40 protein-coding genes and 1 pseudogene (1 of these 41 running past the window's edge) are annotated in these 57,671 nt (G+C 74.4%); 23 read left to right on the top strand and 18 right to left on the bottom strand.

What is annotated here, in order from left to right; translation table 11 throughout:
* The coding region (locus tag ACFV4F_RS12715; protein ID WP_380502143.1) for an SDR family NAD(P)-dependent oxidoreductase at positions 1–6,055 on the bottom strand (6,055 nt) is incomplete at its 3' end.
* 82 nt (positions 6,056–6,137) lie between these two features.
* Positions 6,138–13,898, bottom strand: a complete 7,761-nt coding sequence (locus ACFV4F_RS12720; RefSeq protein ID WP_380502085.1) for a type I polyketide synthase — start codon at positions 13,896–13,898, stop codon at positions 6,138–6,140.
* A 434-nt stretch (positions 13,899–14,332) separates the two neighbouring features.
* On the opposite strand from ACFV4F_RS12720, the gene ACFV4F_RS12725 reads away from it, so the two are divergent.
* The gene (locus ACFV4F_RS12725) at positions 14,333–15,160 is read left to right on the top strand and encodes an SAM-dependent methyltransferase (RefSeq protein ID WP_380502087.1); all 828 of its coding nucleotides are present in this window, start codon (positions 14,333–14,335) and stop codon (positions 15,158–15,160) included.
* 278 nt (positions 15,161–15,438) lie between these two features.
* Here the strand turns inward: ACFV4F_RS12725 and ACFV4F_RS12730 are convergent, their stop codons facing one another.
* Entirely contained in the window at positions 15,439–16,437 is a 999-nt protein-coding gene (locus tag ACFV4F_RS12730) for a LysR family transcriptional regulator (RefSeq protein WP_380442957.1), read from the bottom strand.
* Between the two features lie 800 nt (positions 16,438–17,237).
* A complete protein-coding gene (locus ACFV4F_RS12735; protein WP_380443035.1) occupies positions 17,238–17,441 on the bottom strand; it encodes a hypothetical protein in 204 nt (67 codons plus the stop codon).
* Between the two features lie 212 nt (positions 17,442–17,653).
* Here ACFV4F_RS12735 and ACFV4F_RS12740 point away from each other — a divergent pair, with 212 nt between their 5' ends.
* From ACFV4F_RS12740 to ACFV4F_RS12760, 5 genes are all read left to right on the top strand, one after another.
* Positions 17,654–18,607: a zinc-binding alcohol dehydrogenase family protein gene (locus ACFV4F_RS12740; protein ID WP_380442959.1), complete on the top strand. Its 954-nt coding sequence runs from the start codon at positions 17,654–17,656 to the stop codon at positions 18,605–18,607.
* A gap of 327 nt (positions 18,608–18,934) precedes the next feature.
* Positions 18,935–20,662 (top strand): acyclic terpene utilization AtuA family protein, encoded by a 1,728-nt coding sequence (locus ACFV4F_RS12745; protein ID WP_380502089.1) that lies wholly within the window; start codon positions 18,935–18,937, stop codon positions 20,660–20,662.
* Positions 20,659–22,257, top strand: a complete 1,599-nt coding sequence (locus ACFV4F_RS12750) for an acyl-CoA carboxylase subunit beta (protein WP_380442965.1) — start codon at positions 20,659–20,661, stop codon at positions 22,255–22,257. The genes ACFV4F_RS12745 and ACFV4F_RS12750 overlap by 4 nt, the downstream gene beginning before the upstream one ends.
* A gap of 33 nt (positions 22,258–22,290) precedes the next feature.
* Positions 22,291–24,264, top strand: a complete 1,974-nt coding sequence (locus tag ACFV4F_RS12755; RefSeq protein ID WP_380502091.1) for an acetyl/propionyl/methylcrotonyl-CoA carboxylase subunit alpha — start codon at positions 22,291–22,293, stop codon at positions 24,262–24,264.
* Between the two features lie 12 nt (positions 24,265–24,276).
* Positions 24,277–25,449 (top strand): acyl-CoA dehydrogenase family protein, encoded by a 1,173-nt coding sequence (locus ACFV4F_RS12760; RefSeq protein ID WP_380502093.1) that lies wholly within the window; start codon positions 24,277–24,279, stop codon positions 25,447–25,449.
* 7 nt (positions 25,450–25,456) lie between these two features.
* Here ACFV4F_RS12760 and ACFV4F_RS12765 read toward each other — a convergent pair whose 3' ends face one another.
* Both ACFV4F_RS12765 and ACFV4F_RS12770 read right to left on the bottom strand, forming a co-directional pair.
* Positions 25,457–26,143, bottom strand: coding sequence for a class F sortase (locus ACFV4F_RS12765; RefSeq protein WP_380502095.1), 687 nt, complete (start codon positions 26,141–26,143; stop codon positions 25,457–25,459).
* Positions 26,130–26,855: a hypothetical protein gene (locus tag ACFV4F_RS12770; RefSeq protein WP_380502097.1), complete on the bottom strand. Its 726-nt coding sequence runs from the start codon at positions 26,853–26,855 to the stop codon at positions 26,130–26,132. The genes ACFV4F_RS12765 and ACFV4F_RS12770 overlap by 14 nt, the downstream gene beginning before the upstream one ends.
* Before the next feature lie 236 nt (positions 26,856–27,091).
* Between ACFV4F_RS12770 and ACFV4F_RS12775 the strand changes: the two genes are divergently transcribed.
* From ACFV4F_RS12775 to ACFV4F_RS12785, 3 genes are all read left to right on the top strand, one after another.
* Positions 27,092–28,681 (top strand): 4-coumarate--CoA ligase family protein, encoded by a 1,590-nt coding sequence (locus tag ACFV4F_RS12775; protein WP_380502099.1) that lies wholly within the window; start codon positions 27,092–27,094, stop codon positions 28,679–28,681.
* A 70-nt stretch (positions 28,682–28,751) separates the two neighbouring features.
* Positions 28,752–29,372: a TetR/AcrR family transcriptional regulator gene (locus ACFV4F_RS12780; RefSeq protein WP_380502101.1), complete on the top strand. Its 621-nt coding sequence runs from the start codon at positions 28,752–28,754 to the stop codon at positions 29,370–29,372.
* A gap of 149 nt (positions 29,373–29,521) precedes the next feature.
* Positions 29,522–31,990, top strand: coding sequence for a SpoIIE family protein phosphatase (locus ACFV4F_RS12785; RefSeq protein ID WP_380499613.1), 2,469 nt, complete (start codon positions 29,522–29,524; stop codon positions 31,988–31,990).
* A gap of 80 nt (positions 31,991–32,070) precedes the next feature.
* On the opposite strand, the gene ACFV4F_RS12790 is transcribed toward ACFV4F_RS12785, so the two are convergent.
* The 7 genes from ACFV4F_RS12790 to ACFV4F_RS12820 all read right to left on the bottom strand — a co-directional run bounded on the left by ACFV4F_RS12790 (position 32,071) and on the right by ACFV4F_RS12820 (position 38,226).
* Positions 32,071–33,651: an MFS transporter gene (locus ACFV4F_RS12790; protein WP_380502103.1), complete on the bottom strand. Its 1,581-nt coding sequence runs from the start codon at positions 33,649–33,651 to the stop codon at positions 32,071–32,073.
* On the bottom strand, positions 33,648–34,241 hold the full coding sequence (locus ACFV4F_RS12795) for a TetR/AcrR family transcriptional regulator (RefSeq protein WP_380502105.1): 594 nt from the start codon (positions 34,239–34,241) through the stop codon (positions 33,648–33,650). The genes ACFV4F_RS12790 and ACFV4F_RS12795 overlap by 4 nt, the downstream gene beginning before the upstream one ends.
* 144 nt (positions 34,242–34,385) lie before the next feature.
* Positions 34,386–34,778: a cell division protein SepF gene (locus ACFV4F_RS12800; protein WP_359961994.1), complete on the bottom strand. Its 393-nt coding sequence runs from the start codon at positions 34,776–34,778 to the stop codon at positions 34,386–34,388.
* Positions 34,779–35,049: 271 nt separating this feature from the next.
* Entirely contained in the window at positions 35,050–35,565 is a 516-nt protein-coding gene (locus ACFV4F_RS12805; RefSeq protein WP_380442985.1) for a DinB family protein, read from the bottom strand.
* Between the two features lie 58 nt (positions 35,566–35,623).
* Positions 35,624–36,328 (bottom strand): TVP38/TMEM64 family protein, encoded by a 705-nt coding sequence (locus tag ACFV4F_RS12810; protein ID WP_380442987.1) that lies wholly within the window; start codon positions 36,326–36,328, stop codon positions 35,624–35,626.
* An 18-nt stretch (positions 36,329–36,346) separates the two neighbouring features.
* The gene (locus ACFV4F_RS12815) at positions 36,347–36,898 is read right to left on the bottom strand and encodes an RICIN domain-containing protein (protein WP_380442989.1); all 552 of its coding nucleotides are present in this window, start codon (positions 36,896–36,898) and stop codon (positions 36,347–36,349) included.
* A gap of 98 nt (positions 36,899–36,996) precedes the next feature.
* On the bottom strand, positions 36,997–38,226 hold the full coding sequence (locus ACFV4F_RS12820) for an MFS transporter (protein ID WP_380502107.1): 1,230 nt from the start codon (positions 38,224–38,226) through the stop codon (positions 36,997–36,999).
* Between the two features lie 134 nt (positions 38,227–38,360).
* On the opposite strand from ACFV4F_RS12820, the gene ACFV4F_RS12825 reads away from it, so the two are divergent.
* The 7 genes and pseudogenes from ACFV4F_RS12825 to ACFV4F_RS12855 all read left to right on the top strand — a co-directional run bounded on the left by ACFV4F_RS12825 (position 38,361) and on the right by ACFV4F_RS12855 (position 43,893).
* Complete coding sequence (locus ACFV4F_RS12825; protein WP_380502109.1) at positions 38,361–39,575, top strand: ROK family transcriptional regulator; 1,215 nt, start codon at positions 38,361–38,363, stop codon at positions 39,573–39,575.
* 130 nt (positions 39,576–39,705) lie between these two features.
* A complete protein-coding gene (locus ACFV4F_RS12830; protein ID WP_329929323.1) occupies positions 39,706–40,122 on the top strand; it encodes a TOBE domain-containing protein in 417 nt (138 codons plus the stop codon).
* A gap of 88 nt (positions 40,123–40,210) precedes the next feature.
* Positions 40,211–40,657 (top strand): hypothetical protein, encoded by a 447-nt coding sequence (locus ACFV4F_RS12835; RefSeq protein ID WP_380442995.1) that lies wholly within the window; start codon positions 40,211–40,213, stop codon positions 40,655–40,657.
* Positions 40,654–41,379, top strand: a complete 726-nt coding sequence (locus ACFV4F_RS12840; protein WP_380502111.1) for a glycerophosphodiester phosphodiesterase — start codon at positions 40,654–40,656, stop codon at positions 41,377–41,379. Before ACFV4F_RS12835 ends, ACFV4F_RS12840 begins: the two co-directional genes overlap by 4 nt.
* Before the next feature lie 77 nt (positions 41,380–41,456).
* A pseudogene (locus tag ACFV4F_RS12845) lies at positions 41,457–41,783 on the top strand (DNA glycosylase AlkZ-like family protein); the annotation flags it as partial.
* A gap of 257 nt (positions 41,784–42,040) precedes the next feature.
* Positions 42,041–42,628, top strand: a complete 588-nt coding sequence (locus tag ACFV4F_RS12850) for a winged helix DNA-binding domain-containing protein (RefSeq protein WP_380502113.1) — start codon at positions 42,041–42,043, stop codon at positions 42,626–42,628.
* A 146-nt stretch (positions 42,629–42,774) separates the two neighbouring features.
* On the top strand, positions 42,775–43,893 hold the full coding sequence (locus ACFV4F_RS12855; protein WP_380443003.1) for an AI-2E family transporter: 1,119 nt from the start codon (positions 42,775–42,777) through the stop codon (positions 43,891–43,893).
* Here ACFV4F_RS12855 and ACFV4F_RS12860 read toward each other — a convergent pair.
* Positions 43,884–44,444, bottom strand: coding sequence for a hypothetical protein (locus ACFV4F_RS12860; RefSeq protein WP_380502115.1), 561 nt, complete (start codon positions 44,442–44,444; stop codon positions 43,884–43,886). The two genes, ACFV4F_RS12855 and ACFV4F_RS12860, sit on opposite strands and share 10 nt — an antisense overlap.
* A 107-nt stretch (positions 44,445–44,551) precedes the next feature.
* On the opposite strand from ACFV4F_RS12860, the gene ACFV4F_RS12865 reads away from it, so the two are divergent.
* Positions 44,552–45,436 carry a virginiamycin B lyase gene (locus tag ACFV4F_RS12865; protein ID WP_380502117.1) on the top strand — a complete coding sequence of 295 codons (885 nt, stop codon included), beginning with the start codon at positions 44,552–44,554 and terminating at the stop codon, positions 45,434–45,436.
* A 5-nt stretch (positions 45,437–45,441) separates the two neighbouring features.
* Complete coding sequence (locus tag ACFV4F_RS12870) at positions 45,442–45,708, top strand: hypothetical protein (protein WP_380443009.1); 267 nt, start codon at positions 45,442–45,444, stop codon at positions 45,706–45,708.
* A 7-nt stretch (positions 45,709–45,715) separates the two neighbouring features.
* On the opposite strand, the gene ACFV4F_RS12875 is transcribed toward ACFV4F_RS12870, so the two are convergent.
* The 3 genes from ACFV4F_RS12875 to ACFV4F_RS12885 are packed head-to-tail and all read right to left on the bottom strand — an operon-like array spanning position 45,716 to position 50,248.
* On the bottom strand, positions 45,716–46,273 hold the full coding sequence (locus ACFV4F_RS12875; protein ID WP_380443011.1) for a GAF domain-containing protein: 558 nt from the start codon (positions 46,271–46,273) through the stop codon (positions 45,716–45,718).
* Entirely contained in the window at positions 46,257–47,111 is an 855-nt protein-coding gene (locus tag ACFV4F_RS12880) for a S8 family serine peptidase (RefSeq protein WP_380495007.1), read from the bottom strand. Before ACFV4F_RS12880 ends, ACFV4F_RS12875 begins: the two co-directional genes overlap by 17 nt.
* On the bottom strand, positions 47,108–50,248 hold the full coding sequence (locus tag ACFV4F_RS12885) for an adenylate/guanylate cyclase domain-containing protein (protein ID WP_380502119.1): 3,141 nt from the start codon (positions 50,246–50,248) through the stop codon (positions 47,108–47,110). The genes ACFV4F_RS12880 and ACFV4F_RS12885 overlap by 4 nt, the downstream gene beginning before the upstream one ends.
* Before the next feature lie 363 nt (positions 50,249–50,611).
* Here ACFV4F_RS12885 and ACFV4F_RS12890 point away from each other — a divergent pair, with 363 nt between their 5' ends.
* The 3 genes from ACFV4F_RS12890 to lanKC all read left to right on the top strand — a co-directional run bounded on the left by ACFV4F_RS12890 (position 50,612) and on the right by lanKC (position 54,772).
* Positions 50,612–50,887 carry a hypothetical protein gene (locus tag ACFV4F_RS12890; protein ID WP_380443017.1) on the top strand — a complete coding sequence of 92 codons (276 nt, stop codon included), beginning with the start codon at positions 50,612–50,614 and terminating at the stop codon, positions 50,885–50,887.
* A gap of 133 nt (positions 50,888–51,020) precedes the next feature.
* Positions 51,021–52,241, top strand: a complete 1,221-nt coding sequence (locus ACFV4F_RS12895) for an MFS transporter (protein WP_380502121.1) — start codon at positions 51,021–51,023, stop codon at positions 52,239–52,241.
* 23 nt (positions 52,242–52,264) lie between these two features.
* Entirely contained in the window at positions 52,265–54,772 is a 2,508-nt protein-coding gene (gene lanKC / locus ACFV4F_RS12900; RefSeq protein WP_380502123.1) for a class III lanthionine synthetase LanKC, read from the top strand.
* An 8-nt stretch (positions 54,773–54,780) separates the two neighbouring features.
* Here lanKC and ACFV4F_RS12905 read toward each other — a convergent pair whose 3' ends face one another.
* Positions 54,781–56,619: a BTAD domain-containing putative transcriptional regulator gene (locus ACFV4F_RS12905; protein ID WP_380502125.1), complete on the bottom strand. Its 1,839-nt coding sequence runs from the start codon at positions 56,617–56,619 to the stop codon at positions 54,781–54,783.
* A gap of 653 nt (positions 56,620–57,272) precedes the next feature.
* Between ACFV4F_RS12905 and ACFV4F_RS12910 the strand changes: the two genes are divergently transcribed.
* Positions 57,273–57,443 (top strand): hypothetical protein, encoded by a 171-nt coding sequence (locus tag ACFV4F_RS12910; RefSeq protein ID WP_380502127.1) that lies wholly within the window; start codon positions 57,273–57,275, stop codon positions 57,441–57,443.
* Between the two features lie 112 nt (positions 57,444–57,555).
* Positions 57,556–57,671 carry the 5' end (the start) of a response regulator gene (locus ACFV4F_RS12915; RefSeq protein WP_380502129.1) on the top strand. The gene runs 568 nt beyond the window's last position, so 116 of the gene's 684 nt are visible here — the first part of the coding sequence; the start codon lies at positions 57,556–57,558; the stop codon falls past the right edge of the window.

Raw genomic sequence — 57,671 nt, forward strand, 5'->3', positions numbered from 1 at the left:
GGGCGGCCCGTGGGGCCGGCTGCGGGGGCCGCCCCGCGCCCGGGGCCGGGGGGGCGGGGGGGCGCGCCCCCCCGCGGGCGGGGGGGGCCGGGGCCGCGCCCCCCCCCCCCCGCCGCTTCGGTGTCCTGGCGAGGTCCCGCAGCATGTACGGGACCTCGTCGCCCGCCGCCCGGCGCAGCACCGAGACGTCCACCCGGGCCGGGACGACGGCGGCCTCGCCCGCCGCGACGGCCGCGTCGAAGAGCTCCAGGCCCTCGTCGTCCGACAGGGGCACCAGACCGGTGCGGCCGAGCCGGGCCCGGTCCACCTCGCCGAGCCCGCCGAGCATGCTGCCGGAGTCCTCCCACGGCCCCCAGGCCAGGGAGACGGCGGGCAGACCCGCGGCCCGGCGCCGGCTCGCCAGCGAGTCCAGGACGACGTTCGCCGCCGCGTAGTTCGCCTGCCCCGCCCCGCCGAGCACCCCGGCCGTCGAGGAGAACAGGACGAACGTGGCCAGATCCGCGTCCCGGGTGAGCTCGTCGAGATGCAGCGCCGCGTCCGCCTTGGGGCGCAGGACGGTGTCCAGCCGCTCGGGCGTCAAGGACCCGAGGACGCCGTCGTCCAGCACCCCGGCCGTGTGCACGACACCGGTCAGCGGGTGGGCCGCCGGGACCGAGCCGAACAGGTGCTCCAGCGCGGCGCGGTCGGTGAGGTCGCACGCCGCCACCGTCACCTCGGCTCCCCGTGCGGTGAGGTCCGCCACCAGGCTGTCCGCGCCCGGTGCCCCGGCACCCCGGCGGCCGACCAGCAGCAGGTGCCGCACGCCGTGCCGCTCCACCAGTCGGCGGGCCACCGCCGAGCCGAGCGCGCCGGTCCCCCCGGTGATCAGCACCGTCCCCTGCGGATCGAATCCCGACGGCACCGTCACGACCACCTTGCCGACGTGCCGTGCCTGGCTGAGGTACCGGAACGCCTCGGCCGCACGGCGGACGTCCCACACGGTCACGGGCGGCAGGCGCAGCACACCGCGCCCGAACAGCCCCATCAGGTCCGTCAGCATCGCCCGGATGCCGTCCGGCCCCGCGTCGACCAGGTCGAACGCCTGATAGCGCACCCCGTCGTACGCGGCCGCGATCACCTCGGGGTCCCGTATGTCGGTCTTGCCCATCTCCAGGAACCGGCCCCCCGCGGCCAGCAGCCGCAAGGACGCGTCGACGAACTCCCCCGCCAGGGAGTCCAGGACGACGTCCATGCCACGGCCCCCGCTGGTGCGCCGGAACTTCTCCTCGAACTCCAGCGTCCTGGACGAAGCGATGTGCCCCTCGTCCAGGCCCATCGCCCGCAGCGCGTCCCACTTCGCCGGACTGGCGGTCGCGTACACCTCGGCGCCCAGGTGCCGGGCCAGCTGGACGGCGGCCGTGCCGACGCCGCCGGCCGCGGCGTGCACCAGCACCGACTGCCCGGGGCGCAGTTCCGCGAGGGCGGACAGCGCGTAGTACGCGGTCAGGAAGACGGCCGGCACGGACGCCGCCTGCGGGAAGGACCAGCCGTCCGGGATCCTGGCGACCATGCGCTCGTCGGTCACGGCGACCGGGCCGATCCCGCCGAAGACCATACCGAGGACCCGGTCGCCGGGTGCCACCGACGTGACGGCGGACCCCACCTCCGTGACCACCCCGGCGCCCTCCACCCCGAGCGGCCCGGCCTCTCCCGGGTACATGCCCAGGGCATTCAGCACGTCACGGAAGTTCAGCCCGGCCGCGCGCACCGCCACCCGCACCTGACCGGGGCCCAGCGGCTGTTCGGCCTCCGGGTGAGGGACCAGAGCGAGACCGTCCAGGGTCCCGCCGCCGGAGTCCAGCCGCCAGGCGGGCGCCGCCGGTACGGACAGCGTGTCCTGCGGGCGCAGCCGGACCAGGCGGGGGACCTTGAACTCGCCGTCACGCAGGGCGAGCTGCGGCTCTCCGGAGGCGACGGCCTCGGCCAGCGCGCCGTACGAGGCGTCCCGCCCGTCCACGTCGGCCAGGACGAACCGGCCGGGGTACTCCGACTGGGCCGTGCGCACCAGACCCCAGACGGCGCTGTGCGCCGGATCCGGCACGTCCTGCGCCTCCACGGCGACAGCACGCTCCGTCATGAGGACCAGCCGGCTGCCGGCGTGCCGCTCGTCGGCCAGCCACGCCTGCACGAGCCCGAGTGCCCGGTGAGCGGCCGACCGCACCGCGTCCGCGTCGTCGGACGCGGGCGGGCCGTCGGCGCGGCAGGGCACCAGCACCACGTCGGGGACCCGCCCGCCTGCCTCGCCCGCCCGCAACAGCGCGGCCAGATCCCGGTGCACCCCGGCGGGCGCACCGCCCAGCCGCGCGGCCAGATCCCCCGCGCCCGCGCCCGCGACCGCCCAGTCCGACGCCGCGCCACGGGCCGTCGGCGCCGCGCGTGTCTCCCAGTCCGTCCGGAACAGCCGGTCGTGCACGGCGCTCCCGGCCCCGTCGATCCGGTCGCGGGACGCCGGGCGCAGCACCAGCGCGTCGGCCGACAGCACGAGCGCACCCGTCTCGTCCCAGGCCACCACGGAGACCGCGTCCTCACCCGCCGGCGCCAGCCGCACGCGCAGGCTCGCGGCGCCGACGGCGTGCCGGGTGACACCGCGCCAGACGAACGGCAGCAGGGCCCGGTCCCAGCCGGGGAGCACGACACCCAGCGCGACCCCGTGCAGGGCCGAGTCGAGCAGCGCGGGATGCGCGCCGAACTCTTCGGCCCCGGCACCGTCCGGCAGACCGGCCTCCACGAACAGCTCGTCTCCGCGCCGCCAGGCCGCCCGCAGCCCCTGGAACACCGGCCCGTACTCCAGGCCGGTCTCCGCCATCGAGGGGTAGAGCCCGGTGACGTCCACCGCCTCCCCGCCGTGCGGGGGCCACACGGCCAGGTCCTCGGGTGTGGGGGCGCCCGTCCGTGCGAGGACGCCGGTGGCGTGCGGGGTCCACGGCTCGTCGTCCGCCGCGCCGTCCGGCCGGGAACGCACGTCCAGCGACCGCCGTCCGGACTCGTCCACGGCGCCCACCCGCACCCGCAGGTCGACCGCGCCCTGTCCGGGCAGCACGAGAGGCGTGTGGAACGTCAGTTCCTCCACCTGCTCGCAGCCGGCCCGTTCCCCGGCGTGCAGGGCCAGTTCGAGGAAGGCGGTGCCGGGAAGCAGCGCCCGGCCGAACACCTGGTGATCGGCGATCCAGCCGTGGCCGGCCGTCGAGAGCCGTCCGGTGAGGACCAGTTCGTCGTCGGCGAGGGACACCACCGCGCCGAGCAGCGGATGACCGGCCGCGGCGAGCCCCGCGGAACCGATGGCGGCCGACGGCGCCGGCGCGTCCATCCAGTAGCGGCGCAGCTGGAAGGCGTAGGTGGGCAGGTCGCACGGCCGTGCGCCGCTCGTGACGTAGAACGCCGTCCAGTCGACCGGGACACCACGGGTGTGCAGCCGGGCCAGCGCGGTGGTGAGGGCGAGTTCCTCGCCTCGGTCCGAGCGCAGCGCCGGCGCCAGGTCGGAGTCCGGCGCGGTGAGCGTGTTTCGGCCCATGGCCGACAGCACGCCCTCGGGGCCCAGTTCCAGGAAGGTGCGGACACCCCCGGCCTCCATGACCCGCAGCGCGTCCGCGAACCGCACGGTCCCCCGGGCGTGCCGGACCCAGTACTCCGGATCGCGGATCTCCTCGCCCGTGATCTCCTCGCCGGTCAGCGCCGACACGACCGGCAGAACGGGGGAGTGGAAGGACAGCCCGCCGACGACCCTGCGGAACTCCGGCAGCATGGCGTCCATGAGCGGCGAGTGGAAGGCGTGGCTGACCGTCAGCTCCTTCGTCTTGCGCCCCTCGGCGGCGAAGTGCGCGGCGACCCGACGCACGGCCCCGGCCTCCCCGGAGACCACCACGGAGGACGGGCCGTTCACCGCGGCCAGGCCGATCAGGTCCGCGTGCCGGGCCACCAGCGGCAGCACCTCCTCCTCGGTCGCCTGGACGGCGACCATGGCGCCGCCCTCCGGCAGGGCCTGCATCAGCCGGCCCCGCGCCGCCACCAGCGCCGCCGCGTCCTCCAGCGAGAACACCCCGGCCACGTGGGCGGCGGCCACCTCACCGATGGAGTGGCCCGCCACCCGGTCCGGGTGGACACCCCAGTGGGCGAACAGCCGGAAGAGCGCGACCTCCAGCGCGAACAGCGCCGGCTGGGTGTACTCGGTCCGGTCGAGCAGCGCGCCCGCGTCCGGCGCCCCGAACACCACCTCGCGCAGCGGCCGCTCCAGATGCGGGTCCAGCGCCGCGCACACCGCGTCGAACGCCTCTGCGAACACCGGTGAGACCGCGTGGAGTTCACGCCCCATCCCGGCCCGCTGACTGCCCTGGCCGGTGAAGAGGAACCCGAGCTTCCCGGGTGTCACCGTGCCCGGGGCGACCCTCGGATCGGGATGGTCCTCGGCGAGCGCCGCCAGCCCCTGGACCAGCTCGTCGCCGCTGCCCGCGACGACGGCGGCCCGGTGGGGCAGGGCCGCCCGCGTGGTGGCGAGCGCGTGCCCGACGTCCGCAGGGTCGAGCGGGCCGCGCTCCTCCAGCCAGGCCAGCAGCGCGCGCGCCTGGCCCCGCAAGGCGTCCTGGCTCCGCGCGGACAGCACCCACGGCACCACGCCGAGCGGAGCGGAGGCGGCCGGGGGAAGGGCGGAGTCGGCGGCGGGCGCCTGCTCCAGGATCACGTGGGCGTTGGTGCCGCTGATCCCGAAGGACGACACCCCGGCGCGCCGGGGCCGCCCGGTGTCCGGCCAGTCGACGGCCCGCGTCAGCAGTTCCAGGTGCCCTGCCGACCAGTCCACGTGCGGCGTCGGCTCGTCGACGTGCAGGGTCTGCGGCAGCACGCCGTGCTGCATCGCCAGCACCATCTTGATGACGCCGACGACCCCGGCAGCCGCCTGGGTGTGCCCGACGTTGGACTTCACCGAGCCCAGCCACAGAGGTTCGGCGCGGTCCTGCCCGTACGTGGCCAGGAGCGCCTGCGCCTCGATCGGGTCGCCCAGGGTGGTGGCCGTGCCGTGCGCCTCGACCGCGTCGACGTCCTGCGGGGCCAGCCGCGCGTCCGCCAGCGCCTGCCGGATCACCCGCTGCTGGGAGGGGCCGTTCGGCGCGGCGAGGCCGTTGCTCGCACCGTCCTGGTTCGTCGCGCTGCCGCGCACCACGGCCAGGACCCGGTGGCCGGCCCGCCGGGCGTCGGACAGCCGCTCCAGCAGCAGGACACCGACGCCCTCGGACAGCCCCGTGCCGTCCGCCGCCGCCGCGAAGGACCGGCACCGCCCGTCCGCGGACAGCCCGCGCTGCCGGCTGAAGCCCTGCAGCTGTGCGGGCGTGGTCATCACGGTGACACCGCCCGCCAGCGCGAGGGAGCACTCGTCCCGGCGCAGCGCCTGGCACGCCGCGTGGATCGCCACCAGCGACGCCGAACAGGCGGTGTCGACGGTCACCGCGGGGCCTTCCAGGCCGAGCGTGTACGAGATGCGGCCGGAGAGCACACTCGCCGCCCCCGCGGTCAGGAAGTACCCCTCGTACTCCCCGAGGTCGGCCGGCCGGACACGCGTCGCGTAATCCTGGAACGCCGTTCCCAGGAACACGCCCGTGCGGCTGCCGTGCAGCGCCGTCGGGTCGATTCCGGCCCGCTCCAGCGTTTCCCACGACGTCTGCAGCAGCAGCCGCTGCTGCGGGTCCATGGCCACCGCCTCGCGGGGGCTGATCCCGAAGAACTCCGCGTCGAATCCGGCCAGGTCGGTGAGGAAACCGCCGTGGCGCGTGTAGATGGTGCCGGGCCGGTCCGGGGCCGGGTCGAACAGCGCGTCGAGGTCCCAGCCCCGGTCCGCCGGGAACTCGGACACGGCGTCGCCGCCCGCCGCGATGAGCTGCCAGAACTGCTCCGGGCTGCGCACATCGCCCGGGAGGTGACAGCCCATGGCGACGATGGCGATCGGCTCGTGCCGCGCGGCGGCCAGGTCCTCGTTCTCCCGCCGGAGCCGTTCCGTCTCCTTCATGGACGCGCGCAGGGCATCGACGATCTTGTCCGGCGAAGTAGCCATGACCCCTCACAGATCGGTTTCCTCGGAAAATCGGTCGTTTCGCGTGCGGTCTCCCGCTCGCCTACTGCTCGCCGAGCATCAGCCGCACCAGATCGTCGACGTCCAGTTCGTCTATGTGTTCTTCCGCCTCCTGGATCTCCCTCGCACGTTCCCGGTCCCTTTCGCCGGCCGCCGCGGCGGTGTCCGCGGATTCGCCGGCGTCCTGCGGAAAAGCGGTGGCCACCAGGAAATCGGCCAGTTTCTCCAGCGACGGGTGGTCGAACACCACGGTGACCGGCAGGCCCAGGCCGGTGTGGTCCTGGAGCCGGTTGCGCAGTTCCACCGCGATCACGGAGTCGACGCCCAGGTCCTTGAACGGCGAGCGGTCGCCGACCTGGCTCTCGTCGGCGTGTCCGAGGACGGTTGCCACCTGGGTGCGGGCGAGCGCGGCGGCGGCCTCCCTGCGCCGGCCCGGACTCAGCCCGGCGAGCCGCTCCGTCAGCGTCCCCGCCGCCGGGGCGCCGTCCTGCGGCCGCGTCTCCCGCAGCGCGTCGCGCACCTCGGGCAGTTCGGTGAGCAGCCGGCTCGGCGTCGTCGCGGAGAACGCCGCGAAGAACGTCTCCCAGACCACGTCCGTGATCACCGGTGACGACGTGTCGAGCGCGCAGTGCCGCAGGTTCTCGACCGCCTGCCGCGGTGCCATGAGCCTGATCCCCTGCCGGGCCAGCGCCTTGTCCAGGCCGTCGCGCGACGTCATGCCGCCGCCGTCCCACGGGCCCCAGACCACCGAGGCGGCCACCAGCCCCTGTGCCCGGCGGTGGGCCGCCAGGCCGTCCAGGAAGGCGTTCGCCGCCGCGTACGCGCCGTGGCCCGCGCTGCCCCACAGCGCCGAGACGGACGAGAACAGTACGAACGCGTCCAGGTCCCGGTCGCGCGTGAGGTCGTGCAGGTGCTGCGCGGCGTCGGCCTTGGCCCGCACCACGTCCGCGAAGCGCCGCGGGGTCAGCGAGCCGAGCGGGACGCTCTCGATCGCCCCGGCCGCGTGGACGACCGCCCGGACGCCGGCGCCGTCCGCGTCCAGCGCCGCCAGCAGCCCGGCGAGCGTCCCGCAGTCGGCGACGTCGCCGGCCACGATGTCGACCTGGACCCCGAGGCCGGTCAGCTCCGCCTCCAGCTCGACGGCGCCCGCCGCCTCCCGGCCGCTGCGGCTCACCAGCACGAGGCGCTCCGCCCCGTTGTCCGCCAGCCAGCGCGCGGCATGTGCGCCGAGCGCACCGGTGCCGCCGGTGACGAGGACGGTGCCGCGGGGCGTCCATCGCCCCGCGCCGGAGGTGTCCCGCCGGGGCGCGCGCAGCAGCCTGCAGACGTACACCCCCGAGGGCCGCAGTGCGAGTTGGTTCTCGCCGTCCGGACCGGCCAGCACGGCGGGCAGCCGCCCGACGACCCTGCTGTCCTCCTGCTCGGGCAGATCCACCAGGCCGCCCCACCGCTGGGGGAACTCCACCGCCGCGACCCGGCCGAGCCCCCAGATCTGGGTCTGCTCGGGCCTGGTCACCGAATCACCGGCGCCGGCCGTCACCGCACCCCGGGTCACGCACCACAACCGGGCGGACATCCCGGCGTCCCCGAGGGCCTGGAGCAGCGTCAGGACGGCGTCCAGGTGCGCGGACGCCGAAGGGAGCACCGGCCCCGCGTCCGGCCCCGGCAGCGCCAGCACCCCGGCAGGTTCCGGCCCTTCCGAGGCCACGGACCGCAGCCGTTGCGCCAGCTCCTGGCGGCCGATCCCCGCCGGCACCACCAGCGAGACCGCCTGCGCGCCGCTCCTGTCCAGGGTCTCCACGACGGCCGCTGTCAGCCGCTCGTGCTCGACGCCTTCAGGGACGACCACCAACCACCGGCCGGACAGGACGCCCGCCGGAACCTTCGGCAACGGCTGCCAGGCGATCCGGTAGGACCAGGAGTCGGCGGCGGCATGTTCGCGCTGCCGGCGGCGCCACGCGGTCAGCGCCGGCAGCAGCGCCCGCAGAGCGTCCGGTTCCCCGGCCCCGATCTCGGCGGCCAACTCCTGCTCGTCGCCGCGTTCCACCATGTTCCAGAACCGTCGTTCCGGGTCGTCGCCCGGCACGGTCACTGCCTGCGGGGCGGACGCCGTCAGCCAGTACCGCTGGTGCTGGAAGGCGTAGGTCGGCAGATCGACCCGCGCCGCACCGGATCCGGCGAAGACGGTCCGCCAGTCCACCGAGGCCCCGAGGACGTACGCCTGCGCGAGCGAGGTCAAGAAGCGCCGGGGACCGCCGTCCTCGCGCCGCAACGACCCCACCACCGCACCGGACCCGCCGAACGTCTCGACGGCTTCCTGGGCACCGACACTCAGCACGGGGTGCGGGCTGACCTCGACCAGGAGCGTGTGCCCCTTCTTCAGGGCCGTCCCCATCGCCCGCTCGAACTGGACGGGTTCCCGCAGGTTGCGGTACCAGTACTCGGCGTCCAGCTCACGGGTGTCCAGGAGCTCCCCGCTCACCGTCGAGTAGAAGGGGACATCGCCGCGCCGGGGCTCGATCCCGCGCAACTCCTCCAGCAGCCGCTCACGGATCGTCTCGACCTGCGCGGAGTGCGCCGCGTAACTCACCGGGATCTGTTTGGCCCGCACACCCTCGGTGGCGCAGGCGGCCAGCACCTCCTCCAGCGCCCGCTGTTCCCCGGAGACGACCACCGACGACGGCCCGTTGACCACCGCGATGTCCAGGCGCTCGTCCCAGCACGGCAACTGCCGTACCCGCTCGGCCGACAGCGCCACCGACACCATGCCGCCCAGACCGGAGATCTCGGTCAGCGCCCGGCTGCGCAGGGCGACGATCCTCGCGGCGTCCTCCAGCGAGAGCCCACCCGCCACACAGGCCGCGGCGATCTCGCCCTGGCTGTGCCCGATCACCGCGCTGGGGCGCACGCCGTGGGACTCCCAGAGCCGGGCGAGTGAGACCATCACCGCGAACAGCGCCGGCTGCACCACATCGACCCGCTCCAGCGTCGGCGCGCCGGGGGTGCACCGCAGGACGTCCAGGAGCGACCAGTCCACGACGGATCCGAGCGCCGCGTCGCACGCGTGGATCCGCTCGCGGAACACCGGTGAGGAGTCCATGAGTTCCACCGCCATCCCAGCCCACTGCGCCCCCTGGCCGGGAAAAACGAACACGGTCTCGGCGCCGCTCACCGCGGTGCCGCGCACCACGTTCTCCGAGGGGGTGTCCCGCACCAGCGCGTCCACCGCGGACAGCAGCTCGCACCCCTCACCGCCGATCAGCACGGCACGGTGCTCGAACGCGGACCGAGTGGTGGCCAGCGACAGCCCGATGTCGGCAGGAGCGAGGTCCTCACGGCCGTCGAGACAGGTCCGCAGGGCGGCAGCCTGGTCGCGCAGGGCCTCGGGCGTCTTCGCCGACAGCGTCCACGGCAGCACGTCCGCCGGTGCCGGGGCCGTTTCCAGGACCCGGTCGTGGCCGCCGGACGCGCTCGGCGCTTCGGCGGGGGCCTGTTCGAGGATGGCGTGGACGTTCGTTCCGCTGATGCCGAACGAGGAGACAGCCGCCCTGCGCACCCGCTCGCCCTCCGGCCACGGTGCCGCCTCGGTCAACAGGGCCACCGAGCCCGAGGACCAGTCCACGTGCGGCGTCGGCTCGTCGACGTGCAGGCTGGCGGGCAGCCGCCCGTTGCGCAGAGCCATTACGATCTTGATCACCGAGGCGACTCCGGCGGCCGCCTGAGTGTGGCCGATGTTCGACTTCACCGAGCCGAGCCACAGCGGCCGGTCGCCCGAACGGCCTCGGCCGTAGGCGGCCACCAGGGCCTGCGCCTCGATCGGATCACCCAGCTTCGTGCCGGTGCCGTGCGCCTCCACCGCATCGACGTCCTGCGGCGTGAGCCGGGCGTCGGCCAGCGCCTGCCGGATCACCCGCTCCTGCGACGGCCCGTTCGGAGCCGTCAGCCCGTTGCTCGCGCCATCCTGGTTGACCGCCGAACCACGGACGAGCGCGAGGACCGGATGACCGAGGCGCTGGGCGTCCGACAGACGCTCCAGCACCAGCATGCCCACGCCTTCGCTCCAGCCCGTACCGTCGGCCGACCGGGCGAACGGCTTGCAGCGGCCGTCGGGCGCCAGGCCGCGTTGCTGGGCGAACTCCACGAACATGCCCGGCGTCGCCATCACAGTCACCCCGCCGGCCAGTGCCAGCGTGCACTCACCGTGCTGCAGGGACCGGCGCGCCATGTGCAGGGCGGCGAGCGAGGAGGAGCAGGCGGTGTCCACGGTGACCGCGGGGCCCTCCAGACCGAGGGTGTACGCCACCCGCCCCGAGACGACGCTCGCCGTGTTGCCGGTCAGCGCGAAGCCCTGGGTGCCCTCGGCCGGTTCACCCAGCCGGGGCCCGTAGTCCTGCGTCATCGCCCCCGCGAACACGCCGACCTGGCTGCCTCGTAGCGACAGCGGGTCGATCCCCGCCCGCTCCAGCGCCTCCCAGGAGGTCTCCAGCACCAGCCGCTGCTGCGGATCCATCGCCAGCGCCTCACGCGGGCTGATCCCGAAGAACCCCGCGTCGAATGCGGCCGCGTCGTAGAGGAAGCCCCCCTCCCGCGCGTACCGGACCTCCGGGTTCTCCGGGTCGCGCAGCTCACCGGTGTCCCAGCCGCGGTCGTCGGGAAAGGCGGACACGGCGTCCCTGCCCTCGGACACCAGGCGCCACAGGTCCTCCGGCGAGCGGACCTCCCCGGGGAACCGGCATCCCATGCCCACGATGGCGATCGGCTCGAATTGCGGGGCCGCCACCGGCAGACTGCCGGTGGCCGGCTCCTCGCCCGCCAGCAGGGACTGCAGGAAGCGGGCCAGCTCGTCCGGCGTGGGGTGGTTGTAGATCAAGGTGGGCGCCAGCTGTGCCAGTCCGGTCGCCTCGGCGATGCGGTCGCGGAACTCGACTGCGGTGAGCGAGTCGAACCCCAGCTCCTTGAACGTCCTGCCGCCGTCGACGAGATCGGACGACATGTGCCCGAGTACCGCCGCCACGCTCATCCGCACGAGCTGCGGCATGTCCGCTTCGGCAGCGGCGACGACCGGCTCCGCGGCCGGCGCGACACCGCTCGCCGGATCGAGCACCGCCTCGCCGTGCTGTCCTGCGGCAGGCTCGCCCGGCGCGCCGAGCCAGAAGGAACGGCGCTGGAAGGCGTACGTCGGCAGGTCCGGCCGCGCGTCGGCCCAGCCGGTGAACGGCTCCCAGTCCACCCGCGCGCCGCATGCGAACGCCTCGGCCAGTGCGGTGGCCACCGTACGGTCCTCCGGCTGGCCCCGGCGCAGCAGCGGGACGATCGCGGCGCCGGACGGTGTCCCCTCGACGGCGAGGCTCTCGCGGATCATCGAGGTCAGGCCCCCGGGGCCCACCTCCAGGTAGTTCGTGACGCCTTCCGACCGCAGGAGACGGACACCGTCGAAGAAGCGCACGGACGCCCGGATGTGACGGGTCCAGTAGTCCGGCGACCGGAGTTCGTCCGCTGTGGCGAGACGTCCTGTGACGTTGGAGACGACCGGAAGCTCCGGGGTGCCGTAGTCCAACTGCGCGGCGACGGCACGGAACTCGTCCAGCACACCGTCCATGTGCGGTGAGTGGAACGCGTGGCTGACCTTGAGCCGCTTGGTCCTGCGACCCCTCGCCTCGAACTGCGCGGCGACATCGGCGACGGCTCTCGGTTCACCGGAGATCACCGTGGCCCGTGGCCCGTTGACCGCGGCGACCGAGACCTCCTGGTCCAGCCCGGACAGGGCCGCGCGGACCTCCGTCTCGTCGGCCTCCAGCGCCACCATGGCGCCGCCCTCGACGGCCTGCTGCATCAGCCGTCCGCGGGCCGTGACGAGGGTGCAGGCGTCCTCCAGGGAGAACACTCCGGCGACATGGGCCGCGGCGATCTCTCCCACGGAGTGCCCGAGCAGGAAGTCCGGACGCAGCCCGCACCGCTGGAGCAGGCGAGCGAGCGCTACCTCCAGTGCGAACAGCGAGACCTGGGCGAAGTCCGTCCGGTCGAGCAGCGCGGCCTCGGGTGTACCGGGTTCCGCGAAAAGGACATTCTGGAGCCGGTGGGGCAACCGGGTGTCCAGCCGGTCGCACACCTCGTCCATCGCCTCGGAGAACGCCGGAACCGTCGCGTGGAGCCGACGCCCCATCCCGGTACGTTGGCTGCCCTGGCCCGTGAAGAGGAACGCCGTCCCGCCCGCACCCCGCGCGGAGCCCCGCACCACGTTCGCGGCGGGCACACCGCGCACCAGCGCGTCCAGACCGCTCAGGAAGTCGTCCCGGTCGCTGCCCAGAACCACCGCGCGCTCCTCGAACGCCATGCGGTGCGCGGCGAGCGAGCCCCCGACGCTCTCCGGATCCAGCCCGGGATGCGTGATGACGTGCTCGCGGAGCCGCTCCGCCTGCGAACGGAGCGCGGCACGGGACCTCCCCGAGACCACCCAGGGCAGCAGCGAGGGACCCTCGGCACGCCGGCCGCCGACGGCTGCGGGGGACACGGCTGCCAGATGACGGTCCGAGAGCACCACATGACAGTTCGTGCCGCCCATGCCGAACGAGCTGACACCCGCCAGGAACGGCCCGTCGCCACGAGGCCGTCGGCTCAGCGCGGTCTGCACGCGCAGGTTCCACGCCTCGAAGGGGATCCGTGGGTTGGGCGTACGGAAGTTCAGACTCGCCGGAATCTCCTGATGCCTGATGCACAGGACCGTCTTGATGAGCCCGGCGATACCGGCCGCAGCTTCCAGATGCCCGATGTTCGTCTTCACGGACCCTACCAACAGCGGTGTGTCGGCCGTCCGGCCCGAGCCGAACACCGAACCGAGTGCGGCGGCCTCGATCGGATCACCCTTCTTCGTACCGGTGCCGTGAAGTTCCACGTAGTGCACGCCGGCCGGGTCGACACCCGCCTTCCGGTACGCCGAGCGCAGCACCTCTTCCTGCGCACGGGCCGTGGGCACGGTGAGCCCTTCGCCCGCGCCGTCGTTGTTCATCGCGGTGCCCTCGATGACGCAGTACACGCGGTCGCCGTCGGCGAGCGCGCGGGAGAGAGGCTTGAGGACGACCATCCCGGCGCCCTCGCCGCGGACGTAGCCGTTGGCGCGGGCATCGAAGGTGAAGCACCGGCCGTCGGGAGACAGCCCGCCGAACTTCTCGGAGTACACGGTGCTCTCCGGAGCGAGACCGAGGTTCACCCCGCCTGCCAGCGCGAGGGACGCCTCACCTCGCCGCAGGCTCTCGGCGGCCATGTGCACGGCCACCAGGGAGGAGGACTGCCCCGTATCGATCACCATGCTGGGCCCGCGCAGATCGAGGGCGTACGACACCCGGTTGGCGATGATGCCGCGATGGACGCCGGTCATGCTGTGCTGGGTGGCTGATCCCGCACCAAGCCGGTGCAGTACGGTGGCGTAGTCGTCCCACATGGCGCCCACGAAGACGCCCGCATCACGGCCTTTCAGGCCGGCCGGCACGATCCCTGCGTCCTCGAACGCCTCCCAGCTCAGCTCGAGGGCGAGCCGCTGCTGCGGATCCATGGCAGCCGCTTCGCGAGGAGAGATGTCGAAGAAGTCCGAATCGAACTGATCGACGTGGTCGAGGAAGCCGCCCGCGCCGAAACCGCTTCGACCCTCCCTCGGTTTTTCTGAAACCGCGCTCACGCCGTCATGGAGCAGCGCCCAATAAGCTGCGGGATTCGCGGCACCGGGAAACCTGCAGGCCATTCCCACGATTGCAATCGGATCGTCGTTGAGGCGGTCGCCCTCATAGGGGAACGCCTGGCCGGTACGCATAGAACTCCCAACGGCCGACATCGGAGGAATGTCAAGCGCTATGCCTCGGGTCTGGATTCTGACCTCCGGCTCGGAGCCGGGACTTTCGGCGTGAAGTGGCTCAGGGCGAGCGAGGTGCCATCTGCCTGCCTGCCTGCCGACCGCCTGACTGCACTGTCCGGCGTACGTGTCCGCGCTGTTCAGCGAACTGCTGTCGCATGCGGCAGATTCGACGGGAGCACGTGGAAGTTATTAGACCTGACATGATCCCGCACTGTCCAATAGCTAGACTCATGAGGCCGATAAGTTGAGTTATGAGGAATCCGCTGGCTTTCTCTTCGGCCGGCCCGGCACAAGTGAATTGCCCCATTGACAAAGGCGCTCGCAACTTTGTAGCGTCCCGTTCGGTCAGGGGAGGAAACGCCGGGAGTTCAACGGGAAGAGGTGTCCCAGAAATGACCGAGCAGTATACGCCCACTGCGGCGGACGTGGGAAGAATGTACGACCAGTCGACTGGCCTGCTCTCTGAGGTGATGGGGGGAAACATTCACCTGGGGTACTGGCGTGACGGCGACGACGAAGCCTCGGTCGAAGAGGCCACCGACACTTTGACCGACATGGTGGCCGAACGGCTCACACTCTCACCCGGTGCCCGGGTCCTGGATATCGGCTGTGGAAGCGGCAAGCCCGCCGTCCGTATCGCAGGCACATGGGGCGTGCACGTCACGGGTGTCACCATCAGCGCTCAACAGGCGGCCACGGCCGGAGCGCGGCCGGAAGTCGGGCAAGGCGCCGGGCAGGTGTCCTTCCAGCAGGCCGACGGTATGGATCTCCCGTTCGCCGACGCTCACTTCGATCACGTATACGCGATCGAATCGTTCCTGCACATGTCCGATCGTGCCACCGCCATAGCCGAAGCAGCGCGAGTATTGCGTCCTGGCGGCACTCTGGTGGCCGCAAATCCCTATCAGCAAGGTGAGCTGACCCCCCGTGAGGCGGGCATAGTAGCGGACAACCGGAGACTATTCGAGATTCCTCCGATCGGTGACGCCGACGAATACGCCGGACACATGGCCAAGGCCGGCCTGGAGATCGTCGAGATGCTGGACATCGGCGAGAACGTCCGACGCAGTCACACGTTGGCCGCGGACCTCATCCGGCAGGCACAGGGAGCGGACGGCAGTGCCTTCAACGAGGAACTGTCCAGAGCGGCCGACATCATCGAGCGCTTCGGTGAACTCCCGCAGATCGGCTACGGCCTGATCGTCGCCCGTCGGCCCTGAGCCGTCCGACCGGAAGCGGCTTCGGCTGACGCGCCGGCAGAAAGGCGTGGCAGCCGGAGGTCGGGCGGGAGGCGCGGCGCGCCTCCCGCCCGACCTCCGCGCTCGGTTCAGCATCCGGCGCAGTCCGGCGTGCAGAGCCGCACAGTCCTCCGACGGCAGGGCGATCAGACGTGTGCGCGTGAAGTCCGTCGAGGAGGAAGCGGCGAGGTCAGATGATAATGACCTCAACTATTTTGGCTCGCGGCGTCCAGGGCGCGATGCAGGTGGTTCCTGTGCGGTCAGGTCCAGCGACGGCCGTGCTCGAGGAGCCTGCTGTGAGCGGCCGACATCTGGGAACGTGTGACGTCTCCCTCCCGTGTGGCGAGGTACGTGGTGGTGATCGGCGGTACCTCTGGTCTGACCAGGGGGACCAGCGCGCCTTGGGCGACATCGTCGGCACAGAGATAGGTGGGAAGCACGGCGATGCCGACCGATGCCTTGACGGCGGCGAGTACGGCCCGTTGATCGGGAACCACCACATCGGGTGCCGCGGGCACTTCGGCGTGGAAGACCGACCACCAGTAGTGGTCGATGAGCGGTAAGGACTCGGCGCAGGCGATCAGGTGACGGCCCCCAAGGATTTGCGGAGCCTTGCGGGCGAGATGCTTCTCGGGGATCGTCCGCGCGACGTCGGGATGGGCGACCAGGCTCCACTCCTCGTCGTAGAGGGGTAGCGCGCTGATCCCCGTCACGCGGGGGCGCGTCCGGGCAACAACGATGTCGAGCTCGCCCGCGGTCAGCTGGGAGAGCAACGCGTCGGACAGCGCGGGAGTCGTGCGTAACTGCACACTGTCCAGGAGTAGATCGGCGAGCACGGGCAGGATCCGGTCGCTGATCAGGTCACCGGGAGCACCGATCCGGATCCTGCCGGGCGGGCCACCGCTACTGGAATAGCGCTGCAACACGAAGTTGAGGGCATCGACTGGGCCCTCGGCGTCATGCGCAAGGGAATCGGCGGCCGGCGTGGGTTTGGACCCGGTGGCCTGACGCACGAACAGACGCGTCCCGACCCTCTCCTCCAGCAGCCGGATCTGATGCGTGACCGCAGGCTGCGAGATGTGCAGTTTCCGGGCCGCACCCCCGAAGGATCCCGTCCGGTAGACCTCCATGAAGGTACGGAGCCAGCCCGGGTTGAGCGGCTCCGTCTCCTCCCGGTGCACCTGCGCCTGTGCACGTTGCCGCGAGTGAGATGTCGTGTCTGTTGCGAGTACGCGTGGGGAAGACATGCGGATCTCCATGAAGTCAGCAGGTCGGTCGTGGTGTGGGGAGAAGGGAGCCGTGTCGTTCGATGTCCTCCCGCCCGATGGCGAGCCGCCGCGCTGCGGGCCGGGCACGGACAGGAAGCAGTCCGAGGGCGGGGGAACGAGAAGCCGCACAGGCTCCACTGCTCCGCGGCTACGACAAGGAGGCTGCACGCCTGGGAAGCCGGGGGCCGTGTCTCCAGAAGAGGATCGATTCCCCAGGTCCAGGCGGCAAGGCGTGCTGTGTCGGCGAGGTCGAGATCGTAGGCGTCGGCCGTTGGGCGAGTGGCGAAGCGGACCTAGAAGTCGACGGGGTGCACGCCGGGTGAGGGGCGGCAAGAGGACGGACATGACGAGGAGCCACAGGAGGACCCTGTTCGGCAGGCGGCGACTTGCTTTCGCGGCCGGGCGGAACCATTCGGTCACCGTCACGTGCGTGGCCGAGACGGTCGGCACGATGAAGGAGCGACCCGGCAGCGCGCCGAGCGCGTGGTTCCTCGGATCGCGCCTGAAGGCGTGGGCGAGTGGCGTGGTTGCCTCGGATGCGCACCTCAGTGCCGCAGGAAACGTTCGAGCCGGCTGACGAGATCGCCCACGCCGGGCGGCACCGAGGCCGGAAAGGGGCTTCTCTCGTGCGAGGAGGCGGTGGAGACGGGGATCCCGACAGGGCATTCGACAGGGAACGCCGGTGACGAAGGTTGAGACTCTGTATCAGGTCTCCCCATTTTCTCCTTATATGATGGCCCTTCAATGCTCCCCGTTTCCCCGTCCATAGCACTGTTCGTACTGCCCATGGTCTAACAGGAGCGTCCTTCTCGAAAGGTCCTGTCTCGGCCACATGGCCGATTGAACCCATTGCCCGGTACTGTCCGTTCAGTCGGCAAAACTACGAGTTGGGTGCAGAGGAAGGCCTGGGTTCTGCCGGTCGCTCCACGTTTGGGGTAGACGCCGCTGAGGTGGTTCTCCACGGTCCTCTCGGAGGCGTTGAGCCTGCGAACGATGTGCCGATTCCCAGTTCACCGGTCGGTGTACGTTCTCGGAAGTGAGGTTCCCCCGAGGTGCGGAAGGTTGCCGGAGACAGGAGTTGTACCCTGACCCTGGCATGACGGCGCCCTGTCAGAGGCGGCCCGCTGCGGGAGAGACAGTTGGCGGTGTGGGGACGTCGGACTCATGAGATCTGTGACCGTGGTGGGAGAGACTGGTTATGCGTGCCATGCGGTACGAGCGGTTCGGCGGCCCCGAGGTCCTCGTGGAGGCCGATGTGCCGACCCCTGTGGCAGGGCCGGGCGAGACCCTGGTCCAAGTGGACGCCGCAGGCGTCAATTTCGGCGACATCAAGCAGATCGCGGGCGAGCACACTGACGGCCCATACGCTCCTCAAGGCCCGTTGCCACGTGTTCCGGGCATGGAGGTGGTGGGCCGGACGGCTGCTGGACGACGAGTCCTCGGCTATGTGCGGCAGGGCGGTTACGCCGCACAGGCGGTCGTCGCCGACCGCGACCTGATCGCCTTGCCGGAGAATGTGAGCGAGGGTAAAGCGCTAGCCGTTCTCGTGCAGGGGCTGACGGCATGGCATCTGCTGCGGTCGGTCGCGCGCATCAGACCCGGGGAGAGCGTGGTGGTCCATGCCGCCGCGGGCGGGACGGGCAGCCTCGTCGTCCAGTTGGCCCGAGAGTTCGGAGCAGGGCGAATCATCGCCACGGCGTCGTCCGACGACAAACGAGCCTTCGCTCTCGAAGCTGGCGCGGACGCGGCGATCGACGGTGACGCGGAGGGCTACCGGGAACGGATCCTCGACGCCAATCACGGACGCCCAGTCGACATCATCCTGGACGCTATCGGAGGCTCCGTCCTCGACAGCGCCCTGGACACGCTCGGATACCTCGGCCGACTGGTCACCTACGGCGCCTCGTCCCGGCAGCCGGCCTCCGCGATCCCTCCGAGCCGACTCGCGGTGGACAGCATCACCGTCGCCGGCTTCTGGCTCGTCCCGCTCCTCGCCAGGGATGGCGCCGGCAGCGTGGCACTGGCGGAGCTGCTCGACCTCACGGCACGGAGTCGCCTACGGCCCCTGGTCGGAGCGGAATACGACCTGTCCCGGGCCCGCGATGCGCACGAGAACCTACTCGGGCGCCGATCGAAGGGCAAACTCGTTCTCCGCCCGTGAGTGGACGGGTTCTGAACGGGCCCGGCTGCCGGCACCAGCCCGAAGGTCCAGTGCCCCTGGGCCGCGGAGCGCGACCAGCGCACCAGGCAGCAGCGGCGTCGCACACCGCGCCGCCCGGTGATCGACCTGGACGCCCCCCGCGCCCGCCGGGCTGACCCCGCCGCGAACCAACCACGACTTCCAGTCACACCGGGAGCCTGCGCCCGGTCGATCGGGCAAGGTTAAAAACAAGCAGGCGTGATTGCTTTTTTCTCCGGCCGGTGCCACGCTGCTGCCCGGCGGTGGCCGTCGGGCGGCCGTCAACTCACCGGCAGGGGAGGCGCATTGGTGCGCGCGCGTGCGGGTTTGCGGATCGGGAACGCCTCGGGGTTCTACGGCGACCGGTTCGCGGCGGTCCGGGAGATGCTCACCGGCGGGCCGCTGGACGTGCTGACCGGGGACTACCTGGCGGAGCTGACGATGCTCATCCTGGCCAGGGACCGCCTGAAGGACCCGTCGCTGGGGTACGCGCGGACGTTCCTGCGGCAGATGGAGGAGTGCCTGGGCCTCGCCCGCGAGCGCGGGGTGCGGATCGTCGTCAACGCGGGCGGGCTCAACCCGGCCCGGCTCGCGGGCGAACTGCGCAAGCTGGCCCTGCGGTACGGGATAGCCGCCGCCGTGGCCCACGTCGAGGGCGACGACCTGCTCCCGCGCATCGCCGAACTCGGGCTGCCCGATGGACTGTTGGCCGCCAATGCCTACCTCGGCGGGTTCGGGATCGCGGCCTGCCTGGCCGAGGGCGCGGACGTCGTCGTCACCGGCCGGGTCACCGACGCGGCCCTGGTCGCGGGCCCGGCGATCGCCCACTTCGGCTGGACCCCGGCCGACTTGGACGCCCTGGCCGGCGCCGTCGTCGCCGGCCACGTCCTGGAATGCGGAGCGCAGGCCACCGGCGGGAACTACGCGTTCTTCCGGGAGCACGACGTGACGAGGCCCGGCTTCCCGATCGCCGAGCTGCACGCCGACGGCTCCAGCGTGATCACCAAGCACCCGGGTACCGGCGGCGCCGTCACCACCGGTACCGTCACGGCCCAACTCCTGTACGAGACCACGGGTTCGCGCTACCTCGGGCCGGACGTCACGGCCCGGCTCGACACCGTCCGCCTCACCCAGGAGGGCCCCGACCGGGTCCGCATCGACGGTGTGCGCGGCGAGGCGCCGCCCGCCACGCTCAAGGTGGGCCTCAACAGCCTCGGCGGCCACCGCAACGAGGTCGTGTTCGTCCTCACCGGGCTCGACATCGAGGCCAAGTCGGAGCTGGTGCAGCGGCAGTTGGAGGCGGCCATTCCGCCCGGCCGCCGCCCGGCCGAGCTGACCTGGACCCTCGCCCGCACCGACCACCCGGACGCGCCCACCGAGGAGGGCGCCTCCGCGCTGCTGCGCCTGACTGCCCGGGACCCGGACCCGTCCAAGGTCGGGCGCGAACTCGGCAAGGCCGCCGTCGAGTTGGGCCTTGCCGGCTACCCGGGCTTCCATCTGACCGCGCCTCCAGGCCCGGGTGCGCCGTACGGGGTGTTCACCGCCGCGTACGTCGACGCGAAGGCCGTGGAGCACACCGCCGTCCTCCCGGACGGTCGCCACGTGAGCATTCCCCCTGGCCAGGTCGGCCCTCAAGCGCCGAACGCCGACGGGCCGTTGGAGCTCCCGGAGCCGCTCCCCGCCGGCCCCAGCCGCCGGGCCCCGCTCGGCCTGGTGGCCGGAGCCCGCAGCGGTGACAAGGGCGGCGACGCCAACCTCGGCGTCTGGGCCCGCGACGACGAGGGCTGGCGCTGGCTCGCGCACACCCTCACGGTCGACCGGCTACGCGAACTCCTCCCCGAGGCACAGGACTTGCCCATCACCCGGCACGTGCTGCCCAACCTCCGGGCGCTCAACTTCGTCATCACCGGCCTGCTCGGCGAGGGCGTCGCCGCCCAGCACCGCTTCGACCCGCAGGCCAAGGCGCTGGGGGAGTGGCTGCGTGCCCGGTATGTCGATGTCCCCGAAACGCTCCTCGACCGTACGGAGGCGTCGTGACCGTCCTGCCCACCCGCGTCGACCCGGCCGCGCCCGACCACGCCGAGCACCGCGCCGCGATGCTCGACAAGCTCGCCGCCCTCGACGCCGAGCACGCCAAGGCGCTGGCCGGCGGCGGCCCCAAGTACGTCGAACGCCACCGCGCCCGCGGCAAGTTGCTGCCGCGCGAGCGGATCGAGCTGCTGATCGACGAGGACTCGCCGTTCCTGGAGCTCTCCCCGCTGGCGGCCTGGGGCAGCGACTACCCGGTGGGCGCCGCGCTGGTCACCGGCATCGGCGTCGTCGAGGGCGTCGAGTGCGTGATCACCGCCAACGACCCGACGGTCCGCGGCGGCGCCAGCAACCCGTGGACGCTGCGCAAGGCCCTGCGCGCCAACGAGATCGCGCTCGACAACCGCCTCCCGCTGGTCAACCTGGTCGAGTCCGGCGGCGCCGACCTGCCCAGCCAGAAGGAGATCTTCATCCCCGGCGGCGCCCTCTTCCGCGACCTCACCCGGCTGTCCGCCGCCGGGATCCCCACCGTGGCCGTGGTGTTCGGCAACTCGACGGCCGGCGGCGCCTACGTGCCGGGCATGTCCGACCACACCGTGCTGGTCAAGGAACGCGCCAAGGTGTTCCTCGGCGGCCCGCCGCTCGTGAAGATGGCCACCGGGGAGGAGGCCGACGACGAGTCGCTCGGCGGCGCCGAGATGCACGCCCGCACCTCCGGCCTGGCCGACCACTTCGCCGTCGACGAGGCGGACGCGCTGCGCCTCGCCCGCCGGATCGTCGCGCGGCTGGACCACCGCAAGCCGGGCCCGGGGCCGGACGCGTCCGCCGAGCCGCCGAAGTACGCGGAGGAGGAGCTGCTCGGCATCGTCCCGGGCGACCTCAAGGTGCCGTTCGACCCGCGCGAGGTGATCGCCCGGATCGTCGACGGCTCCGACTTCGACGAGTTCAAGCCGATGTACGGCCCGAGCCTGGCCACCGGCTGGGCCCGCCTGCACGGCTACCCGGTCGGGATCCTCGCGAACGCGCAGGGCGTGCTGTTCAGCGCGGAGTCCCAGAAGGCCGCCCAGTTCATCCAGTTGGCGAACCAGCGGAACACCCCGCTGCTGTTCCTGCACAACACCACCGGCTACATGGTGGGCAAGGACTACGAGCAGGGCGGCATCATCAAGCACGGCTCGATGATGATCAACGCCGTCTCGAACTCCACGGTGCCGCACCTCTCGGTGCTGATGGGCGCCTCCTACGGCGCCGGCCACTACGGCATGTGCGGGCGGGCGTACGAGCCGCGGTTCCTGTTCGCCTGGCCGAGCGCCAAGTCCGCGGTGATGGGCCCGCAGCAGCTGGCCGGGGTGCTGTCGATCGTCGCCCGCCAGTCGGCCGCCGCGAAGGGGCAGCCGTACGACGAGGACGCGGACGCCGCGATCCGCGCGATGGTCGAGCAGCAGATCGAGGCGGAGTCGCTCCCGGCGTTCCTGTCCGGCCGGCTCTACGACGACGGCGTGATCGACCCGCGCGACACCCGGACGGTGCTCGGCCTCTGCCTGTCCGCGATCCACAACGCGCCGGTCGAGGGCGCGCGCGGCTACGGCGTCTTCCGGATGTAGAAGCCGGATGGAGAAGGTAGAAGGGGACCTGGAATGATCACCAACCTGCTGGTCGCCAACCGCGGCGAGATCGCCCGCCGGGTGTTCCGCACCTGCCGTGCCCTCGGCATCGCGACCACCGCCGTGCACTCCGACCCGGACGCCGGCGCCCCGCACGTCCGCGAGGCCGACGCCGCCGTCCGGCTGCCCGGCGCCGCGCCCGCCGACACCTACCTGCGCGGCGACCTGATCGTCCGGGCGGCTCTGGACGCGGGCGCCGATGCCGTCCACCCGGGGTACGGATTCCTGTCCGAGGACGCCGGGTTCGCGCAGGCGGTGCTCGACGCGGGCCTCACCTGGGTCGGCCCGCCGCCGGCCGCGATCGCCGCGATGGGCTCCAAGACGGCCGCGAAGCGGCTGATGGCGCAGGCGGGCGTGCCCGTCCTCGACGCCCTCGCCGAACCCGCCGAGGCGGACCTGCCGCTGCTGGTCAAGGCGGCGGCGGGCGGCGGTGGCCGGGGCATGCGCGTCGTCCGCTCGCTGGCGGAGCTGCCGGGCGAGATCGAAGCGGCGAAGGCCGAGGCCGCCAAGGCCTTCGGCTCCGACGAGGTGTTCTGCGAGCGCTACCTGCCCACCGGCCGCCACGTCGAGGTCCAGCTGATGGCCGACGCCCACGGCACGGTCTGGGCGGTCGGCGACCGCGACTGCTCGCTGCAGCGCCGCCACCAGAAGGTGATCGAGGAGGCCCCGGCGCCCGGGATCCCCGACGCCGTGCGCACCGCGCTGCACGCGGCCGCCGTCTCCGCCGCCCGCGCGATCGGCTACGTCGGCGCGGGCACCGCCGAGTTCCTCCTCGCGGAGGACGGCCGCTTCCACTTCCTGGAGATGAACACCCGCCTCCAGGTCGAGCACCCGGTCACCGAGGCCGTCACCGGACTCGACCTGGTCGCGCTCCAACTCGCCGTCGCCGAGGGGGAGAAGCTCCCCGCCGCACCCCCGCCCACGAACGGCTGCGCGATCGAGGCCCGCCTCTACGCCGAGGACCCGGCGCACGACCACCGGCCCGCCACCGGCATCCTGCACCGCTTCGAACTCACCGTCCCGCACGAGGAGTTCGGCGGCACGCTCCGCCTCGACTCCGGCGTCGAGAACGGCAGCACCATCACGCCGCACTACGACGCGATGCTCGCCAAGGTGATCGCCTGGGCCCCGACCCGCGCGGCCGCCGCCCGCCGCCTCGCCGACGCCGTCGCCCGCGCCCGGCTCCACGGACCCACCACCAACCGGGAGTTGCTCGCCCGAGCACTGCGCCACCCGGCCTTCCTGGAGGGCCGCCTGCACACCGGCTTCCTCGTCGAGCACGCGGCCGACCTCACCGCCCCGGACGACAAGGGCGCCGCGAGGGCGGCCCTGGCCGCCGCCCTCGCCGACGCGGCGGAGCGCCGCACGCCGCTGCCGTCCGGCTGGCGCAACCTCCCGTCCCAGTCGCAGGTCAAGCGTTACCGGGCCGCCGACGGAGGCGAGTTGGAGGTGCGCTACCGCCTCACCCGGGACGGCCTGCGGGCCGACGACCATCCGGACACCGAGCTCGTCGAGCACGGGCAAGAGCACACGCCGGAGAGCGTCACCCTCCGCCACGGCACGATCCGCCGCACCTACCGCGTCGCCCGCTACGGCCCGGACGTCTTCGTCGAGACCCCGGACGGCACGACCGCCCTCACCGTCGTCCCCCGCTTCCCCGACCCCGCCGCGCAGACCGAACCGGGGGCCCTGCTCGCCCCGATGCCCGGCACCGTCATCCGGGTCGCCGCCGCCGTCGGCGACGCCGTCACCGCCGGGCAGCCCCTGCTGTTCCTGGAGGCGATGAAGATGGAGCACCGCGTCGTCGCCCCCGCCGACGGCACCCTCGTGGAACTTCGCGCCACCCCGGGCCGGCAGGTCGAACTCGGCACCCTGCTCGCCGTCGTCAAGCCCTCCGTCGTCAAACCCTCCGTCGTCAAACCCACCGCTGTCGCCCAAGAGGCCTGAGGAAGGACCCGCATGTCCGCCATCGGCAGTCAGCTCCTCGAATCCCCCGAACGCCAGGCCCTGCGTCGCGCCGTCGGCGACCTCGGCCGCCGCTACGGCTCCGCGTACTACCTGGCCAAGGCCCGGGCCGGCGAGCCCGCCGACGAACTGTGGGCCGACGCAGGCAAGGCCGGCTACCTCGGCGTCAACCTGCCCGCCGAGTACGGCGGCGGGGGCGGCGGCATCACCGACCTCGCCATCGTCCTGGAGGAACTGGGCACCGCCGGCTGCCCGTTGCTCCTGCTGATCGTCTCCCCGGCGATCTGCGGCACGGTCATAGCCCGGTACGGCACGGACCAGCAGAAGCGCCGCTGGCTGCCCGGACTGGCCGACGGCACCCGGCGGATGGCCTTCGGCATCACCGAGCCGGACGCCGGCTCCAACTCGCACCGGATCTCCACCGTGGCCCGCCGCGACGGCGAGGACTGGCTGCTCACCGGCCGCAAGGTGTTCGTGTCGGGCATCGACCACTCGGACGACGTGCTGTTCGTCGCCCGCACCGAGGACGCCCGCACCGGCAAGCTCAAGCCCTGCCTGTTCGTCGTCCCGCGCGAGACCCCGGGCTTCGAGTTCCGGGCGATCCCGATGGAGCTCGTCGCCCCCGAGAAGCAGTTCCAGGTGTTCCTGGACGACGTCCGGCTGCCCGCCGACGCGCTCGTCGGCGACGAGAACGCGGGCCTGCTCCAGCTCTTCGCGGGCCTCAACCCCGAGCGGATCCTGACCGCCGCGTTCTCGCTCGGCCTCGCCCGCCAGGCCCTCGGCAAGGCCGTCGAGTACGCGAAGACGCGGACGGTCTGGTCGACCCCGATCGGCGCCCACCAGGGCCTCGCCCACCCGCTGGCGCAGTGCGCGGTGGAGATCGAGCTGGCCCGGCTGATGACGCAGAAGGCCGGGCTGCTCTACGACGCGGGCGAGGACCTCGCGGCCGGCGAGGCGGCCAACATGGCCAAGTACGCGGCCGGCGAGGCCGCCGCCCGCACGGTCGACCAGGCGGTGCAGACGCTCGGCGGCAACGGCCTCACCCAGGAGTACGGGCTGGGCGCGCTGCTGGCCGCCACCCGGGTGGGCCGGGTGGCCCCGGTCAGCCGCGAGATGGTGCTCAACTACGTCGCCCAGCACACCCTCGGGCTGCCGAAGTCGTACTGACGGCGGATCACTTGACGCCGGTCAGGTGGGCGAACACGACGGTGTTGGACTCGTACCCGGTCTTCCGGTCGAACTTGCCGCCGCAGGTGATCACCCGCAGCTCGGCCCGCTCGGTGGCGCCGTACACGAGGGCGTCCGGGAAGTCCTTCTTCGGGAACACCCGGACGGAGTCGATCGTGAACACCGCCGTGCGCCGGTCCTTGCGGGCCACCTCGACGGTGTCGCCGGGGCGCAGCAGCCCGAGCCGGTAGAAGACGGCCGGCCCGGTGCGGTTGTCGGCGTGCCCGATGGTGATGGCGTTGCCGGCCGCCCCCGGCGCGGCGCCGTCGCGGTACCAGCCGGCCAGGTTGCGCTGGTCCATCGGCGGGGGGTTCAGCTGCCGGGAGGCGCTGAGCCCGAGGCCGATGACCGGGGCGTCGACCTTGATCGCGGGGATCCGGATCCTGGTCGGCGGCGAGGCGGGCAGCGGCGGGTGGGCCGGGACCGACGGGGGCGTGGCCACCGGCGGACGGCCGGGGCTCGGCGCCGGTACGGCCGTGGCGGCCGGCGCCGGCAGCGGCGGCCCGTCCCGGCCGTCGGTGCCGACGTGGACGAGCCAGATGCCGCCCGCCGCGAGAGCCAGCGCGACGACCCCGGCCGTGACCGGGCCGGGGCCGCCGCGCGGTACGCGGAAGGGGAGGTCAGGAGTCGGCATTGGTCCCGGGACGGCGGCGCATCGCGCGGATGGTGAGGCCGCCGGCGCCGACGAGCAGCGCGACCCCGCCGATCACCTCGGCGGCGTTGGCCCCGGAGGTGCCGCCGCCACCGGTGGGTACCCCGCCGTGGGGCCCGCCGCTGGGGGAGGCGCTGGGCGAGTGCGCGTGGCTGGGCGAGGTGCTGGGGGAGGTGCTGGAGGACGCGCTCGGTGACGGTGACGGCGAGGAGGAGGGCGATGACGACGGCGACGAGGACGGCGACGACGAGGGCGACGACGACGGCGAGGGCGACGAGGAGGCGCACGAGACGTCGAAGACCTTGTGCTTGGCCGACCCGTTCTCGCCCACGAACGTCCAGTCGAGCTTGTAGTGCCCGTCCGGCAGGGTGAAGTTGCCGGTGTTCCCGGTGCCGTTGGTGAGCGTGATCGACCCGGCGAGCACCTGCGCCGTGCCGGTCGGCGGCTGCTGCTCGATCGTCCAGTTCACCTGCTGGATCGTGTCGAAGTTGAACGCGTCCAGGTAGAACACGCAGACCTTGGGCTCGTCCCGCGTGTCGCTCACCGGAGTGGTGCTGTTGTGGATCTTGACGTCGCCGTTGTCGCCCGGTGCGGCGAACGCGAGCGGTGCCCCGCCGAGGGCGAGGACGACGGCCGTGGTGGCGGCGGCGAGCAGGCGGCGGCCGCGCGGCAGGGTAGGGGAGGTGGCTCTCACGGTTGGGGTGCTCCAGGTTCCGGGGCCGCTCCCGGGGGCGGGCGGCCGTGGTGCACACCGTCCGACCGGGCGCCCCCCGGCGGCAACTGTGCCACGCGCGCTCCGGCCGTCGTTCCCCACAATGGCCCAGCGTCCCTCCGCTGTCCGTATGCTCCTGAACGCGCCCCCGGCCGACCCGCCCCCGAGACCCGTCGCCGGTCCAGAATCCACCTCAACTTCCTTAGTGGAGGCTTACCTTGGTGTTCCTCAGCGACTTTCCCGACGTACCGACGATCGACCTGCCGATCCACGACGCGGTGCTCGGCGACGCCGAGCGGTACGGCGACCGGCCGGCCCTGATCGACGGCCTCACCGGACGGACCGTCAGCCACGCCGAGCTCGCCGGGTCCGTGCGCAGGGTCGCCGCCGGCCTGGCCGACGCGGGCGTGCGCAAGGGCGACGTGCTGGCGCTCTTCAGCCCCAACACGATCGCGTACCCGATGGCGTTCTACGGCGCCACCCGGGCCGGCGCCACCGTCACCACCGTCTCCTCCCTCGCCACCCCGAACGAGCTCGCCGGCCAGCTGCGCGACAGCGGCGCCCGCTGGCTGGTCACCGTCTCCCACTTCCTGCCCACCGCCGCGAAGGCTGCCGGGCTGCTCGCCGCCGAGGGCCGCCCGCTGCGCGAGATCGTCGTGCTGGACGGCGCCGACGGCCACCGCTCGCTCGCCGACCTGCTCGCCAGCACTGCCCCGGTGCCCGAGGTCCCGATCGATCCCGGCGAGGACGTCGCCGTGCTGCCGTACTCCAGCGGCACCACCGGCCTGCCCAAGGGCGTCATGCTCACCCACCGCTCGATCGCCACCAACCTCGGCCAGGTGGACGCCCTGTACCGCCCCGAGCCGGGCGAACGGGTGCTCGCCGTCCTGCCGTTCTTCCACATCTACGGCCTCGCCGCGCTGCTCAACCAGCCGCTGCGCTGCGGCGCCGCGGTGGTCGTGCTGCCGCGCTTCGACCTGGAGCAGTTCTGCCGCGCCATCGAGGAGCACCGGGTGCAGGCGCTCATCGTGGCCCCGCCGATCGCGCTCGCCCTCGCCAAGCACCCGCTGGTGGAGCGCTTCGACCTGTCCTCCGTCGAGTACCTGCTGTGCGCCGCCGCCCCGCTCGACACCGAGCTCGCCGCCGCCTGCGCCCGCCGCCTCGGCCTGCCGCACCTGCTCCAGGGCTACGGCATGACCGAGCTGTCCCCGGTCACCCACGTCGTCTCCCCGCACGACACCGACCCCTCGCCCGGCGCCGTCGGCCGGATGGTCCCCTCCACGGAACTGCGCGTCACCGCCCTGGACGGCACGCGGACGGACCTCGGGCCCGGCGAGCCCGGCGAGCTCCTGATCCGCGGCCCGCAGGTGATGAAGGGCTACTTCGGCCGCCCCTCCGAGACCGACGCCGTGATCGACGAGGAGGGCTGGCTGCACACCGGCGACGTCGGCTTCGTCGACGACCGCGGCTACCTGCACATCGTCGACCGGGTCAAGGAGCTGATCAAGTACAAGGGCTACCAGGTCGCCCCCGCCGAACTGGAGGCCGTCCTGCTGGGCCACCCGCAGATCGCCGACGCCGCCGTCATCGGCGTGACGGACGCCGAGGGCACCGAGTGTCCCAAGGCCTTCGTCGTCCGGGTGCCCGGCAGCAGGCTCAGCGCCGAGGACGTCACCACGTTCGTCGCCGGCCAGGTCGCCCCTTACAAGAAGGTGCGCGCGGTCGAGTTCGTCGAGGCCGTCCCCAAGTCCCCCGCCGGAAAGATCCTCCGCCGCGAACTGCGAGCCCGAGAGGCGGCGGCCCGCTGACCCGTACGCAGCGCGCATCTGTGAGGATCGACCCGCCGAGCCCCCACCGGAACAGGAACCGCCAGCACCGATGACCAGCCACTCCGCCGTCCGCACCCCCCGGCAGGACCGCAGCCGTGCCACCCGCGCCCGGCTGCTCGCGGCGGCCGTGGACTGTCTGGCCGAACGCGGCTGGCACGGCTCCACCGTCGCCGTGGTCGCCGAACGCGCCGGGGTCTCCCGGGGCGCCGCCCAGCACCACTTCCCGACCCGCGAGGACCTGTTCACCGCGGCCGTCGAGCACGTCACCGCCGAGCGGCTGGCGGCCGTCCGCGCCCACGCGGACGAGCTGCCGGCCGCCGGCCCCGACCGCACCGGGGCCGTCGTCGACATGATCGTGCGCCTCTACACCGGCCCGCTGTTCCGCGCCGCCCTGCACCTGTGGACGGCCGCCGCCACCGAGGAACCGCTGCGCGAGCGGATCATCGCCCTGGAGGGCCACGTCGGCCGCGAGGCCCACCGGGCCGCCGTCGAGTTCCTGGACGCCGACGAGACCCGCCCCGGCGTGCGCGAATCGGTGCAGGTCACCCTGGACCTCGCCCGCGGCCTCGGCCTGGCCAACCTGCTCACCGACGACAGCGCCCGACGATCCGGAGTGATCCGGCAGTGGGCGGGCCTTCTGGAGAGTACGCTGCGCCCGGTACGCCCATGACGCCCGTACGACAGGAGCGACCGGAACGGCCCCCCTCCAAGGGGTCGCCGGGCGGCCGATGTCCGTGCAGTCTGGAGAAGAATCCCGGCCGGCACCGACCGCGAGGCCCACCCGGCCGGGCACGAGCCGAACCGGGGTGCTGCCTGATCATGCACGGACACGAGTGGGACGCGACCGACGCCGCCGGCCCCGCACCGGGTGCCGCCCCCGCACGTCCCGAGGGCCACCGACTGGTCCCGCTCGCCACCGTCCTGGTCCAGGGCGACGGCCTCATCCTGCACTGGAGCGAGGACGCCGAGGCCCTGCTCGGCTTCACCGCCGACGAGGCCGTCGGCAGCTACGCCGCCCGGCTGCTCACCGACGAACGCGACCGCGGCGAGGTCCTCGCGATCTTCCAGCGGATCATGGACGGCACCGGCACCTCCTTCGTCTTCCCGGTGCGCCACCGCGACGGCCACCGGGTCGAGCTGGAGTTCCGCACCTACCCGATCGCCGGCCCGGGCGGCACCCTCCTCCTGCTCGCCACCGCCTCCGACACCGGCGCCATCCACGAGATCGAGGCCGACCTCGCCGTCCTCGACGGGATCTTCGGCCGCTCGCCGATCGGCATGGCCGTGTACGACACCCAGCTGCGCTACGTGCGGATCAACGAGGCGCTCGCCCGGATGAACGGCGTCCCGGCCGCCGCCCACCTCGGCCGCCGGATATCCGCCGTCCTGCCCGGCATCAACACCGCCGAGATCGAGCAGACCATGAGACAGGTGCTCAGGACCGGCAAGCCCGTCGTGGACGCCCGCTCGCACGGCCGCGTCCCCGGGGACCCGAGGCGCGACCACGCGTGGTCCGCCTCCTACTTCCGCCTGGAGGACTCCACCGGCCGGGTCTTCGGCGTCGCCTCCTCGATCATCGACGTCACCGAGCGCTTCCAGGCCGAGGCCCGCGCCTCCCGCGCGCAGGAACGTCTCGCCACCATCGCCGAGGCCACCGCCCGGATCGGCACCACCCTCGACCTCCAGCGCACCGCCGAGGAGCTGATCGAGGCCGTCGTCCCCCGGTTCGCCGACTTCGCCACCGTCGACCTCCTGGAACCGGTGCTGCGCGGTGCCGAGCCCACCGCGATCCCCGCCGACCGCGCGATCAAGCTGCGGGCCGTCGCCGTCGGCGAGTCCTACGAGTCCGGCCTCACGCACGCCGTGGACGCCGTCGGCGAGACCTCCGAGTACGCCCCCCACCGCAGCTACACCCAGTGCCTGCGCAGCGGGAAGCCGCTGCTGCGCGCCCATGTGGACGAGGAGGTCCTGCGCGGCCTGGTCGCCAGCGAGGAGCGCGTCGCCCCCGGCATCGCGGCGGGCATCCACTCGTACCTGATGGTGCCGATCTCGGCCCGCGGCATGGTCCTCGGCGGCTCCGAGTTCATCCGGATGCGCAACCCCGAGCCGTTCACCGACGCCGACGTCGCCCTCGCCGAGGAGCTCGTCGCCCGCACCGCCCTCGCGCTCGACAACGCCCGGCTCTACCGGCGCGAGCGCGAGACGGCGCTCACCCTCCAGCGCAGCCTCCTGCCGCAGGAGATCCACCGCACCCTCGGCCTGGAGATCGCCTACCGCTATCTGCCCAGCAGCGTCGTCAGCGAGGTCGGCGGCGACTGGTTCGACGTCGTGCCGCTGTCCTGCGGCCGGGTGGCCCTGGTGGTCGGCGACGTGATGGGCCACGGCATCCGGGCCGCCGCCACGATGGGCCAGCTGCGCACCGTCGCCCGCACCCTCGCCACCCTCGACATGCCGCCCGAGCAGGTCCTCACCCGACTGGACGAGACCGCGCACGGAATCGGCGAGGGCCAGTTCGCCACCTGCATCTGCGCGGTCTACGACCCGCTGGAGCGCACCGTCCAGGTGGCCTCGGCCGGCCACCTGCCGCCGGTGTGGGTCGGCCCCGACGGGCTCGCCCGCCGGGTCGACCTCCCGCCCGGAGTGCCGCTCGGCGTCGGCGGCGTGGCCTTCGAGTCGATCGAGTTCACCCTCCCGGAGGGCGGCATGGTCGCCCTCTACACCGACGGCCTGGTCGAGCGCCGCGGCCAGGACATCGACAAGGGCATCGACCTGCTCGCCCGCACCCTCGCCGAGCCCGGCCGCACCCTGGAGCAGACCTGCGACGCCGTGCTCGGCGCCCTCGTCACCGACGGCACCGACGACGACATCGCGATGATCATGGCCCGGGTGCTGCCGCTGCCCGCCGACCGGATCGCCACCCTCCCGCTCACCGGCGGCGGCCGCCTGCCCGGCAAGGCCCGCCGCTTCACCCGCGCGACCCTGGAACGCTGGGGCCTGACCCCGCTCGCCGACTACGCCGAACTGCTGGTCAGCGAGCTCGTCACGAACGCCCTCCTGCACGCCGACGCCCCGCGGAGGCTGCGGCTGTTCCGCGACCGGGTGCTCACCGTCGAGGTCTCCGACGCCGGCGGCCAGACCCCGCAGCTGCGCCCCTTCGCCGAGCAGGACGAGGGAGGGCGCGGCATGTTCCTGGTCAGCGAGCTCGCCCAGCGCTGGGGCAGCCGGCTGACCAGGGACGGCAAGGTGGTCTGGGCCGAGCTGGAACTGCCCTTCAGGGCGAGCCACTGACGGCGGCGGCCCCGCACCCGGGAACAGGGTGCGGGGCCGCCCAACCGCTTAGGAGCAGAACCGTTTCGCTGCAGAACCGTTTAGGCATCCACCTTCTCGGGCGCCGGCCGGACCTCCGTCGGCTCGGCCGCCGGGGCGGAGAGCCCGCGCAGCAGGCGCCAGGCCATCGCGGCGGCGCCGATCAGCAGCACGGCCGAGGCGATGCCCGCGACGTTCATCCCGTGGACGAACGCGTGCTTCGCGCTCGCCAGCAGCGGCTCGCCGAGGGCCTGGGGCAGCCCGTGGGCCGCCTCGACGGCCCCGCCGAGCGACTCGCCGGCCCGGGCGGCGGCGGCCGGGTCCGCGCCCTGCGGGACGGACAGCCCGCTCGCGTAGAGCGAGCCGACCACCGAGCCGACCAGCGCGATGCCGAGCGCGGTGCCCAGCTCGTACGCCGTCTCCGACACCGCGGAGGCGGCCCCGGCCTTGTCGGCCGGCGCGGCGCTCAGCACGAGGTCGGCGCCGAGCGTGTAGACCACCCCTTCGGCCGTCCCGACCAGCAGGAACGAGGCGGCCAGCACCAGGTACGTGGTGTCCTGCTGGAGCCAGCCGAGCACACCGACGCCGAAGCCCATCGCCAGCAGACAGAACGTCAGCGCGGCCCGGGCGCCGGTGCGCCGGACCAGCCGGGCGGTCAGCAGACCGCCCGCCACCGACCCGGCGAAGGCCGGGAGTTCGGCGAGGCCCGCCTGCAGCGGCTCGTAGCCGCGGACCAGCTGGAGGTACTGCGAGGTCACGAAGACCACGCCGGACAGGCCGATCAGTGAGATCAGCGAGGCCAGCACGGCGGCGGTGAACCGGCGGTCGCGGAACAGCCGGACGTCCAGCAGCGGGGTGTCCAGCCGGAGCTGGCGGCGGACGAAGACGGTCAGCGCGGCGGCGCCCACGAGGCCGGCGAGCGGCACGTCCCAGCGCGCCACGCCGTTCGCGGCGGCCTCCTTGACCGCGTAGACGACGCCGATCACACCGGCCAGTGACAGCAGGACGCTCAGCACGTCCCAGCGGCCCGGCTTCGGGTCCCTGGACTCGGGCAGCAGCCAGGCGCCGAAGCCCAGCAGCAGGAGCAGCACGGGGATGTTGAGCAGGAACACCGAGCCCCACCAGAAGTGCTCCAGCAGCACGCCGCCGACCACCGGCCCGAGCGCGGCGCCCGCGGCCGCGGCGGCGCCCCAGATGCCGATCGCGGTGGCCCGCTCCCGGTCGTCCGGGAAGAGGCTGCGGATCAGCGAGAGGGTGGACGGCATGATCGTCGCCCCGGCCACGCCGAGCAGGACGCGGGCCAGGATCAGCCAGCCGGGCCCGGGTGCGTACGCGGCGAGCAGCGAGGCGGCGCCGAACGCCGTGGAGCCGACCAGCAGCAGCTTCTTGCGGCCGATCCGGTCGCTCAGCGCGCCCATGCTGACCAGCAGGCCGGCGAGGACGAAGGAGTAGGCGTCGCCGATCCAGAGCAGCTGGGTGCCGCTGGGGCGCAGCGTCTCGCTGATGGAGGGGATGGCGAGGGAGAGGACGGTCGCGTCGACGGCGACCAGGGTGACGGCGAGGACGAGGACGGCGAGGCCGCTCCAGCGGCGGCTCGGGGTCGGGTTCGTCAGGCTCGGAGTGGTCAGGACGGTGCTGCTCATGGTGTATCGGTTTCCGTTGAGCGGGCCGAAGGAGGAGTGGGGGACGAGGGTCGGCGCAGGGCGCCGCCGAGGAAGAGCTCGGTGATCGAGAACGCGGCGTCGCGCGGGGCGAGCCGGCCGTCCTGGATGGCCCAGCCGACGCCGGCGACGAGGTCGAAGAACGCTTCGCTGAGCCAGGCGGCGGACAGCTCGATCCGGAAGACGCCCTGGTGCTGTCCGCGCAGGAACAGCGCGTGCAGCCGTTCGGTCTGGGTCTCCCAGAGCGCGTTGATGTTCTCGTCGTCGTAGAGCTGGTTCTCGCCGGCCAGGAAGGCGCAGAGCATGGCGTCGGGGACGGCGACCTCGACCAGGCGGCGTACCGCGGCCTCGGCGTCGCCCTCCCCGGCGGTGGCGGTGTCCAGCGCGGTGGCGAAGCGCTGCAGGCTGAGCAGGCCGACCTCGCGGATCAGGGCCTCGCGACCGGGGAACAGCCGGTGCAGCGTGGCGCGGCTGATGCCGGCGGCGCGCGCGATCTCGTCCAGGTGGGCGGTCGGGCGGCGGGAGAGCACGCTGACGGCGGCTTCGAGGACGGTGTCGCGATCGGTGGCCATGCTTCGAGTGTAGCTCAAGTGAGACATGGATGTCTCAAAATAGGATTGGTCGCCTCAGGTGGGGCGTGCGGGCCCGGCGGCCGGGCAGCAAAAAACCGGGGTCGGCGGTTGCCGTCCCCGGTTCTCGTGCCGCTCCCTCGGAGCTCAGCTCTGGTTGTAGAACCCGGTGTCGTCGAGCGGGCGGTCGATCACCATGACCTCGACGTCGGCCGGGGTGAGCAGGAAGACCCGGCGGGCGATCCGCTCGATGCCGCCCTGGGTGCCGAAGATCAGCCCGGAGGCGAAGTCGACCATCCGCTTGGCCTCGGCCTCCTCCATCTCGGTGAGGTCCATGACCACCGGAGTGCTGGCCCGGATGTGCTCGCCGACGGTGCGGGCGGCCTCGAATCCGGTCGGCCGCAGTGAGACGATCTTGGCCGGCGACGGCATCGCGGGCACGGTGTCCCGTTCGCTCCACTCGTCGTCGTACACGGCGGCCGGGTAGTGCCCCGAGGGCATCAGCCACCCGTTGTGGTGCTCGTCGCGAAGTGCTCCCATGCCGCGCCTCCCTGCCTCGTCCCGGCCGCGTCCCCCCGGGTGCGCGTGCCCTTTTTGACACGTCATCCACTCGTCGGAACTGTCCGAGTATCGCACTGTTCACCGGTCCCGTGCCCGCTCGCGCCCCCCGTACGAGTCGTGCCGCGCCGGAAACCCGGGCGGACCCGGGCACCAACATCGACGCGGGTGGCTTGCGTACGGTTGCGCGCGTAGACCTTATCGGTCGTGGTCACCGCGTAATTGACCTTCTGTCAACAATGCGGAAACGATTTCACTCCCCGGTCCTGCCGTCCAGCAGCTCGCGCAGAAAATCCGCGTGACCGTTGTGCCGCGCGTACTCCTCGATCATGTGGACGAGGATCCAGCGGAGCGTCACGTCCGCGTCGCGGCGCTGCCGTTTGCCCACCGTGTCGAGCGGGAGGCCGGCGATCGCGCGGCGGGCGGCGTCGACCTCGGCGTGCCAGGTGGCGAAGTCGGCGGCGACGTCCGCGGTGGCGACGTCGTCGAAGTCGCCGTCCTCGTTCTCCGGGGTCCAGTAGTGGCCGGTGCTGACGTCCGCGCCCAGCAGGATGCCCTGGAACCAGTGCTGCTCGACCTCGGCCATGTGCCGCACGAGGCCGAGCAGGGACAGGCCGGACGGCGGGACGGAACGCGTGCGCAGCTGGTCGTCGGTGAGGCCCTCGCACTTGAGGGCGAGCGTGCTGCGGTGGAAGTCCAGCCAGGCCGTCAGCATGGTGGTCTCGTCGGCGGACATGGGCGGGTCGACCCGCGGCGTGAGGTTGGTCATGGCCGCCATGGTGGCGCCGGGCGGGGGTGGATCGCGAGCGAATAAGCGCGTGTCCGGCTCAGGCGGTGGTGGCGGCGGCGCGGCGGCGGGCGACGGCGGCCCGCCAGAGCGAGACCAGGGTCACCAGGCCGAACACCCCGATCACGCCCGCCGACAGCAGGAACGACACCGAGCCGGGCCGGCGCGCGCTGGCCGCGGCCGTCACGTACACCGCGGTGGTCGGCACGACGCCGATGGCGGTGGCCAGGACGTACGGCACGAAGCGCGTGCCGGAGAACGCGGCGCCGTAGTTGCCGGCCTGGAACGGCAGGCCGGGCATCAGGCGCAGCAGCAGGACGCTGCGGAAGCTCTGGTCGGTGAAGCGGCGGTCCAGGGCGGTCAGCATCTTCCCGCGCAGGAAGGGGCGCAGCGCGTCGCGGCCGAGGGCCCGGCCGAGGCCGAACGCCGCCGCCGCGCCGAGGGTGGTGCCGAGGACGGCGAGCAGGGTGCCCTGCTGGATGCCGAGCAGCAGCCCGGCGGCGGCGTTGAGGGCCGGGCGGGGCAGGAAGGCGAGCGTGCCGAGGGCGTAGACCGTGACGAAGGCCGGCGCGAGCCAGTACCCGGGCACCCCGGCGGGCAGCCCGCCGCGCAGGAACGCCGTCGGGCTCCACAGCAGCAGCGACCCGGCGGCGGCGCCGAGGATCAGGACGAGCAGCGCGAAGCGCCACCACGGCGAACGCGGTGCGGGCTCGGGCGGTGCGGGGGCTGCGTCTGGTGCGTGCACCGCCCGAGCCTAGCTCTCCTATGCGTAAGGATCCTTTTCGGGGCTGTAGTGCCAGAACTGGTTGTCCCCGGCGTGGAAGTCCCACTGGATGACCGGGGTGCCGTCGGCGATCACGCCGCCGGCGACGTCCAGGCTGAGCCCGCTGTTGGCGTTGACGATGTGGCGGGGGGTGCCGGCGTGGCTGACCGGCGGGTCGCTCCACTGCTGGTTGCTGCCGCCGTTGCAGGTCCACTGGCCGGCCTGGGTGCCCGGGGTGGTGCTGAAGGCGGGGATCTCCAGGCACTTGCCGCTGTGCAGGTTGATCCAGCCGTTGGCGGTCTGGGTCCACTTCTGGTTGTCGCCGCCGGTGCAGGTCCAGATCCGGACCGGGGCGCCGTCGTCGGTGCGCCAGTCGGCGACCTCCAGGCACAGGTCGTTCTGGCCCGCGTACATCCCGGTGCGGATCTCGGCCGGCCCGAAGTCGGTGGCGGTCGTCGCGGTGGCGGCACCGGCGGTCGGTGCGGCCAGCACCGACCCTCCGGTGAGGGCGAGGACGGCGGCGGCCGTCGCGAGTCTCGTGCGATGGGTCATCGGTGCGCTCCCCGTGGTCGACGATGGAGTGTTCGACCGCGCCCGGCGCGGAAAAGTTGTGCGCCGATCCGGGGGAAGACGCGGGGGTGCCCGTCGGGTCAGAGCGTCGAGAGGTCGTTGCCCGCCGGGGCGCTCACGCCGCTGGACGGGCCGTCGGGTGCGTTCCGTTCGCTGCGGCGCAGTGCCCCGGCGCTCGGTACCAGGGCGAGGGCGAGCGCGGTGACGAGGACGAAGGAGACGGTCAGCGAGGTGGCCTGGGCGAGCCCGCCGACGACGGCCGGGGCGATCAGGCCCGAGGTGTAGGTGACGGTGGCGACGCCCGCGATGGCCTGGCTGGGGTTGGGGCCGCTGCGCCCGGCCGCCGCGAAGGCCAGCGGGACGATGACCGCGATGCCGACGCCGATCAGCGCGAAGCCCGGGATCGCGAGGGCCGGTTCGTCGGCCAGCACGACGAGCACGCCGCCCGCCGTCGCGGTGGCACCGCCGAGGCGGGTCGCCCGGACGGCGCCGAGGCGGCGGATCACCGCGTCCCCGGCCAGCCGGCTGACGGCCATGGTGAGCGCGAACGCGGAGTAGGAGACGGCGGCGACGGTGGCCGAGGCGCCGGTGATGTCGCGCAGGTAGACGCCGCTCCAGTCCATCGAGGCGCCCTCGGCGAACACGGCGCAGAAGCCGACCAGCCCGATCACCAGCGAGCTGCGCGGCGGCAGCGCGAACCGCGGTGGCGCCTCGGCCTCCTCCGGTGCCCGCAGGTCGGGCAGGCCCCGGCAGACGGCCTGGGCGAGGGCCAGCAGCACGAGGGCGGTGACGGCCAGCTGGAGGCGGGCGTCGAGGTCGAGGTGGGCGGCGAGGATGCCGAAGCCGGAGGCCAGCAGCCCGCCCGCGCTCCACATCCCGTGCAGGCCGGACATGATCGAGCGGCCGAGGCGCTCCTCGATCTCCACGCCCTGCGCGTTCATCGCGACGTCGGACATGCCCGAGGTCGCGCCGTAGACGAACAGGGCCGCGCACAGGACGGGCAGCGACGGCGCGAGCGCGGGCAGGGCCAGCGCCAGGCACCACAGCGAGATGAGCCCGCGCACGGCGGCCCGCCCGCCGTAGCGGTGGACGAACCGGCTGGCCAGCGGCATCGCGAGGAACGAGCCGACGGCGGGCATCACCAGGGCGAGCCCGAGCTGGCCGGGGGAGAGGTCGAGGCGGTGCTGGATCCACGGGATCCGGCTGACGAAGGTGCCCGTGACGGCGCCGTGCACGGCGAACACCAGGGCGATGCTCGCCCTGGCCCGCCGGGGCGCGGGCAGCGGGTCCAGTGGTGCGGTCGTGGTCATGTGGGGTTCCCTCCCGGTCGCACGCGGCGGATCGGCCGTCCGGCGGCAGGTTGCGGCGGCGGCAGTTTGCTGCGGCGGGCGATAAATTATCAGGAAGGGACCCTGATAGAAACACTCTGGAAGGATGAGCGTCCATGACCACCGTGCGTACGGCCACGCCGAGCACCGCCCGGGCGATCAACGACCGGCTGGCGCTCAACCTGCTGCTCGAACAGGGCCCCCTCACGGCCACCGAGCTGCGGGGCCTCACCGGCCTGTCCCGCCCCACCGTCGCCGACCTGCTGGACCGCCTCCAGCGCACCGGCCTGGTCGCCGTCGTCGGCGAGCGCGGCGAGCAGCGCCGCGGCCCCAACGCCCGGGTCTACGCACTGGTCGCCTCACGGGCCCACCTCGCCGCCTTCGACGTCCGCTCCGGCGGCGTCAGCCTCGTCGTCGCCGACCTGGCCGGGCGCACCCTCGCCTCCGCCGAGGTCCCGGTCGACGGCGGCGGCACCCCCGGCACCGCCGACCGGATCGTCCGGACGCTGCTCGACGTCGCGCACGGGGTCGGGGTCGAACGGCTGCACACCGTCGCCGTCGGCGCGCCCGGCCTGGTCGACCCGGCCACCGGGCGCCTCCAGAGTACCGGGGCGCTACCCGCCTGGCACGGCGAACTCCTCGCCGCCCTGCGCGAGTTGCCCGGCACCGAGGTGATCCTGGAGAACGAGGTCAACCTGGCCGGCCGGGCCGAGTACCGGGTCGGCGCCGCCCGCGACCGGGACACCTTCGTGCTGATGTGGCTCGGCCACAGCGTCGGCGCGGCCGTCGTCCTCGACGGGCGGCTGCGCCGCGGCTTCTCCGGAGGCACCGGCGAGATCTGCTTCCTGCCCGTCCCCGGGACCGCCGGCCTGCCCAGCGCCGCCAGCTGCGAGGGCGGCTTCCACGGGCTCGTCGGCAGCGCCGCCATCTGCGAGCTCGCCCGCGCCCACGGCCTGCCCGCCGACCCGGCCGGGGACGCGGCCGCCGCCGAGGCCGCCGTCCGCGCGGCGCTCGAAGACCTCGGCGCCGTCGGCGACCTCGACGCCGTCGACGGGCCGGGCCGGGCGTTCCTGGACGAGCTCGCCGAGCGGATCGCCCTCGGCGCGGCCAGCGTCTGCGTCGTCCTCGACCCCGGCTGCGTCGTCCTCGGCGGCGAGATCGGCCGGGCCGGCGGCCCCGAACTCGCCGCGCGGGTCGAGCGCCGGCTCGCCGCGCTGTCCCCGCTGCGCACCGAGGTGCGGGCCGGCACCGCGGGCGGTGGCGCGGTGCTGGCCGGGGCCGTCCTGACCGCCGGGGACGCGGCCCGGCGGGACCTCTTCGGCGAGCCGTAGCGCCGAGCCGCAGCGTCGAGCCGTGGCGCCGAGGACCTGCGCCGCTTCGCGGGCCGGGGCACCGGTACGGCAGGATGGCGGCGATGCGCCCCGCGCGCGCCCGTTCCCGAACCACCATCAGGAGTCGCACATGGGCCAGCCCGACCTGCCGGTCAACCCGTACCGCATCGGCGAGGCCGCGTCGCTGCTCGGCGTCAGCGCCGACACCATGCGGCGCTGGGTGGACGCCGGGCGGGTCGCCGCCGAGCGGGACGAGCACGGCCACCGGATCATCCCCGGCGCCGAACTGGCGGCCTTCGCCCGCGAGTTGGCCCGGCCGGAGAACGCCGAGGCGGAGGGCAGGCCGTCCTCCGCGCGCAACCGCTTCCCCGGGATCGTCACCGACGTCGTGCTCGGCGACGTGGCCGCCCAGGTGGAGGTGCAGGCCGGGCCGTTCCGGGTGGTCTCGCTGATCAGCCGGGAGTCGGCGGAGGAGCTGAACCTGGTGCCCGGCGCGCCCGCCACGGCCGTCATCAAGTCGACCAACGTGATGATCGAACGCCGCTGACGCCGCCGACCCGTCCGTCGCACCCAGTCCCAGCCAGCCCCCAGCCATTCGCAGAGCAGCCCGAGCCGAACGAGAGGCCCCGACCGGGATGACCCACCCGCACCTGCCGACCACCCAGAGCGCCGTGCTCGCGATCGAGGCCGTCGCCGGCCGGCACGGCCGCACCGCCCGCGCCCAGCACGACATCGGCCGCGACCGGACCTTCGCCGGACTGGTCGGCGCCGGCGGCCCGGGCGGCGAGCTCGACGCCATTCCGCACGAGGCGCTGCTGGAGTTCGACGGCCGCCCGGCCGTCACCGTCCGCCTCTTCACGCACGACGAGGCGGTCGTGAGCGTCGAGGGCATCGCCTTCGACGTCCAGCGCGACAGCGTCCCGGCGTTCCTGAACTCGGTGTGGGGCGGCCTGGTGCAGGTCAAGGCCCGCACCTTCCCGCCGTCCACCACCATGACCGTCACCGTCCCCGGCGAGCCGACCTACCGCGAGGGCGTCGGCCTGCCGGACCTCACCCCTTGGATCGCTGGGCAGATTCGATGACCGCCGCCCGTACCCCCGCCGACCGTAGGCCCGTCCTCGCCGTCGCCCACCGCGGCGACCCGTACCGCTTCCGCGAGAACACCCTCGCCTCCGTCGAGTCCGCGCTCGCCCGCGGCGCCGACGCCGTCGAGGTGGACGTCCAGCTCACCCGGGACAAGGTGCCCGTCCTCCTCCACGACCGCACCCTGGAGCGCCTCTGGGACGACCCCAGGGACATCGGGCGCGTCACCCTCGACCAGCTCGACGAGCTGCGCCGCGGCCCGCTCGCCGTACCGACCCTCGCCGAGGCGATCAAGGCCGTGGCCGCCGCCCCCGAGGGCCGCCGGCTGCTCGTCGACCTCGACGAGCCCGGGCCGGCCGCCGCCACCTGGTCCGTCGTCACCGGCCTCGGCGCCGAGGAGCTGGTCGCCTTCTGCGGCCCGGCCACCGCGATGCTCGCCGTGCGCGCCGTCGCCCCCGGCGCCGAGATCGCGCTCACCTGGAAGCAGCCCCGGCTGCCCGTCCGCGCCCTGCTCGACGACCTGCGCCCGCGCTACCTCAACCCGCCGTTCGGGCTCGTCACGCCGGAGTTCACCGCCGCCGCGCGGGACGTCGGCCTGGCCGTCTCCACCTGGACCGCCGACCTGCGCCGCACCATGCGCCGGCTGCGCGACACCGGCGTCGACTCCATCACCACCAACCGGATCGACGTGCTGCGCTCGGTCCTGGACGGCCGCCGGTGATCGGTCCGAGGTCCCTCGGCCGCGCGGTGCTGGCCCGCCAGCACCTGCTCGACCGCTCCCGCCCGGAGCCCGCCGCGGTGGTCCGCCACCTCGGCGGCCTCCAGGCCCAGGCCGCGCCGCAGCCGCCCTACCTCGGCCTGCTCTCCCGGATCGACGGCTTCGAGCCCGGGCAGCTCACCACGCTGATCGAGGAGCGCGCCGTCGTCCGGACCGCGCTCCAGCGCGGCACCATCCACCTCGTCACCGCCGAGGACTGCCTGACGCTGCGCCCGCTCCTCCAGCCCGTGCTCGACCAGGCGCTGCGCACCACCTACGGCAAGCGGCTCGCCGGGCTCGACCTCGCCGCGCTGGGCGCCGAGGCCAGGGAACTGGTCGAGGAGCGGCCGCGCACCTTCCAGGAGCTCGGCGGGCTGCTCGCCGCCACCCGCCCCGACCGCGACCCGGCCGCGCTCGCCCAGGCGGCGCGCTGCCTCCTGCCGCTCGTCCAGGTGCCGCCGCGCGGGATCTGGGGCCGCGGGGGGGCCGCCGCCCCCCCCCCCCCCCCCGCCGGGGGCGGGCCCCCCCCCCCCCCCCCCCCCCCCCGCCCCGCCCGCCCCCCGCCCCGCCCCCCCCCCCGCCGCCCCCCGCCCCGGCGCGGCGCGCCAGCCTGCCGATCGACCTGGTGCCGCCGCGCGGGATCTGGGGCCGGGGCGGCGCCGCCGCCCACACCACCGCCGAGGCCTGGCTCGGCCGCCCGCTCGACCCCGCGCCCTCGCTCGACGACCTCGCTCTGCGCTACCTCGCCGCCTTCGGCCCCGCCACCGCCGCCGACCTGCAGAAGTGGTGCGGCCTCAGCCGGCTCGGGCCGGTGCTCAAGGGGCTCGCCCCGCGGTTGTTCACCGACCGCGACGAGCATGGCCGCGTGCTCTACGACCTCCCGGACGCGCCCCGGCCGGGCCCGGACACCCCGGCGCCCGTCCGGCTCCTCGCGCCCTTCGACAACCTGCTGCTCTCCCACGCCGACCGCACCCGGGTACTGGCCGACGAGCACAAGGGCCGCGTCATGACGCAGAACGGGCTCGTGCACCCCACCCTCCTCGTGGACGGCGTCGTCGCCGGGACGTGGCAGCTGACGGCGGGGCAGGACGTCGTCGTCCGCCCGTTCGCGCCGCTGCGGCGCGCCGACCGGCAGGCGGCGGAGGCCGAGGCGCAGCGGGTGGCGGCCTTCGGGGGCGGTGCCGGGTCCGTTCGCTTCGAGGACGCCCGGTAGTGGACGCCCAGTAGAGGACGTGCAGTATGAGGACACCGAGTAGAGGACGCCGAGCAGTGAGCTTCAAAAGGGTACAAAACGGGCAATTCGGCTGATCGTCTGATGGGATGGGTCGGTTCGCACTGATGTGACGACCCGGAGGTCCCGTGTCCGTGGAGCCCCCGTCCGGCGGTGCGCCGGACCACCGCAGGCCGTACCTGATGCTGCCGCCCGCGATGCGGCGGGCGGCGGCGTGGTCGGTGGCGGTCATCCTGCTGATCGCGGTCGCCTCGCTGGTGGTCTTCGCGCTGGTCGAGCTGCGGGCGGCGACCGTGCCGTTCGTGCTGGCGCTGCTCGGGGCGTCACTGCTGTATCCGGTGGTGCCGTGGCTGGTGCGGCGGGGCGTGGGGCGCAGCCTGGCGGCCGCCCTGACGTGCGTCGTGCTGGTCGCGGCCGTCGGCGGGGTGATCGCGCTGCTGGTCAACTCGCTGGTGCACAGCGCCCCGCAGATCGCCACCTCGCTCCAGCGTGCCGGCCACCGGATCGCGGACTGGCTGGGGCCGTTCGGCGAGAAGATCCAGCACGCGCTCGACAATGCGAAGGGCGAGACGAACTCGCTCGTCTCCACGCTCACCAGCGGCGTGCTCTCCGGGCTCGGGCTGCTCACCCAGCTGCTCACCGGCGGGGTGCTGGCGCTGGCCCTGGTGTTCTTCTTCCTGCGGGACGGCCACCGCACCGGCGACTCGATCCGCTCCTACCTGCCGGGGCGCGGCGGCGACACCGTGGTCGCCTGCGCGGAGCGGGCGTTCGACGCGATGGCGGGGTTCATGCGCGGCACGACGCTGATCGCGCTGATCGACGCGGGCTTCATCACGATCGGCCTGGTGGCCTTGGGGGTGCCGGGCGCGCCGGGGCTGGGCGCGCTCGTGTTCATGGGCGCCTACATCCCGTTCGTCGGGGCGTTCCTGTCCGGGACGGTGGCGGTGCTGGTGGCGCTCGCGGACGGCGGGCTCGGGACGGCGCTGTGGGCGCTCGGGGTGGTGCTGACGGTACAGATGATCGAGGGCAACATCCTCCAGCCCGTCATCCAGAGCCGGACGGTGGAGCTGCACCCGGCCACCATCATGGTCGCGGTGGTGGCCGGCTCCGGGGTCGCCGGGATCCTCGGGGCGCTGCTCGCGGTGCCGCTGTGTGCGGCGGGTGCGGGCATCGTCTCCGTCCTGCGCGGCGTGCCCGGCCCCCGCGGGGCGCGGCGCGCGGCGGAGGGTGCCGGCGGTCAGGAGTAGGTGACGGGCCGGCCGGTGCGCAGGACGAACTCGGCGGCGCGGAGGTGGACGGTGACGTGGAAGGCGGCGTCGAGGTCCTCCGTCCAGGGCCCCGGGTGGAGCGCGGCGGCGGCCTGCGCCCGGTCGGCGAACCAGCTGTTGAGGAAGAGGTTCTCGGAGGTCGCGGGGATGCCCGGGGGCAGGCCGAGGACCTCGGCCAGGTGCCGGGCGGCGGCGAGGGCCGCGGGGGCGCCGGCCACCCGGGTGGTGTCGGTGTAGGCGGACTCGGCGGGCAGCTCGATCTCCTCGTCGAGGTCGACGGGTATCAGCACCTCCCAGTCCAGCAGTTCGCCGGACACGTCGTGCGCACGGCAGAGGCGTCCGAAGCTGTCCATCGGCACGTTGATCTTCACGTCGAACCGCTCGCCCGTGCCGTCCGCCGGCTCCGGCGGGCACGTGTACGGCGGCAGCCCGAGCTCGGCGAGCTCCTCGGCGAGCTCCTGCGCGATCGGCGCGTAGGCGTCCTCGTCGGCCCAGTCGTCGGAGCCGATGTCGACCAGATAGATCCCCATGCGGCACACCGTAGGGGGTGCCACCGACAATCCGGTTGCCGGGGGCGGGCGGGAGGTGCGAGGATGTTAATGCGACGGAAGTCGCAATAGCGAACGAGGGGGCGTGGATGACGCAGCGCGTGATGGAACGGTTCGAGGTCGCGGGTCCGGAGGACGGCCCGTACGGCGTCGCGGTGGGGGCGGACGGAGGCGTGTGGTTCACGCTCGTGCACGCGGGGGAGATCGGACGGCTGGCGCCGGACGGCACGGTCACGCGGTACGGGCTCGGGGCGGGCGGATGCGGGCCGGCGGTGATCACCCCGGGGCCGGACGGGGCGCTGTGGTTCACCCGGATGCGTGATCACCGGATCGGGCGGATCGGGGCCGACGGGCGGCAGGCCTCGTACGCCGTGCCGACGGCGGAGGCTGGACCGTACGGGATCGCCGCCGGGCCGGACGGCGCGCTCTGGTTCACCGAGATGAACGCCGACCGGATCGGACGGATCACCGTGGACGGCGACGTGACGGAGTTTCCGCTGCCGCTCTCGGGCGCCTTCCCGTCGATGATCACGGCGGGCCCGGACGGCGCGCTCTGGTGCACGCTCAACCAGGCGGACGCCGTCGCCCGGGTCGGCGTCGACGGCGAGGTCGTCGTGCACCGCCTGCCGGTCGGCACCGCGCCGGTCGGCATCACGGCGGGGGCGGACGGCGCGCTCCGGTACGTCGGCATCGGCGGCGGGCTGGTCGGGCGCGTCACCGTGGACGGCGAGGTCACCGAGCACCCGCTGCCCGACCGGGCGGCCCGGCCGCACGCGATCGCGGCCGACGCCGCCGGCCGGCTCTGGTTCACCGAGTGGGGCGCCGGGCGGATCGGCGTGCTCGACCCGGACGGCCGCTACGACGCGTACCCGCTGCCCGGTCCTTCGCCCGAGCCGCACGGCATCGCGGTCGGGCCGGACGGCGCGGTGCACGCGGCGCTGGAGCGCGGCGAACTCGTCCGGCTGGCGGGCTGATCCGCGTGCCGGGGCAACGGAACCGGCGGCGCAAGCAGGACGAGGAGCTGCGCCGCCAGAGTGAGGCGCGGGCGGCGGTCGAGGCCGCCGCCGGTCCGTGGGAGGTGCTGTTCAGCACCGAGGACCACCAGGAGCTCAAGGCCTTCGTGCAGCGCCTGCACCAGGACGGGCTCCCGCCGGACGCCGAGGTCGTCACGGACATGCTGTGCGGGCGGCTCCTCCACCCCACCGTCTACCGGCTGCGCATGCGGCGGCTCGACGTTCAGGGCTGAGGGGCGGTCAGGGCTGACGCCGCAGCAGGTCCTCCAGGTCGGCGAGCAGGCCGAGCGCGACCGTCCGGTCCGGGGCGGGCACCGGGGCCGGGGCGCGTTCGGTCAGGACGCGCAGGGCGGCGGCGGCCTGGCGGGCGAACAGCGCGAGGAGGTCCAGCTCGGGCAGGCTCGCGCGGGCCTGCGGGGCCGGGTCGAGCACCTCCAGGACCCCGAGCACCCGGCTGCCGTGCGTGAGCGGGGCCGCCATCAGCGCGTTCGGCACGTAAGCCGTGGACTCGGCGAAGTCGCGGTCGAAGGTGCGGTTGGCGGCCAGGTCGTCGACCACCATCGGCTCGCCGGAGGCGGCCACCCAGCCCGCGATCCCCGCGCCGGCCGGGAACCGGCGGCCCACCAGGGACTCCTCGCCGCGGCCGGACACGGCCTGGAAGACCAGCTCGCCCGCCGCCTCGTCGAGCAGGCAGACCGAGCCCGCCTCGGCGCCGAAGATCGCGCGGGCCACGTCCACCACGGACTGCAGCAGCTCGCGGGCGAGCGGGTCGACGGCGGGGTCAGTGCTGAGTGTCATCGGGCGCCTCCGGGGTGGGCGTGGACGGGACGGGCCGGACGTTGGCCGCGGTGAGGTAGAGCGCGTTCTTCAGCTGGAAGGTGGTCAGCCGCGGCTGCCGGGACAGCAGCCGGGCGCACAGCCCGGCGACGTAGGGGGTGGCGAAGCTGTTGCCGGTGGTGCGGATGCTCGCGCCGCCGAGCCACGGCACCCGGACGTTCTGGCCGGGGGCGAAGAACTCGACCGGCGGCGCCGGGTTGTACAGGTGGCGGGCCGGCTCGTCCTCCTGGTGGCTGCCGACCGAGATGACCGAGGAGAACCGCCAGGGGAAGCTCTCCACCGGGGTGTTGTGGGCGGAGGCGACGATCGCGGTGCGGGCGAAGTAGGCGTCGTCGGCGAGGGCGTGCAGCTCCTCCAGGAAGCGGGTCCGGGTGGTGGAGAGGCTGAGGTTGATCACGTCGAAGCCCTGCTCGACGGCCCAGCGCAGGCCGGTGAGCAGCATGTCGCCGGTGCCGGTGAAGCGCTCGCCGAGCACCCGGACGCTGTAGAGCCCGCAGTCCGGGGCGGTGCGGCGGATGATGCCGGCGCACGCGGTGCCGTGGCCGCAGGTGTCGCCGGTGCGGTCCGGGCGGACGACGAGCTCGCGGGTCGCCGGGTCCCTGACGACGGCCCAGGCGCCGTCCAGCGGGCCGACCAGCGGGTGGTCGGGCTCGACGCCGGAGTCGACGACGCACACGCGCACGCCCTTGCCCGTCCCCCCGCCGTCGGCCCCGTCCGCCGGGGTGCCCTGGTCGGCGAGGACCGGGAGGTCGGCGGCGCCCCGTCCGCGCAGGCTCCAGGTCAGGCCCGCCGCGCTCACCGCGCGCCGCCGAGGCGCTCGGCCCGCCGGACGCCCGGCTGGTGGCCCTTGGCGGCGTAGTGGTCCCGCGCGGCGGCCGCGGCGACGGCGGCCTCGGCGGGCCGGTCGAGCAGCAGGAGGGCGTGCGCCCGGTCGAGCGCGGTGTCGGCCTGGAGGAGCAGGGAGTCGGTGGCCTCGGCGGCGCGGACGGCGACCGCGGTCAGGTCGAGCGCCGGGCCGCGCTCGCCGCGGGTGGCGAGGAGCCGGCCGCGCAGCGCGTCCCGCTCGATGGCGAGGACGGGCGGCAGCGGGGCCGGGCCGGCGGTGCCGTCGGGGTCTTCGAGGCCGTCGAGGTGGCGGGCGGCCTGGGCGGGGCGCTCGGTGTCCAGCAGGACGCGGGCGCTGTCGAGGGCCAGGCGCGGCAGTGCGCCGGGCGTGCCGAGCCGACGGGCGGCCTCGGCGGCGTCGGCGAGCAGGTCGAGGGCCTGGGCCCCCTGGCCGGTCGCCGCGGCGGCGCGGGCCGTCAGGGCGGGCAGCGTGACCGTCGCGTCGGCCAGCGAGAGCTCGCCCGCCAGGCCGTTGGCCTCGGCCAGCAGGAGCTCGGCCTCGCCGGGCCGGTCACGCATGGCCAGCAGGACGGCGAGCGGCCCGCCGAGGGCGACCCGGACGGTCCGGCGGCCGGTGCCGTGCTCGGACAGCAGGGCGCGCAGCCGGAAGACGGCGTTGGGGACGGGCTCCGGACCCGCCAGCAGGGCCTCGGCCAGTGCGCCGAGGACGGCGGCGCGGTCCAGCTCGGCGCCGGTGCGCGCGACGTGGCCGAGGGCCTCGTCCAGCAGGCGCTCGGCGGCGCCGGCCCGGCCGGCCCGCAGGTGCTCCTCGCCGAGGCGCAGCAGGGCGCGGGCCCGGCCGAGGTCGTCCCCGGCGTCGGTGAAGACGGGCAGGACGGCGCGGGCGGCGGCGGCGGGCTGGTCGGGGCCGGGCGGCAGGCCGCGGGCGGCCAGGACGAGCCGGGCGTGGGCGGCGTCCAGCGGGTCGGCGGCGGAGTCGCGGACCTGGGCGAGGACGGGCAGGGCCTCGTCGGCGCGGCCGGTGGCGAGGCGGGCCTCGCCGAGGCGGCGCAGCACCGGGCCCGCGGTGCGCTCGTTCGGGTAGTGCAGCCGGACGGAGCGCTCCAGCAGGTCGGTGGCGGTGGCGAGGTCGGCCCGGTCGAGGGCGCGGGCGCCCGCGGCGCCGAGCGCGGCGGCGGCCCGGGTGCGCAGGGTGTCGGTGCGGGCGTCGAGCAGGCCGAGTTCGAGCCGGAAGCGGTGGGCGGCTTCCAGGTGGCCGCCGACGGCGGCGTCGCCCGCGGCGCGGACGCCGGGCAGGTCGGCGGCGCGCTCGTGGCGCTCGGCGCGGGCCCGCTTGGACATCGACTGGTAGACGGACTCCTGGACGAGGCCGCTGCCGAAGCGGTAGCCGCCGTCGGCGGGTTCGACCAGGCGGCGCTCGGCGAGCCGGGTGAGCGCGGAGTGCAGGCGGGGCGGGGTGTCCTCGCCGTCGGCGGGCGGGCCCGGCAGGCCGGGCAGACCGTCGATCGGGCCGGTGAAGACGTCGTCCTCGGGGTCGGCGAAGGCGTCCTGGTCGCTGCCGCCGCGGGCGAGCCGGGCGAGTTCGGCGGCGGTGAACGCGCGGCCGAGGACGGCGCCGAGGTCCAGCGTGGTGCGCTCGTCGCGGTCCAGGTCGGCGATCTGGGCGCTGAGCAGCGCCCGTCCGGTGGGCGGGAGTTCGTCGGCGAGGGCGGGCCCTTCGGCCTCGGTGAGGGCGGCCAGCAGCTCCTCCAGGTGCAGCGGGTTGCCCTCGGCGCGTTCCAGCAGGCGGGTGGGGACGGTGTCCTGGTGGGCGGTGAGCTCGGTCAGCTGGGCGGCCAGCACGGCGGATTCGTCCCAGGACAGGCCGCCGACCGCGAGGTCGGGCAACTCGGGCCGGGAGGCCGGGAGTTCGGGGCGGGCCAGGCAGAGCAGCAGGACCGGTGCCGGGCCGAGCGCGGCGACCAGCCGTTCGGCGGCGTCCAGCAGGGCGGGGCCGGCCCACTGGCAGTCGTCCAGGACCAGCACGGCCGGGCGCTCGACGGTGCGCCCGCGCAGGATCGCGGCGAGGCGGGCGCAGGCCTGCTCGGGGCCGAGCCCGGCGGCGGTGGCCTCCTCCAGCCGGGCGAGCGCTTCGGCGGGCGCGCCGGCGCCCGGCTCGTCCAGCAGGGCGCGGAGCGCCTCCGCGAGCGGGGCCAGCGTGCTCCGCTCGCCGTAGCTGCGGCAGCGGCCGGTGCCGCAGCGGGCGGTGCGCCGCCCCGTCCGCTCCAGCCACTCGCGCACCAGGCGGGTCTTGCCGATCCCGGCCTCGCCGTGCACCACCAGCAGCTCGGCGCCCTCGCCGCCGGCCACCCGGGCCAGCGCGGCGTCGAGGCGGGCGAGTTCGCGGGTGCGGCCGACCAGCGGGACGTCGAAGCGGCGCAGCAGCTCCGGGTCGTCCTCGTCCAGGCCGACCAGGCGGTAGGCGGTGACCGGTTCGGCCTTGCCCTTGAGCTGGAGCGGGCCGACCTCGTGCACCTGGGCGGCCGGGCCGGCCGCGCGCAGCGTCTGCGGGCCGATCAGCACCTGGCCGGGGGCGGCCCGGGTCTGCAGGCGGGCGGCGATGTTGACGGTCTCCCCGGAGATCAGCGCCTGGCGCGCGGACGCGTCCGAACCGGCCACCACCTGGCCGGTGTTGACGCCGATTCGGACGTCCAGGCGCACGCCCAGGGTGGCGTCCAGCTCGGTGTTGAGGTCCGCGAGGTCCTCCAGCATGGCGAGCGCGGCGGCCAGCGCCCGGTGGGCGTCGTCCTCGCGGATCACCGGGACGCCGAAGACGGCCATCACCGCGTCGCCGATGAACTTCTCCACCGTGCCGCCGTGCGCCTCGATCTGACGGTGCATCTGGTCGAAGTAGCGCAGGATCACCTCGCGGAGCGTCTCGGGGTCGAGCGCGCCGGAGAGGGCGGTGGAGTCGACCAGGTCGCAGAAGACCACCGTGACCAGCTTGCGCTCCTCGCCGGCCAGGTCGAGGGCGGCGGCCCGGGGGGTGCCGCAGGAGGGGCAGAACTGGTCGTTGGTGGTGGCGAGTTGGGCGCAGAGTGGGCAGGGCATGGTGGCAGTCCTTCGCTGGTCCTTCGCGACTGGGTGCGGGAGCGGGGCGCGGGAGCGGGGTGCGGGAGCGGGGTGCGGGGGCGGGGTGCGGAAAGGCGGGTGCACACCCAGGTTTTCGGGCGCGGCTTAGAGCCCGGTTCGCAGGCGCCTCGCGGGTGGTATGGCCGCAGGTGGGGAGGGGTTCGGGCGGCGCGACGGCCGTGGGCGGGGCGGCGCGGGAGCCCTCGGCGGGGCGCCGAGCTGGGGCCATACCGGCCGCATGCCGCTCCCGAAGCCGGCCCGAGGTGCGGGTGCCTACCGTCGGTGCCGCGGCGGCGATCCGGCCGTCGGACAAGGTACTCGTTCCGAGAGAGGGGATCGGCCATGGCCGAGAACATCGAGCCGGTTGTCGGCGAGGACGGCTGGGACGGCTGGGAGGGCACCGAGGGCGCCGGCTGGGCCGAGGGCTCCGAGGTCGAGGCGCACGGCGAGGACGGCTGGGACGGCGCCGAGGGCGTCGACGGGAGCGAGGAGGCCGAGGTCGAGGCGCACGCCGCCAACGTCCTCGACCTCCAGGCGATGAAGATGCTGCACGAGGCCTCCGACGGCGCCTGCTTCAGCCTGATCAGCTACGTGCACGGCGCCGAGACCTCCGCCTGACCGCGCGGAACCCGGCGACGCCCGCGGCGGGGGCGGGCGCACCACCGCCCCCGGCCGGGCCAGTGCCGTGGCCCGAGGAACCCCGTCCCTGCTGCGAAGGGTGGCCATGGAAGCCACGTCACCGGAGCCCACGTTGCCGGAGCCCACGTCGCTGGCCGGCAACCGCGACTTCCGGCTGCTCTGGATCGGCGGCCTGCTCGCCTCGCTCGGCGCCCAACTCGCCTCGATCGCGCTGCCGTTGCTCGTGCTGCGGGAGACCGGATCGGCCGCGCGGGCGGGGGCGATCGGCACCGTGTCCATCGGCGCGCTGCTGCTGAGCATGCTGCCCGGCGGTGTGCTCGCCGACCGGATCGAGCGGCGCCGGCTGATGCGGCTGTGCGACGTCGGCAGCCTGCTCGCCGTCACCGCCCTGGTGCTCGCCGTCCTGCGCGGGCACGCGCCGCTGCCGCTGGTGCTGCTCGTCGCCGCCGCCGGGGCACTCATCGCCAGTACGTACGGTCCCGCCGCCGGCGGCCTGTTGCGCGCGGTCGTGCCGCCCGAGCAGGCCCGCGCCGCGTCCGCCCGGATGCAGGCGCGGGGGGCCGCCGCCCGGCTGGTCGGGCCGCTCGGGGGCGGCGCCCTGTTCGCCTGGCACCCGGTGCTGCCCTTCGTCGCGGAGGGCGTAGGACTGCTGCTGTCGACCGTCTGCGTGGCGCTGATGCGGACCCGGTCCCACCCCGAGAGGAAGGCCGGATCGGTCTTCGACCGGGGCGAGTTGACCGCCGGGATCGCCTTCATCTGGCGGCAGCCGTACCTGCGCACGCTGCTGCTGATCTTCGGGCTCGGGATGAACTTCGCGTTCAGCGCGCTGATGTTCACCACGCTCGCCGTCGCCTCCGACGGCGGACGGTCCGGCCTCGGCGGCGGCACCGTGGTGTCGTTCACCGCGGCCGGGGCCTTCGCCGGGGCGCTGCTCGCGCCGCGGCTGGACGGGCGGGCGCGCGACGGCGGTCTGGTCGCGGTCAGTTGCTGGGCCGCCGCGCTGACCGCCGGGGTGCTGGTCGTCACGCGGGCACCGGCGCTGATCGGCCTGCTCTGCGCGGCCTGCATGTGCCTGTCGACGATCGCCAGCATCGGGTTCGTCTCCGGCATGCTGCTCGCCGCGCCGAAGGACCGGATCGGCCGGGTGCAGAGCGCGGCCGGCTTCCTGTCCACACTCGTCCAGCCCTTCGGCCCGCTGGCCGGCGGCGCCCTGCTGGGCGCGCTGGGCGGCACCCGGACCTTCGCCGTGCTGGCACTCGCCATCGCGCTGTGCGCGGCCGTCGTGACCTGGGCGCCACCCGTCCGGCGCGGGCCGCAACTCCAGACCGCCTGACGGATCCGACGAAGGAGCTGCCCGTGGCCGGCGTCCAGGAGACCCAGCTGTACTGCCTCGCCGACCGGACGTACTACGACACCCCCGGCCGCCTGCGCGACCGCGCCACCCGCTACCCGCTCGCGCTCGGCGCGCCGCCCGCCGGGTGGCGCCGCGAGGAGCGCGGGCTCTGGACGGCGTTGCGGCCCGAGGGCGGGCGGCTGCCGGAGCAGGGCTGGAAGATCCACGTGTCGGCGGTGCCGGAGGAGGCGGAGGCGACGCTGGCCGACGTCGCGCGGGTGTGCCTGGCGCGCCGGGTGGCGTTCAAGTTCCTGCGCAGCGCGGACGCGCTCCTGGTCGTCTCCGGGAAGTACATGGGGCGGGGGAGCAGCGGCAAGTTCGTCACGGTGTACCCGCGCGACGAGGACGAGTTCCTGCTCCTCGCACGGGAGTTGAGCGCGCTCCTGGACGGGCGGCGCGGCCCGTACGTGCTCACCGACCTGCGGATCGGCACGGCGCCCGTGTACGCGCGCTACGGCGCGTTCGTCGAGCTGTGGTGCCGGGACGGGAACGGGCGAGCCGTCCCCGCGCTGCGCGACCCGTCCGGCGAGCTGGTGCCGGACCGGCGCGACCCGGTGTTCCGGGTGCCGTCGTGGGTCACGCTGCCCGCGGCACTGCGGCCGCACCTGGCGGCGCGGGAGGCGGCGGTCGGCGCGTTCCCGTACACCGTCCGGGAGGTGCTCCAGTTCTCCAGCGCGGGCGGGATCTACCTGGCCGAGCACCGGGAGAGCGGTGAGCGCGTGGTGCTGCGCGAGGCGCGCCCGCACGCCGGGCTGGACGCGGCCGGGGACGACGCCGTCACCCGGCTGCGCCGCGAGCGGTGGGCGCTGGAGCGGCTGGCGGGGCTGGACTGCGTGCCCCGGCTGCACGGGGTGCGGGAGGTGTGGGAGCACACCTTCCTGGTGCAGGAGCACGTCGAGGGCGTCCAGTTGTTCGGCGAGGTGATCCGGCGGTACCCGCTGGTGCACCAGGACTGCGGCCCGTCGGAGCTGGCGGCGTACGCGGCGTGGGTGGACGGTGTGGTGGCCGGGCTGGCGGCGGCGCTCGACGCGGTGCACGGGCGCGGCGTCCGGTACGGGGACCTGCACCCGGCCAACGTCGTGCTGCGGCCGGACGGTTCGGTGGTGCTCGTCGACTTCGAGTACGCGGACGAGCTGGGGAGTTCGCGCGTGCCGCGGGCGGGCGCGGGCGGGCTGCACGCGCCCGCCGGGCTGGGCGGTGCCGATGCGGACCGCTACATGCTGTGGGCCACTTGGCTGTTCATGCTGATGCCGCTGACGGAGCTGGCCGACCTGGACCCGGGCAAGCCGGCCGGGTTGGAGCGGCGGGCCCGGGAGTGGTTCGGACTCGGGGCGGAGGCGGGGCCGGCCCGGCCGGGTGCGGCCACGACTCGGGTGGTCGACCGGTCGCCGCTCGAAGGCCCGGAATTCGACGGTGTCGCCCGGGAGTTGATCGCAGGGATCCATGCCGGCGCGACACCGGACCGCCCGGACCGGCTCTTCCCCGGCGACCCGGCCGGCTTCGCGGACGGCGGGACGGGCTTCGCGCACGGCGCCGCCGGCGTCCTCCACGCGCTGCACCGCGTCGGCGCCCCGCACCTCGACGACTACACGGACTGGCTGGTCGCGGCCCTGCGCCGGGTCGGACGGCCTTGTGGCGGCGGGCTCTTCGACGGGCCGCTCGGTGCGGCGGCGGTGCTCGCACGGGTCGGGCGGGCGGCGGAGGCCGCCGAGGCCGTGGAGCGGGTGCGCGGGGAGGCGCCGGCGCCGACCGCCGCGCTGTTCGGGGGCCGGGCCGGGGCGGCGCTCGCCCGGCTGCGGCTCGCCGACGCGCTGGGCGGCGCACGGGAGTTGGCGGACGCCGTCGAGGACGGGCGGGCGCTGGCGGCGGTCGTCCGGGGAGAGTACGTGCCCGGGCTGGCCGCGCCGGCCGGGGCCGGGCTGCTGTACGGCTGGGCCGGGATCGCCTTCGTCCAGCTACGGCTCTACCAACGGACCGGCGAGGACTGGCTGTTGGCGTCCGGCCGGGCGGCGCTCGCGCGGGCCCGGGCGCAGTGCGTGACCGCACCGGACGGGTCGGTGCAGGTGCTCGACGGCGGGCGGCACCTGGCGTACCTCGACCGCGGGAGCAGCGGGATCGCCCTCGTCGCGCAGGAGTACGCGGCGCTCGGGGACGAGGGCTGGGACGGGTTCCTGGCGGGCGTCCGGCGGGTGTGCGCGCCCGGGTTCGTCCGGGAGCCGGGGCTGTTCCGCGGGCGTGCGGGCCTGCTGCTGGCGCTGGACGCACTGGGCGGGACGGCCGTGCGGGACGCCGTGCTCGGACAGGTGCGGAACCTGGAGTGGCACCTCGTGGCGCGGCCGGAGGGGCTGCTCGTGCCGGGCATGCGGCTGCGGCGCTTCTCGGCCGACCTCCACACGGGGGCGGCGGGGGTGCTGCTGGCGCTGCACGAGATCGGGGGCAAGGGGCTGCTGGACGCGCTGACGGCGGGGTGATCCGGGGCTCAGGCCAGGTCGCCGGTGCGCTCGCGCGCGTGGAGGTGGGTGAGGCGCGGCAGGCCGTACAGGGCGGCGTGGGCGGCCACCTCGCCGGTCGGGGAGGTCACGGCGCCCGTGTCGGCGAGCGCCTCCAGCGTGCGCAGGGCGACGCGTTCGGGGCGGCCGAGGGCGGTGGCCGCCTCGGGGAGGGTGAAGAGCAGCGACAGCGGGAGCGCGGCGAGCCGGCCGAGGGCGAGGCGGCCCTGGTCGGTGAGGTCGCGCCAGCCGGAGTCCAGGCGCGCGCGGACGGCGACGTCCCCGGCGACGAGTTCGTCGAGGGCGCCGGTCGGGTCGGCCAGGCGGGCCGCGTACTCGGCGAGCGGGAGGTGGCGCAGCACGGCCAGCCGGGTGCCGCCGACCCGGACGGCGAGCGGCAGCAGGCCGCAGGACTCGACGATCCGGGCGGCGGCGGCGCGGTCGGTGCCGATCCGGCCGGGGCCGACGATGCGGCCGAGCAGGTCGAGGGCCTCGGCCGGGGCGAGGAACGGCACGGTGGTGCGGTGCACGGAGCCGAGCCCGGCGAGCTGGCTGCGCGAGGTGACGAGGGCGGCGCTCGGGCCGGAGTCGGGTGCGAGTTCGCGGACGGCGGCCTCGCCGGGGGCGTCGTCGAGGACGAGCAGCATCCGGCGGCCGGCCAGCGAGGCGCGCCACAGGGCGGCGGCCCGGGCGGGGTCGGCGGGCGCGTGGCCGGGGTGGCCGTCGTCGGCGCTGCCGTCGTCGGGGCGGCCGGTGAGGGCGGCGAGCTCGGCGAGGACGTCGGGGAGCGGGCGCGGCCTGCCGTCGGTGGTGCGCAGGCGGACGAGCAGGCGGCCGTCCGGGTAGCGCTCGGCGAGCAGGTGGGCGGCGTGCACGGCGAGCGTCGTCTTCCCGACGCCGGCCGGGCCGGAGAGCACCGCGACGCGTCCGCCGTCGCCGCCCAGCGCGTCCAGCAGGCCGTGGAGTTCGTCGGTGCGGCCGGTGAAGTCGGCGGTGTCGGCGGGCAGCAGCGAGGTGCCGGGGCCGGCGGCGGGCCTGGCGCCGGCCGGGCGGGCGCGGCCGGTGGTCAGCAGGCGGCGGTAGAGGGTGGTCAGCGCCGGGCTCGGTTCGAGGCCCAACTCCCGTGCGAGGAGTTGGCGGTGGTGGTCGTAGACGGCGAGGGCCTCGGCCTGGCGGCCGGACAGGTGCAGGGCGTTCATCCGGGCGGCCTGGAGCCGCTCGCGCAGCGGGTGCCGCTCGGCGAGGTCGGCCAGGTCCTCGGCCACGGCGGCGGCGTTGCCGAGCTCCAGCTCCGTCTCCGCCCAGTCCTCGTGGACGCCCAGGCAGCGCGCCTCCAGGCGTTCGGCCTCGGCCTCGACGGCAGGGGAGCGGCGCAGGTCGGCGAGCGGCGGGCCCTGCCACAGGTCGAGGGCCTGGCGCAGCAGCCGGGCCGCCGGGGCGAGCGCTCCGCTGTCGGCGGCGGCCCGCCCGGCCCGGGCGAGGGCGCGGAAGCGCAGCACGTCGAGCTCGGGTTCGGCGACGCGCAGCAGGTAGCCGGCGGCCGAGTGGACGAGCCGGTCCGGGCCGTCGCCGCGGCCGAGCAGGGTGCGCAGGGTGCTGATGTAGACCTGGAGGTTCTTGCGGGCGGTGCGCGGCGGCTCGTCGGGCCAGACCGCCTCGGTGAGCACGTCGACCGGGACGGCCGTGTTGGCGCGGCTCAACAGGACGGCCAGCACGAGCCGTTGCTTGGGGGCGCCGAGCGCGAGCGGGCGGCCGGCGGCCTCTGCGGTGAGCGGGCCGAGCACGGAGAAGCGCAGCCGGGCGGGGTCGGCGGACGGGGCCAGGGGCATCGGCGGACCTCCGGGAGGGTGGGGGCGGGGTGCTTCGCAGGGGGACGGTCCGTACGGGCGCAGGCTAGTGGAGGGCCGCCGTTCCCCGGAGGGTCGGTCGTCCCGCACGGGCCGGTTGCCAAGCGCGTGGCGCGGTTCCGGTAAGGCGGGTGGCCGGGCTGTCGGGGCAGGTCAGTCGGCGGGGCGCCGGCGCGAGGGCCGAGCCCGGCGGGGGGTGAGGGCCGGGTGAGGGACGGCTGCGCTCAGGCGGTTCTTGAGCGGGCGTCGGTGCGGGGGCGAGCGCGTCCCGAGGCCGGGGGGTCCTGCCGGGCGTCCCGGGCGGGTCGTGCGGGAGGTCGGGGGAGGTCCGTGCGGGAGGTCCCGGGAGGGGGCCGGGAACGCGGGCCCAGGGGTCCCGGGCGGCCGGGCCCAACGGCCCTAGGGGGCGCGGGTGCCGTGTTCCGATCATGGATCGCCACCCCATTCGCGCGACGTTCCGAAGGAGCGCGTCCCTTGAGCGCCATCGAGGCACAGGGCGACACCACGCCGCCGCACCCGACGCCACCCGCCGTACGGGCCACGGCGGTCGGGGCCGGGAGGCCCGGCTCGGCCGTGGTCCGGCTGCTGAAAGGCGTCCGGGCGCCCGGCTCGCACTCGCGGGGCTGGTCGGTGGGGTGCTGCTCCGGGTGCGGGCGCTGTGGCACCGGCGGGAGGAGCAACGGGAGTCGAGCGCGCCGTGGGCGGCCCTGGACGCCGGGAAGCCGGTCCGCTCGCCGCGCCCGGCGGCGCTGGAACTCGCCTTCCTGCTGCTCGGACTGCGGAACGTGCGGCACCTGCGGCGGTGAGGCCGAGGGGTGAAATGGGGCCGTTCGGCCCTGGGGCCGCCGCGGCGGGTGGGCGATGATGCCCTGGGCCCCGCCGTCCGTGGGCGGGGGTGAACAGAGGGGGAGTCGCGCGATGCCGGTCCGGGTGTTCCTGTTGGACGACCACGAGGTGGTGCGCCGCGGAGTGCACGACCTGCTGGACGGCGAGCCGGACCTGGAGGTCGTCGGGGATGCCGCGACCGCCGAACA

Source organism: Kitasatospora sp. NPDC059722 (genome assembly GCF_042733235.1).
Taxonomy (GTDB): domain Bacteria; phylum Actinomycetota; class Actinomycetes; order Streptomycetales; family Streptomycetaceae; genus Kitasatospora.

Coding starts and splice junctions, on each gene's coding strand:
- ACFV4F_RS12720 (WP_380502085.1), bottom strand. CDS start 13,898: ATGCGTACCGGCCAGGCGTTCCCCTATGAGGGCGACCGCCTCAACGAC.
- ACFV4F_RS12725 (WP_380502087.1), top strand. CDS start 14,333: ATGACCGAGCAGTATACGCCCACTGCGGCGGACGTGGGAAGAATGTAC.
- ACFV4F_RS12730 (WP_380442957.1), bottom strand. CDS start 16,437: ATGGAGATCCGCATGTCTTCCCCACGCGTACTCGCAACAGACACGACA.
- ACFV4F_RS12740 (WP_380442959.1), top strand. CDS start 17,654: ATGCGGTACGAGCGGTTCGGCGGCCCCGAGGTCCTCGTGGAGGCCGAT.
- ACFV4F_RS12755 (WP_380502091.1), top strand. CDS start 22,291: ATGATCACCAACCTGCTGGTCGCCAACCGCGGCGAGATCGCCCGCCGG.
- ACFV4F_RS12760 (WP_380502093.1), top strand. CDS start 24,277: ATGTCCGCCATCGGCAGTCAGCTCCTCGAATCCCCCGAACGCCAGGCC.
- ACFV4F_RS12765 (WP_380502095.1), bottom strand. CDS start 26,143: ATGCCGACTCCTGACCTCCCCTTCCGCGTACCGCGCGGCGGCCCCGGC.
- ACFV4F_RS12780 (WP_380502101.1), top strand. CDS start 28,752: ATGACCAGCCACTCCGCCGTCCGCACCCCCCGGCAGGACCGCAGCCGT.
- ACFV4F_RS12785 (WP_380499613.1), top strand. CDS start 29,522: ATGCACGGACACGAGTGGGACGCGACCGACGCCGCCGGCCCCGCACCG.
- ACFV4F_RS12790 (WP_380502103.1), bottom strand. CDS start 33,651: ATGAGCAGCACCGTCCTGACCACTCCGAGCCTGACGAACCCGACCCCG.
- ACFV4F_RS12795 (WP_380502105.1), bottom strand. CDS start 34,241: ATGGCCACCGATCGCGACACCGTCCTCGAAGCCGCCGTCAGCGTGCTC.
- ACFV4F_RS12800 (WP_359961994.1), bottom strand. CDS start 34,778: ATGGGAGCACTTCGCGACGAGCACCACAACGGGTGGCTGATGCCCTCG.
- ACFV4F_RS12805 (WP_380442985.1), bottom strand. CDS start 35,565: ATGACCAACCTCACGCCGCGGGTCGACCCGCCCATGTCCGCCGACGAG.
- ACFV4F_RS12815 (WP_380442989.1), bottom strand. CDS start 36,898: ATGACCCATCGCACGAGACTCGCGACGGCCGCCGCCGTCCTCGCCCTC.
- ACFV4F_RS12820 (WP_380502107.1), bottom strand. CDS start 38,226: ATGACCACGACCGCACCACTGGACCCGCTGCCCGCGCCCCGGCGGGCC.
- ACFV4F_RS12825 (WP_380502109.1), top strand. CDS start 38,361: ATGACCACCGTGCGTACGGCCACGCCGAGCACCGCCCGGGCGATCAAC.
- ACFV4F_RS12830 (WP_329929323.1), top strand. CDS start 39,706: ATGGGCCAGCCCGACCTGCCGGTCAACCCGTACCGCATCGGCGAGGCC.
- ACFV4F_RS12835 (WP_380442995.1), top strand. CDS start 40,211: ATGACCCACCCGCACCTGCCGACCACCCAGAGCGCCGTGCTCGCGATC.
- ACFV4F_RS12840 (WP_380502111.1), top strand. CDS start 40,654: ATGACCGCCGCCCGTACCCCCGCCGACCGTAGGCCCGTCCTCGCCGTC.
- ACFV4F_RS12860 (WP_380502115.1), bottom strand. CDS start 44,444: ATGGGGATCTATCTGGTCGACATCGGCTCCGACGACTGGGCCGACGAG.
- ACFV4F_RS12865 (WP_380502117.1), top strand. CDS start 44,552: ATGACGCAGCGCGTGATGGAACGGTTCGAGGTCGCGGGTCCGGAGGAC.
- ACFV4F_RS12875 (WP_380443011.1), bottom strand. CDS start 46,273: ATGACACTCAGCACTGACCCCGCCGTCGACCCGCTCGCCCGCGAGCTG.
- ACFV4F_RS12885 (WP_380502119.1), bottom strand. CDS start 50,248: ATGCCCTGCCCACTCTGCGCCCAACTCGCCACCACCAACGACCAGTTC.
- ACFV4F_RS12890 (WP_380443017.1), top strand. CDS start 50,612: ATGGCCGAGAACATCGAGCCGGTTGTCGGCGAGGACGGCTGGGACGGC.
- ACFV4F_RS12905 (WP_380502125.1), bottom strand. CDS start 56,619: ATGCCCCTGGCCCCGTCCGCCGACCCCGCCCGGCTGCGCTTCTCCGTG.